This window comes from Oryzisolibacter propanilivorax (assembly GCF_900103645.1).
Taxonomy (GTDB): domain Bacteria; phylum Pseudomonadota; class Gammaproteobacteria; order Burkholderiales; family Burkholderiaceae_C; genus Melaminivora; species Melaminivora propanilivorax.
The window spans coordinates 169,692-225,927 of the sequence record NZ_FNHP01000006.1 but is presented as its reverse complement, the minus strand read 5'-3'; the positions used below and the strand labels follow the sequence as shown (position 1 = coordinate 225,927).

The window sequence follows — 56,236 nt, the reverse complement described above, 5'->3', positions numbered from 1 at the left end:
TTGTCGCCGCCCAGGATCACGTAGTTCACTTTGCGGATGTCCATCAGCTTGGTGCCGCCCGAGTAGCTGATCGAGCTTTGCACGTCCTGCTCCATCTCGACCAGCGTGTCGGCCAGGCTGCCCTTGATCGGCTCCAGGATGCGCTTGCCCTCGACGTGGCGGTACTCGCCCTTGTTGAAGTCCGAGGCCGAGCCGTAGTACTCCTTGAAGCGCTCGCCGTTTTCCTCCACCGTCTCGCCGGGGGATTCCTCGTGGCCGGCGAACAGCGAGCCGACCATGACCATGGTGGCGCCGAAGCGGATGCTCTTGGCGATGTCGCCATGGCTGCGGATGCCGCCGTCGGCAATGATCGGCTTGGTCGCCACGCGGGCGCACCATTTCACGGCCGACAGCTGCCAGCCGCCGGTGCCGAAGCCCGTCTTGAGCTTGGTGATGCAGACCTTGCCTGGGCCGATGCCGATCTTGGTGGCGTCGGCGCCCCAGTTCTCCAGGTCGATCACCGCCTCGGGCGTGCCGACGTTGCCGGCGATGATAAAGGCGCGCGGCAGCTTGGCCTTCAGGTAGCCGATCATCTCCTTCACCGTGTCGGCATGGCCATGGGCGATGTCGATGGTGATGTACTCGGGGCACAGGCCCTCGGCGACGAAGCGGTCCACGGTCTCGTAGTCGGGTTTTTTCACGCCCAGCGAGATCGAGGCGAAGCAGCCCTTGGCGTGCATGTCGCGCACGAACTGCACGTTGTCCAAGTCAAACCGATGCATGACGTAGAAGTAGCCGTTCTGCGCCATCCAGGTGCAGATCTTCTCGTCCACCACCGTCTTCATGTTGGCCGGCACCACCGGCAGCTTGAAGCGGCGCCCGCCCAGCTCCACGCTGGCGTCGCATTCGGCGCGGCTTTGCACGCGGCACTTGCGCGGCAGCAGCAGGATGTTGTCGTAGTCGAAGATTTCCATGAGGTTCCAAGCTCCGTAGGGAATGCGCGCCGGCGAGGGATTCGCGGCGTGCCAAGAGGGCGCTTGGCTTGGGCTCCGGCTTCCTGCGTGGGCGCTTTGCACAAAACGCGGACGAAAAAAAACCGGGCGCAAGAAACTTGGGCCCGGTGCCCGATTGTACCGACCCCTACGGGTAACCCCCAAGGGATCGGGCCTTTCTACAATCGGCCCCATGCCCCCCCAAGACCTGTTCGCCGGCGCATCCGCGCCTTTTGGCGCCGGCGCAGCGCCTGCCGCCGACCCGCCATCCCCGCTGCTGCAGCACCTCAACCCCGAACAGCTCGCTGCCGTTACGCTGCCCGCCGGGCATGCCTTGATCCTGGCCGGTGCCGGCTCGGGCAAGACGCGCGTGCTCACCACCCGCATCGCCTGGCTGCTGCAAACGGGCCAGGCCTCGCCCGGCGGCATCCTGGCCGTCACCTTCACCAACAAGGCGGCCAAGGAGATGGTCGCGCGCCTGTCGGCCATGCTGCCGATCAACGTGCGCGGCATGTGGATCGGCACCTTCCACGGCCTGTGCAACCGCCTGCTGCGCGCGCACCACAAGCTGGTCGGCCTGCCGTCCACCTTCCAGATTCTGGACACCCAGGACCAGCTCTCGGCCGTCAAGCGCCTGTGCAAGCAGCACGGCGTGGACGAGGAGCGCTTTCCGCCCAAGCAGCTCACCTGGTTCATCGCCGGCTGCAAGGAAGAAGGCATGCGTCCGCAGGACGTGCCGGTGCGCGATCCGGAGACGCAAAAGAAAGTGGAGGTCTACCAGCTGTACGAGCAGCAGTGCCAGCGCGAGGGCGTGGTGGACTTCGCCGAGCTGATGCTGAGAAGCTACGAGCTGCTGCGCGACAACGACGCAGTGCGCGCGCACTACCAGCGCCGCTTCTCGCACATCCTGGTGGACGAGTTCCAGGACACCAACCGGCTGCAGTACGCCTGGCTCAAGCAGCTGGCCGGCGACGTGGAGGAGGGCGGGCGCCTGGCGCCGCGCGGCAGCGTTATCGCCGTGGGCGACGACGACCAGAGCATCTACGCCTTTCGCGGCGCGCGCGTGGGCAACATGCAGGACTTCATGCGCGAGTTCGGCGTGCAGCGGACCATCAAGCTGGAGGAGAACTACCGCAGCTTCAGCAACATCCTGGACTGCGCCAACGCCCTCATCAGCCACAACCAGGGCCGCCTGGGCAAGAACCTGCGCACGCAGCAAGGCCCCGGCGAGCCGGTGCGCGTGCAGGAATCACCCACCGACCTGGCCGAGGCGCAGTGGATGGTCGAGGAGATCAAGCACCTGGTGCGCGAGGACGTGCCCCGGCGCGAGATTGCCGTGCTCTACCGCAGCAACGCGCAAAGCCGGGTGATCGAGTCGCAGCTGTTCAACGCCGGCGTGCCCTACCGCGTCTATGGCGGCCTGCGCTTCTTCGAGCGCGCCGAGATCAAGCACGCGCTGGCCTACCTGCGCCTTCTGGAGAACCCGCACGACGACACAAGCTTCCTGCGGGTGGTGAACTTCCCGCCGCGCGGCATCGGCGCGCGCACGCTCGAGCAGCTGCAGGACGCGGCGCGCGGCGCCGGCTGCTCGCTGCACGACGCGGTGAGCACCATGACCGGACGCGCCGGCGCGAATCTGTCGGCCTTCGTCGCGCTGATCGACGTGCTGCGCGAGGGCACGCAGGGGCAGAACCTGCGCGGCATCATCGGCCAGATGCTGCAGGCCAGCGGCCTGGTCGAGCACTACCGCAACGACAAGGAAGGCGCAGATAGGCTGGAGAACCTGGACGAGCTGGTCAACGCCGCCGAGAGCTTCGTGACCCAAGAGGGCTTCGGGCGCGACGCGGTGGCGCTGCCGCTGGACGAGCAGGGCGCGCCGCTGACGCAGAGCCCGGCCAGCCAGGGGCTCGATCCGAACCTGCCGCTGGCCGCGCCGGGCGAGATGATCGACCAGGACACCGGCGAGACGCTGTCGCCGCTGGCGGCCTTCCTGACGCACGCTGCCCTGGAAGCCGGCGACAACCAGGCCCAGGCCGGCCAGGACGCCGTGCAACTGATGACCGTGCATGCCAGCAAGGGGCTGGAGTTCGACTGCGTGTTCATCGGCGGGCTGGAAGAAGGCTTGTTCCCGCACGAGAACGCCATGAGCGACGCCGCCGGGCTGGAGGAGGAGCGCAGGCTGATGTATGTCGCCATCACCCGGGCGCGCAAGCGCCTGTACATCAGCCACTCGCAGACGCGCCTGCTGCATGGGCAGACGCGCTACAACGTGCGCAGTCGCTTCTTCGACGAACTGCCGGAAGAGGCGCTGAAGTGGCTCACGCCGCGCAATGCCGGCTTTGGCCTGTTTGCTCCTGATCCGATAGCTGCACACCGGGGCAATGCAAGGGCCGGGCGCGGTTTTGACATGAAATCCGCGTCTTTCGCCAACCCGCCCGTGCCGCCGCGCAAGGCAGCTCCCGGGCATGGCCTGCGCGTGGGCCTGACGGTGTTCCACACCAAGTTCGGCGAGGGCAAGGTACTGGCCATCGAGGGCGCGGGCGACGACGCACGGGCGCAGATCCACTTTCCGCGCCACGGCACCAAGTGGCTGGCGCTGGGCGTGGCCAAGCTGACAGTGGTGGAGTAGTGCCTGCCTGAATGGCGCCGCGCTTGGGGCGGGCCCGCGACCGCGTCAAGACGCCTGTGCTGACGTTTGCTTACCGGGCTTGTGCCCGCCTGGCCAACAATGCCCGCGCCGCCGTTTTCGGCGGCGCTTTTTTTGTTGGGCCAGGCCGCTGGCGCAGGCTCCCGTACAGGCCTGTGGGCAGCGCGGCAACGCCAGGCCATACCTGCACAGGAGGAAGGGGATGCCCCCACACATGCCACGTTTCGCCGTTCGCGCACCGGGTGCCGCATTTCCGCTGGCGCTGCTCACAGCCGCCGCCTTGAGCCTGGCAGGCTGCAAGGAGCAGGTGAGCAACCCGCAGACAGCATCAGGCAGCGCCCCTGCCGCTGCCGCTGCGTCAGCCGCGGCCAGCACTGCGCCAGCAATGCCGGCTGCCGCCCCCGCCCCCATGCCCGTCGCGGCGCCGGCAGCAGCGGTTGCTGCGGGGGGCGCCGCTTCTGTGGCCGCCGCCCCGCGCAAGCTGCCGCTGGGCGTGCAGGGCGTGGCGCCGGCCGGGGTGACGGTGCGTGTCAAGGGCATCGAGCTGGGCGGCGATGCCACGGTGCTGGACGTCAGCATCTCGTTCGCCAACCGCATCACCAACAGCACCATGCTGGCGTTGGCCGATACCTTCCTGGAGGACGAGGGCGGCGCGCGGTTGCACATCAAGCGGCCAGCGGACAACCGCGATATCACCATCCGCGAGGGCGACACGCTGGATGGCCAGCTGGTTTTTTTGGGCAGCGTCGCACCGACGGCGCGCAAGCTGCGCCTGGTGTTCAACGACGGCAATGAGGGCGACAACATCGTCGCGCCCGGGCTGGTGATGGAGCTGCCGCTGTCATGACGCGCCTGCACCGCCGCGCCGCCAGCGCACTGGCGCTCGGCACGCTGGCTGCATCGGCAGGTGCGCCCACGGCGTGGGCGCAGGCGCTGTCGGTGCAGCGCAGCGGCCAGCCGCTGGCGCAGACACCCACCCATCTGGCACCGGCCAGCGCGCCGGACACCACGCTGCAGCACAAGCCCCAGGCCGGCAGCCTGACGGCGGGCGAGACGCCGGGTGCGCTGCGCTCCGTGGCCGGGCCGCAGACCCTGCTGCGCGCCGCCGAGGTGCCCCCGGCGCGGCTGGAGCGCACGCGCGTGCTGCTGGTCGAGCTGCAGGCCCGGCCGCAGCCGGACCAGGCCGTCGCCATCGACCTGCCGGCCGACGTGCTGTTCGACTTCGACCGCGCCGACCTGCGCGCCGATGCCGCATCGTCGCTGGCCAAGGCCGCCGAGCTGGTCGAGGGCTATCCACAGGCGCCCCTGATGGTGGTCGGCCATACCGATGGCAAAGGGTCCGACGCCTACAACGACGCCCTGTCGCTGCGCCGCGCCCAGGCGGTGGCCGAGGCGCTGCGCGTGCGCACCGGCCGCCAGGCGCGCACGCAAGGGCAGGGCAAGCGCCAGCCGGTGGCGCCGAATGCGCAGCCCGACGGCAGCGACGACCCCGAAGGTCGCCAGCGCAACCGGCGCGTGCAGATCCTGATCGAGCCGCTGGCGCGCGGGGGCTGATGCCGTGGCGCTGATCCATTGCCCGGCTTGCGGGCGTGAAGTGTCCGAACAGGCGCAGGCCTGCCCGGGCTGCGGACATCCGCTGCGCGCGGCGGGTTCGGGGCTTGCCGGTGCGCCGGTCTGGCAGCGGCTGGCATGGGTGTTGGGCACTTGGCTGGTCACGCCGTGGCTGGCGCGCCTGGTGGTGGCGCTGGCGGTGTGCGTGCTGGCGTACTTCCTGTTCACGGGCGGCTAGGGCCCGCCGCGCACCGCCTGTCATGTGACCGTCATGCGGCGGTCACGCGGCTGTCATGCCGGGTGCGCAGCATCGTGGGCTGTTCCGCTGCCGGTGCAGCGGATGCACCACCCACGAAAGGCATGCACGATGAACTTCCCCACCACCCACGTCCCGGCGGCCGGTGTCGACCCTGACGACATTGGCTACAACCCCACGCGCAACCCCGCATTCGCCACGCTGGTGCAGGCCCGGCTCAGCCGACGCAACCTGCTGCGCGGCAGCGCCGCCAGCGCCGGCGGCGCTCTGCTGGGCAGCGTGTCGCTGGTGGCCTGCGGCGGCGGGGGTGGCGATGACGACGCGCCGCCGCCCTCGCGGCGGTTGCAGCTGGGCTTTTCGCCGGTGGCCAAGGGCTTGGCCGACGTCGTGGTCGTGCCCGCCGGCTACAGCGCCCGCGTGCTGCTGCGCCTGGGCGACCCGATCGCCGCCGACGTGCCCGCCTACCGCAACGACGGCAGCGACGACCCTGCCACCTATGACCGCCGCGCCGGCGACCACCACGACGGCATGACCTGGTTCGGCATGGACGCCCAGGGGCGCTGGAGCCCCCAGGCGCCGGCGCGCGGCCTGCTGGTGCAGAACCACGAGGCCATCACGCCGGTATTCCTGCACCCCGAAGGCCAAACGGTGGAGGATGGCGCGCGCACCGTGCCGGGCGAGGTGCTGCGCGAGTTCTACCTGCATGGCGTGAGCATCGTCGAGACCGCCCGGGCCGAGAACGGCGGCTGGAGCTATGCCCAGGATTCCCGCTTCAACCGCCGCGTGCACACGCTCACGCCGATGGAGTTGAGCGGGCCGGTGCGCGGCAGCGCCCATGTGGCCACGCGCCATGACCCTACGGGCGTGCGCGTGCGCGGCACGCTGAACAACTGCGCCAACGGCAGCACGCCCTGGGGCACCTACCTGACGTGCGAGGAGAACTGGGCCGGCTACTTCCGCCTGACCTCGGCCCAGGGGCTGGATGCGCGCACCCGCGCCAACTACCAGCGCTACGGCGTCTCCGGCGCGGGGCGCGAGCTGTGGGCCACCACCCAGGGCGCCGCCAGCGCCGCCGAGCAGGATAGCTATGACCGCTGGAATGCCGAGGCGCGTGGCGCCGGTGCCGCCGATGACTACCGCCTGGGCCCCAACACCTACGGCTGGGTGGTCGAGATCGACCCGTTCGATCCGACCAGCACGCCGCGCAAGCGTACCGCGCTGGGCCGCTTCGGCCATGAGGGTGCGGCGCTGGGGCCGGTGCAGGCCGGGCGGCCGCTGGTCTGGTACATGGGCGACGACGCGCGCAACGAATACGTTTACAAGTTCGTCTCCGACGCCATCTGGGACCCGGCCGACCAGGGTCGTGGCATGGCCGCCGGCGACAAGTACCTGGACCGGGGCCGACTCTACGTTGCCCGCTTCCATGAGGATGGCAGCGGCGAGTGGCTGCAGCTGACGCTGGCGCAACCTGCCATCCGCGGCTACGCCGGCTACGCCTTCGCCGATGAGGCCGACGTGTACCTGAACGCGCGCCATGCCGCCGACGCGCTGGGCGCCACGCGCATGGATCGACCGGAATGGACGTCGATCAACCCGCTCAACGGCGACGTGTACCTGACGCTGACCAACAACAATGCCGCTGGCCGCCCTCCCACGCGCACCGACGCCGCCAACCCGCGCTCGTACAACGACCCGAAGAACGGCAAGGACCAGAAGGGCAATCCCAACGGCCACGTGGTGCGCTTCGCCGACGCCGGGCGCGACCCGGCAGCGACCCGCTTCACCTGGGACGTGTACCTGTTCGGCGCACGCGCCACGGCGCCGGCGGACGTGAACCTGTCGGGGCTGACGGCGGACAACGATTTCTCCAGCCCCGACGGCCTGTGGTTCAGCCAAGCCACGCCCGGTCTGCTGTGGCTGGAGACCGACGATGGCGCTTACACCGACGTTACCAACTGCATGTTGCTGGCTGCCATACCCGGGCAGGTGGGTGACGGCGGGCCGCGCACGGTCAATAACCAGGACGGCGCGCAGACGCGCCAGCAAGCCACCTTCGTCGGCGCGCGGCCGGGCGAGCAGGGCACGCAGCTGGCGCGCTTTCTGGTTGGGCCCAGGGGCTGCGAGATCACCGGCATCGCCGAATCCGGCGACGGCCGCGCGTTGTTCGTGAACGTGCAGCATCCGGGCGAGGACACGGCCGCGGCCGACATCGGCGCGCCGGCGCGCTTCCAGAGCCACTGGCCTGACGGCGGGCAGGCGCGGCCGCGCTCGGCCACGCTGGTTATCACGCGCGACGATGGGGGCGTGATCGGGATCTGAAAGCCCTCAGTCGGTGTCGATGACGTCGGCCGGCGGTTGCCGGCTGGCGCGGCTGGGCGGCGGCTCGAAGCTGTCACGGAAGGTGAACACTACCGAGGTGAAGAACATCGACGCCAGCATCATGGCGGTGGCCACCATCATTGCCCCGGCGATGCCCGCGCCCAAACCCAGGCCAGACAGCAGCGCCACCGCCAGGCTGACGGCCATGGCGGCGCCGACAAACACGCCGGTCCAGGCCAGGCCATAGACGGTGAACGCGCCCAGATTGCGCACGCAGGCGACGATGCTGAAGAACAGCGCCTTGACCGGCGGCACGCCGTGCCAGTGCACCAGGCCGGGCGCGTGCCAGAACAGCAGCGACAGCGGCACATACAGCAGCAACGATAACCACATCGCCGCCTGGAAGTCGCCGGACTCGGCGATTTCACGCGTCAGCGGCGCACCGCCCAGGTAGACCTGCGCGAACTGCCCGCCATCAATCAGCGCCGACAGGCCCATGATCAGCAGAAAGCCGCCCGCGTACAGCGCGCCCAGCGTCAGCATGGCGTGCAGCCGCTCGCGACCGGTGCGAAACGCCACCAGCAGCAGCTTCGGGGTGGGCATGCGGTCTTGCCCCGCCTCGGCGGCGGCGACCATCATCGCCAGCGTGGCCGAGGGCAGCAGCGCCAGCGCCAGCGCCGGGCCCACCAGCGGCAGGGCGGTGGCCAGCGACATCGCTGCCATGCACAGGAAGAACAGGGCCGCCAGCGCCAGCGGCTGGCGCCAGAACACGCGGATCCCCAGGCGGGTCCATTCCAGGCCCGCGCGTGCAGGGACGATGTGCAGTTTCATGAAGGCAGAACAGGCAAGAAAAGGGGCCGCCCGGGCGGCGCGTGCAGGGAATTTACCCCAGTGCCCGGTGCCGCTCCGCAGGCCGGGGCTTGCACGGCACCGCCCATCCGGTATCAGGCCTGCGCCGGCGGATGGGCCACGCGCTCGCGCAGCACGCGCTCGAAGTGGGTTGGATCGTGCGGGGTCAGCAGGCTGGCCTCGCGCGGCAGGTGGTAGTCCCACAGCCGCGAGATCCAGAAGCGCAGGGCGCCGGCGCGCAGCATGGCCGGCAGCAGCGCGCGCTCGGCCGCCGTCAGCGCCCGTACGCCCTGGTAGGCGGCCAGCAGCGCGTCGGCGCGCTCGGCCACATGCCGCCCGGTGGGCAGGTCGATGCACCAGTCGTTCAGGCACACCGCCAGGTCGAACAGCCAGGTGTCCACGCCGGCAAAGTAGAAGTCGAACAGCCCGGTCAGCTCCTCGCCGTCGAACATCACGTTGTCGCGGAACAGGTCGGCGTGCACCGGCCCGCGCGGCAGCGCGGCGTAGTCACTGCCGGCTGCGACGTGGTTCTGGTAGGCCAGCTCGGACTGCAGCAGCGTGGCCTGCTGCGCGTTCAGGTGCGGCAGCACCACCGGCACGGTCTCGTTCCACCAGGCCAAGCCACGCAGGTTGGGCTGCTGGCGCTCGTAGTCGCGCCCGGCCAGGTGCATGCGCGCCAGCATGGCGCCCACGGCGGCGCAGTGCGCGGCCTGCGGCGCCAGTTGGCTCTTGCCACGCAGCCGCGTGGCCAGCGCCGCCGGCTTGCCGGCCACCTGGTGCAGGATGGCGCCGCGCCGGTCGGGCTGCGGGTCGGGGACCGGGATGCCGGCGCGCGCCAGGTGCTGCATCAGGTGCAGGTAGAACGGCAGCTGCTCGGCGGTCAGGCGCTCGAACAGCGTCAGCACGAACTCGCCACCCTCGCAACTGACGAAGTAGTTGGTGTTCTCGATGCCGCCCTCGATGCCGGTGAGCGCGAGCAGCTTGCCCAGTTGCAGGCGGCGCAGCAGGTCGCGCGCCTCCTTGTTGGAGACTACGGTGAAGACGGCCATCGGGTCGGGTGCGGGACGGTCGGAGGGCGGGCGGCGTCAGGCGCGCCGTACCGGAAGGAAGAGGGGAAGGAAGAAAAAAGGAGCCGGCGCGCCGCTTCAGAAGCGGCCCAGGTTCCACACGCGCGGCGCCTTGATGCTGTCGGAGGCGTCCAGGTTGCCGGGCCGGGCGCGCGCGCCGTCCTGGGTGTTCACCTCGTAGGCCGGCAGCGGCGTGCCGGTCTTGGGCTGCACAGTGATGCTCTGCGTCTGCCCGCCCACGCGCAGCTCGTCGACGCGGCTGCCGGCGTCCTCAATCACGATGCGCTGCACGCGCTGGTTGCGCCGGCCGTCCTGCGCTTGCTCCTGATTCAATAGCTGTTCGCCCTTTGTTTCAGAGGACGAGGGGGCGATTTGGCCCGGATTCTGGGCCAGGACAGGGCTGCCGGCCAGGGCCAGCAGCAGCGGGGGCAGGAAGGAGAGGGCGCGCATGCCGGGGATTGTAGGCGGCGCGGGCGGGCCTGCCGGGCGGGCGCTCGCCGCGCTGCGGTGTCAGCGCGCGGGCTGCGCCGCCGCCTCGCGGTCCAGCGCCTGCTGCACGGCGCGGTAGAAAGCGTCGCGCGCCGGCAGCGCCACCGGGTCGCGCGCGCCGCCGGCCCAGTTGGCGTTGGAGACGATGACCAGCCGGCGCTTCGGGTCGAGGAAGATGCCCTGGCCGAAGATGCCGCGCGCGGCGTAGCTGCCGTCGTCGTAGGTCCACCACTGGTAGCCGTATCCGCGCCCCGGCTCGCCGATGTCGGCCTGGCGCTGCGTGGCCTGGGCCAGCCAGCCGTCCGGCAGCACCGAGACGCCGCCGCTGCGCCCGCCGTCCAGGATGAACAGGCCGAAGCGGGCGTAGTCGCGCGCGGCCGCCTGGATGCAGCAGCCGCCGATCTCCTGGCCGGTCTTGCTGAGCAGCCAGGTGCCGTCCTGCTGCATGCCGGCCGGGCGCCAGACCTTCTCCTCCAGGTACTGCGCCAGCGTCTTGCCCGTGGCCTGGCTGACCAGGATGCCGACCAGGTTGGTCTCGCCGGTGCTGTAATTCCAGCGCTCGCCGGCGGGGGCGGCGCGCGGCAGGCGGCGCAGGTAGCTGACCAGCGCGTCCACGCCGGGTTCGGGCTGGTGGTTGTTGAAGCGCGCCACGTCCGAGTCGGGGTCGGCATAGTCCTCGTTCCAGGCCACGCCCGAGGTCATGGTCAGCAGCTGGCGCACGCTGACGTCGTCGTAGGCCGAGCCAGCCAGCGCCGGGATGTAGCGGCTGACGCGGTCGTCCAGGCTGTGGATGAAGCCGTCGCGCAGCGCCGCGCCCACCAGCGTCGAGGTGAACGACTTGGCCACCGAGAAGCTGGTCCAGCGCCCCTCGGGCCCGAAGCCCAGGCCGTAGCGCTCCAGCCGCAGCCGGCCGTCGTGCACGATCAGCAGCGCCGCCGCGCGCTGGTCCTGCAGGTAGGCGTCCACATCCACATCGAGGGCCAGCGGCGGGCCTGGCGGCAGGGCCCGCGGCGCGCCACCGGCCTGCATGGTGCGCGACCTGGCCAGGATGGGCAGCCGGTCCATGGCGCGGAAGGCCGCGTCGCGCTGGTCCTGGCTCCAGAACAGGATGTCGCGGTTGGTGGGCAGCGTGCGCAGCAGGCCGCGCGTCTCGCGGTCCAGGCTGAACCAGCCGGCCAGCGCGCCCAGCGCCAGCCCGGCCGCCAGGCCCAGCGCGACGCGCTGGCGCGTGCTGCGGCTCATGGCTGCGCCGGGCACGCGCCGGCGGCACAGGCCTGGGTGTGCCGCTGGATCAGCGCGTGGTAGTTCTGCGCACGCTCGCCCAGGCGCTGGCAGACATCGCCACGCGCGTCGAACGCATAACCCTGCTGGCCGCTGGCGTCCAGCAGCTGCACGCGCGCCAGCTGCCAGCGCGCGAACTCGGCCGGCTGGCGCCACTGGTGCGCGCAGATGCCGTGAAAAACGAAGCTGGCGAACGCCAGCTCGCTGACCTGCGGCTTGCCGCTCACCAGGCGCAGCGTGCCGCCGTCCAGCTGCGCGCTGCGCAGGCCGTGGCCCTGCAGCGCCTTTTGCAGGCTGGGCGGCACGTCGGTGAACGTCGGGGGCTGCTGGGCCAGCGCCAGCGGCGCGCAGGCGGCCAGCAGCAGGGCGGACAAGAAGGGTTTCATGGCGCGGGCGCGCAGGGCGCATCAAGGTGGACAAGGCCATTGTGCCGCCGCGCGCCGGCGCCATCGTGGGCAAAATGCCGCCATGAGCGATCCCCAAACCTTGCTGCTGGTGGACGGTTCCAGCTACCTGTACCGCGCCTACCACGCCATGCCGGACCTGCGCGCCGTGCCGGGCGACCCGAACAGCCCGGCCACTGGTGCCATCCGCGGCATGGTCAACATGCTGAACGCGCTGCGCCTGGAGGTGCCCGCCGCGTATGCCGTCTGCGTGTTCGACGCCAGCGGCCCCACCTTCCGCGACCACCTGTACCCGGACTACAAGGCGCAGCGCGCACCCATGCCGCCCGACCTGCGCGCGCAGGTGGCGCCGATCCACGAGGTGGTGCGCCTGCTGGGCTGGCCGCTGCTGTGCGTCGAAGGCGTGGAGGCCGACGACGTCATCGGCACCCTCGCCCGGCAGGGCGCCGCACGCGGCCTGCGCGTCATCATCGCCAGCGGCGACAAGGACCTGTCGCAGCTGGTCAACGAGCGCATCACGGTGCTCGACACCATGAGCGGCAAGCGCCGCGACGTGGCCGGCGTGACCGCCGAGTTCGGCGTGCCGCCCGAGCGGATGGTGGACTTTCAGACCCTGGTGGGCGACGCGGTGGACAACGTGCCGGGCGTGCCCAAGGTCGGCCCGAAGACGGCCGCCAAGTGGCTGGCCGAGCATGGCTCGCTGGACAACCTGATCGCCAATGTCCACACCATCAAGGGCGTGGCCGGCGAGAACCTGCGCGGCGCGCTGGACTGGCTGCCCACCGGTCGCCAGCTGGTCACGATCAAGACCGACTGCGACCTGGGCCGGGAGTTGCCGGGCTTTCCCGATGCTCTCGATTCGATAGCTGTCGGCGCAATGGATACGCTGGCTCTGCACGATTTTTACGAGAAATACGGCTTTCGTAGCCTGGCGCGCGCGCTGCAGGACGGCGGCGCGCGCGCTACGGCCGACGCGGCCAGCCTGGACACCAGCGCCGTCGCCAGCGCCGCCCAGCAGCGCGAGGTGCACTACGAAACCCTGCTGACCTGGGAGCAGTTCGACACGTGGCTGGCGCGCATCCAGGCCGCGCCGCTGGTGGCGCTGGACACCGAGACCACCTCGCTGGACGAGCTGCGCGCGCGCATCGTCGGCCTGAGCTTCAGCGTCGAGGCCGGCAGCGCCGCCTACATCCCTCTGGCACATGACGGCCCGGACGCGCCCGAGCAGCTGCCTTTGGACGAAGTGCTGGCGCGGCTGAAACCCTGGCTGGAAGACCCGGCTGCGCACAAGCTGGGCCAGCACATCAAGTACGACCGGCATGTGCTCGCCAACCACGGCATCGACGTGCGCGGCTACGTGCACGACACCATGCTGCAAAGCTACGTGCTGGAGGTGCACAAGCCGCACGGCCTGTCCAGTCTGGCCGAGCGCCATACCGGCCGCACCGGCCTGTCCTACGAGGACCTGTGCGGCAAGGGCGCCAAGCAGATCCCGTTCTCGCAGGTGCCGGTCGAGCGCGCCGCGGCCTATTCGTGCGAGGACTCGGACCAGACGCTGGACGTGCACGGCGTGCTCTGGCCGCAGCTGCAGGCCGATGACAAGCTGCGCGCCATCTACGAGCTGGAAATCGCCTGCAGCGAGACGCTGTTTCGCATCGAGCGCAACGGCGTGCTGATCGACGCCCAGCAACTGGCCGCGCAAAGCCACGACCTGGGCCGGCGGCTGATGGCGCTGGAGCAGCAGGCTTATCAGATCGCCGGCCAGCCGTTCAACCTCGGCAGCCCGAAGCAGCTGGGCGAGATCTTCTTCGACAAGCTTGGCATGCCGGTCATCAAGAAGACCGCCACCGGCGCGCGCTCGACCGACGAGGAGGTGCTGGAAAAGCTCGCCGAGGACTACCCGCTGCCGGCCACGCTGCTGGAGCACCGCAGCCTGGCCAAGCTCAAGGGCACCTACACGGACAAGCTCGGCCAGCTGGCCGACCCGCGCACCGGCCGCGTGCACACGCACTACGCGCAGGCGGTGGCGGTGACCGGCCGGCTGTCGAGCAACGAGCCGAACCTGCAGAACATCCCCATCCGCACTCTGGAGGGCCGGCGCATCCGCGAGGCCTTCGTCGCGCCGCCGGGCCGGCTGATCGGAAGCTGCGACTACAGCCAGATCGAGCTGCGCATCATGGCGCACATCAGCGGCGACGCGGCGCTCTTGCATGCCTTCACCGCCGGGCTGGACGTGCACCGCGCCACGGCGGCCGAGGTGTTCAACGTGCCGCTGGAGCAGGTCACGTCCGAGCAGCGCCGTTACGCCAAGACCATCAACTTCGGGCTGATCTACGGCATGAGCAGCTTCGGCCTGGCCAAGAGCCTGGGCATCAGCACGGCGGCGGCGAAGAACTACATCGACCGCTATTTCGAGCGCTACCCCGGCGTCAGGCGCTACATGGACCGCACCCGGCTGGAGGCCAAGGAGCGCGGCTATGTCGAGACCGTGTTCGGCCGCCGCCTGGTGCTGCCCGAGATCAACTCGCCCAACGGCCCGCGCAGGAGCGCCGCCGAGCGCGCCGCCATCAACGCGCCCATGCAGGGCACGGCCGCCGACCTGGTGAAGATGGCCATGGTGGCGGTGCAGGACGCGCTGGACCGCGAGCGCCCGGACATCCTGATGGTGCTGCAGGTACACGACGAGCTGGTGTTCGAACTGCCCGAAGCAGAGGCCGACTGGGTGCGCACCGAGGTGCCGCGCATCATGGCCGGGGTGGCGCAGCTGCAGGTGCCGCTGTTGGCCGAGGTGGGCTTTGGCGCCAACTGGGAGGAGGCGCATTGACGGGCGCCACCGCATCCGTACCCGCGCCGCTGGACGTGGCGCGCGTCCGCGCCATCACCCTGGACCTGGACGACACCCTGTGGCCCGTGTGGCCGACCATCGCCCATGCCGAGGCACGCCTGCAGGACTGGCTGGCCGTGCACGCGCCCGCCGCCTGCGCTCTGGCCGCGCAGCAGGGCGTGGTGCGGCGCATCCGCGCCGAAGTGCAGGCCGAGCACGCCGGCTTGGCGCACGACCTGGGGGCGCTGCGCCGCGAGGCCATCCGCCGCATCCTGGTGCGGGCGGGCGACGACCCGGCGCTGGCCGATGCCGCGTACGCGGTGTTTCTGGCCGCGCGCCAGGAGGTCACGCTGTTCGGCGACGCCCTGCCGGCGCTGCAGGCGCTGGCCGCGCGCTGGCCGCTGGTGGCGCTGTCCAACGGCAACGCCGACGTGCAGCGGGTGGGCATTGGGCGTTTCTTCCAGGCGTCCGTCAGCGCCGCCGACGTGGGCGTCGCCAAGCCCGACGCGCGCATCTTCCGCCTGGGCGCCGAGGCGGCCGGCGTGCCGCCCGGGGCGCTGCTGCACGTGGGCGACGACGCGCTGCTGGACGCGCAGGGCGCGCTGGACGCCGGCCTGCAGGCCGTGTGGCTGCGCCGACCCCCCGGCACGGTGCCCGGCCGGCCCGGAGCGGCGCACGACGGCCACGTGCCGCATGCGCCCGGCGCGGCCCCATCCTGCCCGGTGGTGTCGGACCTGCAGGCGCTGTGCGGGCTGATGGGGCTGGCCTAAACTGCGTCCGACCCGCGCGCCGGCCTGGCCTGTCCGGCCGGCAGCGCGGCCCTTTTTCTTCCACCTGCCCACCCGCGGAGCCCTGCCATGCCACGCCCCACGCCGTATCTGCCCCCGGTGCGCCGCATCGCCGCCAGCCGGCCGCTGGCCTGGCTGGCGCTGGGCTGGCGCGACCTGCGCCGTGTCGGCATGCTCAGCCTTGCGCACGGCGCGGCGCTGGCGCTGTTCGGCCTGCTGATCGCCGCCGTGGCGCGCGAACGCTTCTGGCTGCTGGTGGGCGCGCTGTCGGGCTTTCTGGTGGTGGCGCCGGTGCTGGCCACCAGTTTTTACGTGCTCAGCCGCGCTCTGGAGCGTGGCGAGCCGGCGAACCTGCAGGCGGTGCTGCGCACCTGCCTGTTTTGGCAACGCGGCAGGCAGGACCACGCCGATGGCCAGGACTACTGGTGCCTGGTGAAGTTCGGCCTGCTGCTGGCGCTGGCCGGCACCGGCTGGGTACTGACTTCGGCCGCGCTCATCACGCTGCTGGCGCCGCAGCCGGTGCGCGCGCCGGCGGACTTCGTGCAGCACGTGGTGCTGGCGCGCGATAGCGGCCTGTTCGCCTTGTGGCTGGCCCTGGGCAGCCTGCTGGCGGCGCCCATCTTCGCCTCCAGCGTGGTGGCCATCCCGCTGCTGCTGGACCGCCGCGCCACGCTGCGCCAGGCGGTGCTGGCCAGCTGGCAGGCGGTGCTGGCCAACCCGCTGCCGCTGGCGCTGTGGGCGGCGCTGCTGCTGGCGCTGACGCTGCTGGGGCTGGCGCCCTGGATGCTGGGCCTGGTGCTGGTCATGCCGGTGCTGGGCCATGCCAGCTGGCATGCCTACCGCGAGCTGCTGGATGCGGACGCGCTGGCGCCGCGCGAGCCGGCGGCGGGCGATCCGGCCGGCCTTTCTTCGACGACGGTTTCCAACGGAATGGCAACGTGATTTTTGGTTTTACCGAGGAGCAGATCTCGGGTTTCTTTCTGACCTACGGGATCGGCGCCTTCATCGTCTTCATGCTGTTCATCATCGGCCAGCTGGCCTGGGAGTCGAAGGCCGGGCGCTTCGGCGCCTTCGTGCTGTTCCTGGGCCTGGGCGTGGGTTTCACCGGCTTCCTGGCCAAGATCGTCATCCAGTGGTGGCTGGAGCGGTGAGGCACGCCGCCTTTCTTTAGCCGCCCAGCAATTGCGGGTTGGCGCGCCACAGCACCAGGTTCAGCACCAGCGCGAAGCCGACCCAAGCCAGGTAGGGCAGCAGCAGCGCCCCGGCCAGCGGCCGCAGGCGCCAGAAGTGCACCACGGTGGCGGCCAGCAGCAGCCACAGCAGCACGATGTCGGCGAACGCCCAGCCGCCCAGGTGCCAGGCGAAGAACAGCCAGCTCCACAGCGCGTTGGCCGCCAGCTGCACGCCGAACAGCGCCAGCGCGCGCCGGCGCCCGGGTCCCGGCCACTCGCGGCCCACCAGCCACGCGGCTACGGCCATCAGCAGGTACAGCACGCTCCACACCGGGCCGAATACCGTGGGCGGCGGCGCCCAGCGCGGCTGCACCAGCTGGCCATAGAACTGCGGAGCGTTCGTCGAGGCGACGGCACCGATGCCGGCGGCGACGAAGCACAAGGCCAGCCAGCCCAGCAGCGCGGGCACATGCCAGGGGCGGGGCGAAGCGTGGGTGGTCATGGCGAGTCCTTCGGATGGATGGATGGCGGATGCAGGACGACCGCGCTGCGGCGGGCTTGCGCGTCTGCGCATCGTCGCGCGGGCAGGGCGGCAGTGCATGCTCGCAGCCGCCGCCAGGGCGTGTCGGCCGCCATCCCGTGTTCGCTTCGGTGCCGGCGCCCGGCAGCGGGGCCGGGTTTTGTGCAAAATCCGCCCTTTGCGCAAATGTGATCAGGGCAGGGAGCTATGACTTTGGTAGCAATCATCGGGGCCACGCTGGCCGCCGGCATCGGCAGCGTGTGGCTGGCCGAGGTGCTGCTGCGCCTGGGCCTGGGCGGGGGTGGACGTGTCGGCCCGCAGCACCTGCTGAGCCTGGCCGCCGGTGCGCTGCTGGCCACTGCCTTCATGCATCTGCTGCCCGAGGCGTTCGAGGGCCATGTCGAGGCGCACAACCTGTTCGCCACGCTGCTGGTCGGGCTGGTGTTTTTCTTCCTGCTGGAAAAGGCCGAGCTGTGGCACCACGGGCACGAGCACGACCCGGCCGAACAGCACGCGCATGACCACCATGGCCATGACCACGGCCATCACCACCGCCGTGGACCCGGCGGCTGGACGCTGCTCACCGGCGACAGCGTGCACTGTTTTGGCGACGGAGTGCTGATCGCCTCGGCCTTTCTGGCCGACATGCGCCTGGGACTGGTGGCGGCGCTGTCGGTGCTGGCGCACGAGGTGCCGCACCACATCGGCGACCTGATCGTGCTGCGCCAGCGCGGCGCGGCGCGCAACGTGGCGTTGCTCAAGGTGTCGCTGGCGGGTGCGGTGTCGGTGCTGGGCGGGGTGGTCGGCTACGTCCTGGTCGGGCACTGGCACGATGCGCTGCCGTACTTCCTGGTGGTGGCCTCTAGCAGCTTTGTCTATGTCGCGCTGGCGGACTTGATCCCACAGCTGCAGCGGCGCCTGCCGGTGTCGCAGGTGCTGGCGCAGGTAGCCTGGCTGGGCCTGGGCATTGCCGCGGTGACGCTGGCCAGCCAGTTGGCGCACGGCGGGCACGCGCACTGAGTGCGGCCGGCAACTCAGCCGGCCAGCGCCTCGCGCACCGCCGCCACCTGGCGGCGCGATACCGGTAGCGGGTCAGGCACACCGTGCAGGCGCACGGCCCAGCCTTCGCCTTCCTCGCCTTCGTGGCGCACCAGGGCGCGCAGTGCGTGGCGCGCCACCAGGGTATTGCGGTGCACGCGCACGAAATGCTGGGCGTGGCGTGCCTCCAGCTCGCTCAGGGGCTCGTCCACGATGTGGCTGCGCGCCCAAGCCCGCACGGTGACGTATTTCAACTCGGCGCGCAGGTACAGCACCTCGGCCAGGGGCACGCGCTCGGTGCGGCCGCGTTCGTGCACCAGCAGCGCCGGGCCGTCGTCGGCCACTGCCGAAACCCGCGCCGGCGCCGGCAGCGCGGCGCTGCGCTGCACCTTGGCCAGCGCCTGCTGCAAGCGCTGCAGGCGCACCGGCTTGGTCAGATAGTCCAGTGCATCCAGCTCGAAGGCGCCCAGGGCGTGCTCGGCATGCGCGGTCACGAACACCAGCGCCGGCGGCGTGGGCAGCGCCTGCAACTGGCGCGCCAGCACCATGCCGTCCATGCCGGGCATGCGGATGTCCAGCAGCAGCAGTTCCACCGCCGGGCCGCCCGGCGCCTGCAGCAGGGCCAGGGCGCCTGCCGCGTGCTCGGCTTCGCTGACGCGGTGGCTGGCGTCGCAGTCGAGCACCAGGCGGCGCAGCCGGCTGCGTGCCAGGGATTCGTCGTCCACGATCAGGATGTGCATGGCAGGCGAAGGTCAAGGCCAGGGAAGAGCCCGATCTTAGGCCGCCCTTGCGGCGCTTCAGCCGTGGTCTGTCGGGCTCTGCTGCTGCGGCGCGCGCGCCAGTTGCCAGAACACCCGCGCCAGCCAGGCGCTGGCCAGCACTGCGGCCAGTGCCATCAGCCAGTGGCCCAGGCGCTCCTGGTCGTCCAGCAGGTAGGCGTTGCACAGGCGCAGCGGCGCGTCCACGTACAGCTGCCCGACCACGAAGGTCATCGGCAGGGTGTTGCCCAGAAAGAAGCCTTGCACGATGCGCCCGGCTGGCGCCCAGGACAGGCGCAACGCCGCCCCCGCCAGCACCAGTGCAGCGAACTTGGCCGCCTCCACCCCGGCGCTGCGCAGCGCCAGGTCGAGCACGCGCGGCACCATCAGCACCGCCAGCACCACTGCCACCAGCACCAGCCCGCTGATGCCCTGCGCGTTCCAGCGCGCCAGCGCGGTGCGGCTGCGCGCGGGCAGGGCCGCGGCCATCAGTGCGCCGGCCAGCGCCAGCAGCGGCAGCTGCAGCAGCATGTGGCGCCACATGCTGGCCTCCAGTGCGCCGCGGGTCCAGGGCAGTGCCAGCGCCAGCAACAGCAGCAACCCGGCCAGCGCCTGCCAGTGTGGCGGCCATGCCAGGGCCGGCCAGGTGGGCAGTATGGCGCGCAGAGTCCGGGCGTTCATGACCGGCTCCGGCGCGCCAGGTGGCGCGCATAGGCCAGCGCCAGCTGCTGCTCGGCCAGGTCGAACACGCGCTGCATGCGGCCCTGCGCGTCGAACACCAGCAGCGCCGCGTTGTGCTCGTAGTCACCGCGCCCGTCGGGGACGACCACCACGCCCAGCCGGCGCAGCAGCGCCTGCTGCTGCGCCGCGTCGGGCACGCGCGCGAAGCGCCACAGCGCGGCATCGGCGCCCAGCCCGTGCGCGTAGCGCCGCAGCGCCACCGGGTCGTCGCGCGCACCGTCGAAGCTGAGCGACAGCAGCCGCACGGCCGGCGCACCGCCCGCCGCCGCGTCCGCCTGCAGGGCGGCCTGCAACTGCTGGAAGCTGCTGCCCAGCGACAGGCACACCGTCTCGCAGTGGGTGTAGAAGAAATCGACGATGGTCACGTCGCTGTCCGCCAGCAGCGTGCGCAGCGGCGCGGTGTGGCCTTCGGTGTCCTGCGCCAGCACCTCGGGTACGGGAACCGGGCGCAACGCCACCTCCAGGCGACGCGCGCCCTCGTCGGTCCAGACCTGGAAGTCATGCGTCAGCCAGGCCGCCGCCGACCAGCCGCACAACAGCAACAGAACGCTGGCAATGGCGGTGCGCAGCACGGCGCTACTGTGTCAGCGCCTTCAGCGCGGCGCCGCCCTCGAACGGCGTCTTGCGTTCGCTGCCGGCGCGCTCGGTGGCGAACAGCGCCGCCGGCACGGCCTCGGCCTGGTTCGACCAGCCGGAGCGGATGTAGCTGGCCACGGCGGCCAGTTCGTCGTCGCTCAGCTGCGCGAACGCCGGCATGGCGCCCTGGTAGCTGGTGCCGGCCACGGTGATCTCGCCGTTGATGCCGTGCAGCAGGATGTTGGCCAGAACGCGCGGCTCGCCCTTCACCCACTCCGAGCCGTCCAGCGGCGGGAAAACGCCGGGCAGGCCCTTGCCCGTGGCCTGGTGGCAGGCGGCGCACTGCGCGGCGAACAGCGCCTTGCCGTCCACCGCCGCGCCGGCGGCGGCTGCGGGCTTGCCGGCCAGGTCGGCCACGGTGCGCTGGTCGCCCAGGTCGGCGTGGTCCAGCGGCTCGGAGGTGAAGAGGTAGGCCACGCCGAACACCACCATCGCCAGGGTCACGAAGACCGCCAGCATCGGGATCGGGCGGATGGCCTCTTCGGGGTCTTCATGCTCGCGCTGCTGCGCGCGCCGGTCGTCGGAGCGTTTCATGGCAGGCCTTTCACGATGCGGCAGCGGGCTTTGCCGCGGGCGCGGCGGCGGCGCCGGGCGCCTCGCGCGGCTCGGGCGGCAGCACCGGATAGCTGCGGTTGAGCGACTGCAGGTACTTCACCAGGTCCAGCGCCTCGGGCGTGGGCACAACCACCTTGCCCGGCGGCGTGAAGCCCGGTGGCAGCTTCAGGGTTTCTTCACCCGCCTCGGCCTTGTCCTTCACGTCGAACAGGTAGGGGTAGGCCGGCATGATCGAGCCCGGTACGTAGGCGCGCGGCTGGTACAGGTGGCCCAGGTGCCAGTCCTTGCTCGGCTGGCGCACGCCAATGTTCATCAGGTCCGGGCCGGTGCGCATGCTGCCCAGCAGGTGCGGGCGGTCGTAGGTGTAGTCGCCCGGCACCGTGGCGCGGCCCCAGCCGCGCTCGGCGTCGGGGCCGAAGCTCTTATCGCGCGGTTGCTGGGTGTGGCAGTACACGCAGCCGTTGGCGATATAGGTGGCGCGCCCGCGCAGCTCGGCGCTGGTGTAGGGCTTGAGGCCCTCGGGCGGATGCACGTCGCGCACCTGGATGTAGGGCAGCACCACCAGCGCCGCCGTGGCCAGGCCCAGCGTCACCATGGCGCCCGCGGCCAGCTTGACTTCATTTTCCATGCGCCACCTCCAGAGTGTGTGCGCCGGCGCGCAGCAGCGCGGCGCCCGTGCGCTGCGGGCCGAAGCGCAGCGCCATGGCCATGAAGTGGCCGACGAAGACGATCTGGCTGGCCACCATCAGCGCGCCGCCGACGCTGCGCGACTTCAGCCACGGCAGGGTGACGGCGACCGAGTCCATGAACGGCCGCGCGCCGTCCAGCATGTACTCGCCCTGCAGCCAGCCACCGATGGACAGGCCGACGAAGTAGATGGTGATGCCGATGGCCGCCAGCCAGAACTGCAGCGTGATCAGGCGCGGGTACGGCCACTCCCAGTGCAGCACGCGCGGCATCATGAAGTAGATGGCGCCGAACAGCACCATGGTCACGAAGCCGTAGGCGCCCAGGTGCGCGTGCGCCACGGTGAAGTGCGTGAAGTGCGTGACCTGGTTGATCGAGCGCAGCGCCTCGAACGAGCCCTGCACCGACGACAGCATGTACATCAGCCCGCCGAACATCATGAAGCGCAGCGTCGGTGAGTACAGCGCCAGCCGCGTGCGGCCCCACATGGTGCCGGCCATGTTGATGGAAAAAGCCGCCACCGGCACGATCATCATCATGCTCTGCACGATCGACAGCGTGACCAGCCAGCCCGGCACCGGCCCGCCCACCAGGTGGTGGCCGCCGACCTGCGCGTAGAAGAACGCCAGCGTCCAGAAGCCCAGAATGGACAGGTTGTACGAGCGCACCGGCCGCGCGATGATCTTGGGCAGGAAGTAGTAGATGGCGCCCACGCTCACCGGCGTGAACCACAGGCCCAGCACGTTGTGGCCGTACCACCAGTTCATGGTGGCCTGCTGCACGCCGAAGTGCACGCCCGGCAGCTTGGCCACCAGGAACAGCAGCGTAATCCACAAGAGCGCCGCGACGTGGTACCAGACGGTGACGTACAGCGACTCGACCTTGCGGTTGACCAGCGTGTAGAGCACCGGGCCGACGATGCAGACCATGCCGGCAACGACGAACAGGCCGATCTGCCACGGCATCTCCAGATACTCCATGCCGTCGGTCCAGCCGGCGCCGATGGCACCGATGGCGCTGGCCACCGCCACGTTGATCAGCGCGCCGCCCAGCATCACCCACATCGCGCCCATCAGCGGCGTGCGCAGCAGGCGCGGCAGCAGCCAGATGATGACGCCCAGGGCGGCATTGGTGATCCAGCCGTAGAGCACAGCGGTCAGGTGCACGGTGCGGATGCGCCCGAAGGTCATCCAGGCCTCGCTGACCAGCCAGTCGGGCATGTGCAGTTTCAGCGACGCCGTCAGGCCCGCCACCGATCCCAGGATCAGCCACAGGCAGGCGAAGGCGATGAACATGAACACCGGAAAGGCGCTGGAGCGGTCGGCATCCAAGCGCTGCTCCAGCGCGGCCTCATCGGTGGGGTGCGCCGTGTCCTGCGGCTCGGTGGCGGCGGACTGCAGTTCGGCACGTTCGGCCGGGGGCAGGGCGGGATCGTCCACCTTGCCGATCTCGCCGGGGGCGAAGATGACCGAGGCGGCGCGTGGGTTTTCCACCAGCAGCCCCTTGCGCATCGACCACATAAAGACAAAAAGTCCAATGATCGACAGCAGGAAGGCGCCGGCCAGGCTCAGCAGGGCGCTGTCCATGACGGAGTTCCTTTCTCGTGGGTGGCGCGAGCCGGGCGCCGGAATGTTCTTGACGCAGCGCAAATGCGAACAGGCATCGGCGTGCTATGCGTAGCAGGCCGATTCTAAGATTCACATTACATTCATTTTTGTTTGCACAGCGCAAACCCGCGACCTGGACAGTGTCAAGCGATGCGGGGCGCTGTGCGCTATGCCGCCGGCAAGCTGATGCGCACCCGGTACAGGCCGTCCTGCACCCCGGCGCGGAAGTCGCCGTCCACGTCGTGCAGCAGCCGCAGGCGGTCGCGCACGTTGGCCTGGGCGATGCCGTGGCCGCGCGTGCCGGCCGGCGTGGCCGCGTCGCTGGCGGTGGGCAGGGTGTTGGTGATGGTCAGCCGCACGCGCGCGCCGCGCAGCTCGGTGGCGATGCGCAGCCGCGCGCCATCGCGCGCCGGCTCCACGCCGTGCTTGACCGCGTTCTCCACCAGCGGCTGCAGCAGCAGCGGCGGCACGCGCGCGCCGCCCGCCTGCGGATCCAACTGCCACTGCACGCGCATGCGCGCGCCGAAGCGCACCTGCTCGATGGCCAGGTACTTGCGCGCCAGCTCGATCTCCTCGTGCAGCGGCACCGCCTCGGCCTGCTCGACCAGGGCCTGGCGGAACAGGTCGCTCAGGTCTTCCAGCAGGCTCTCCGCGCGCGCCGGTTCCTCGCGCACCAGGGCGATGGCACTGTTCAGGGTGTTGAACAAAAAGTGCGGCCGGATGCGCGCCTGCAGCTCGGTCAGGCGCGCGGTGGTGGCCGCCGGCAGGCGCGCCCGCGCGCGCAGCGCCAGCGCCGCCACCAGCACCGCTGCCAGCAGCGCGCCGCTGGCGGCGGCGGCCAGCCAGGGCGGCGGCGCCGGGTTGGCCCAGACCAGCACGGCGCACGCGCCCAGGCCGGCCAGCGCTCCCAGCAGCACGCCGGCGGCCTGCTGCAGCGGCGCGGCCAGCCGCGCCAGGGCGTGCTGCGCGGCGCAGCCGATAAGCAGCCAGGCCAGCGTGGCCGGCAGCGCGCCGCCGGTGAGCAGCGCCAGGCGCATCAGCCAGTCCAGCGTCGAGTCCGCGCCGTACAGCGCGCCCACGGCCAGCACCGCCTGCACGAACAGCACGGCGCGCAGCACCACGCCGGTATGGCAGGCGTCGTACAGGGATGCCGACGGCGTGGCCATTGCGTGCCGTGAAGGCGCCGCGGCGGCAGTGGCGGGGCGGGTCGATAAAATTTGCGGCTTTTGCATGCGTGCCACCGGAGCCTACAGGGCGGCGGGAGCCGCGCCCTCACCGGATTATTGTCTCCATGTCCTCTGCCTCGACCACGCCCCAGCCGTCCCACGATCAGCTCGCCACCAAGTCCCAGGCCTGGTCCGCGCTGTTTTCCGAGCCCATGAGCGACCTGGTCAAGCGCTACACCTCCAGTGTGTTCTTCGACAAGCGCCTGTGGCAGGCCGACATCGCCGGCAGCCTGGCGCACGCCGAGATGCTGGCCGCGCAGGGCATCATCGGCCAGGACGACCACGCCGCCATCCAGCGCGGCATGGCCCAGATCAGCCAGGAGATCGAGGCCGGCCGCTTCGACTGGAAGCTGGACCTGGAGGACGTGCACCTGAACATCGAGGCGCGCCTGACGCAGCTGGTCGGCGACGCCGGCAAGCGCCTGCACACCGGCCGCAGCCGCAACGACCAGGTGGCCACCGACGTGCGCCTGTGGCTGCGCGGCGAGATCGACCTGATCGCGCAGCTGCTGCGCGAGCTGCAGCAGGCACTGGTGGAAGTGGCCGCGAAGAACGTCGACGTGATCCTGCCCGGCTTCACCCACCTGCAGGTGGCGCAGCCGGTGAGCTTCGCGCACCACCTGCTGGCCTACGTGGAAATGTTCGCGCGCGACGCCGAGCGCATGCAGGACGTGCGCCGGCGCGTGAACGTGCTGCCCCTGGGCAGCGCGGCGCTGGCCGGCACCACCTACCCGCTGGACCGCGAGCGCGTGGCGCGCACCTTGAGCATGGACGGCGTGTGCCAGAACAGCCTGGACGCGGTGAGCGACCGCGACTTCGCCATCGAATTCACCGCCGCGGCCAGCCTGGTGATGGTGCACGTCAGCCGCCTGTCGGAGGAGCTGATCGTCTGGATGAGCCAGAACTTCGCTTTCATCCGCATCGCTGACCGCTTCACCACCGGCTCGTCGATCATGCCGCAGAAGAAGAACCCCGACGTGCCCGAGCTGGCGCGCGGCAAGACCGGCCGCGTGGTCGGCCACCTGATGGGCCTGATCACCCTGATGAAGGGCCAGCCCCTGGCCTACAACAAGGACAACCAGGAAGACAAGGAGCCGCTGTTCGACACGGTGGACACCTTGAAGGACACGCTGCGCATCTTCGCCGAGATGGTCGGCGGGCAGGCGGACCCGGCCACCGGCGCCAAGGCCGGCGGCATCACGGTGAACGCCGAGGCGATGCGCGCCGCCGCCTTGAAGGGCTACGCCACCGCCACCGACCTGGCCGACTACCTGGTGAAGAAGGGCCTGCCGTTCCGCGACGCGCACGAGACCGTGGCGCACGCCGTCAAGGCCGCGTCCGACCAGGGAGTGGACCTGGCCGAGCTGCCGCTGGCCACGCTGCAGGGCTTCCATGCCGCCATCGAGGGCGACGTGTTCGACGCGCTGAGCCTGGAAGGCTCCCTGAACGCGCGCAATACCCTGGGCGGCACCGCGCCGGCGCAGGTGCGCGCACAGCTGGAGCGCCACCAGGCACGGCTGGCCGCTTGAGATTGCTATATAAAGAGTAGCTGGAGGCCCTTTGTTGGTATGGGCCAAGGCCGGATTTGATGTAAAACCGGCGCCAGCACGGCTGTTTTTCGTTCTCGCAACCCTTGCAAAGGCCTGCCATGTCCCTCACCCGCCGCCACCTGCTGACCCAGGCCGTCGCCGCTGCCAGCACCCTGTCCGCCGGGGCGCCCGTGTGGGCGCAGCCGTCCAAAACGCTGCGCATCCTGGTCGGCTTCCCACCGGGGGGCGGCACCGACGCCGTGGCGCGGCTGCTGGCCGAGAAGCTGCACGCCGTGCTGGGCCAGACCGTGGTGGTGGAAAACCGCCCCGGCGCCGGCGGGCAGATCGCCGCGCTGGCCTTGAAAAACGCGCCGGCCGATGGCAGCGTGCTGTTCCTGACGCACGACCACACCATCTCCATCCTGCCGCAGGTGGTGAAGAACGCTGGCTTCGAGCCGGCGCGCGACTTCGTGGCCGCGGGCGGCTTCGCCACCTTCGTCAACGGCCTGGCGGTGTCGCCTGGCACGCCGGCCAGGACCTTCCAGGAGTACGTCGCCTGGGTGAAGCGCCAGCCCGGCGGGCAGAGCGCGGTGGGCATCCCGGCGCCGGCGTCCACGCCGGAATTCCTGGTGCGCCTGCTGGCGCGCCGCTACCAGCTGGACCTGGTGGCCGCGCCGTACCGCGGCAGCGCGCCGATGATCGGCGACATGCTGGGCAACCAGATCCCGGCCGGCATCGGCTCGGTGCAGGACTTCATCGAGCACCACCGTGCCGGCAAGCTGCGCATGCTGGCGGTGCTGGGCGGCCAGCGCCAGGCGGCGCTGCCCGACGTGCCGACCTTCGCCGAGCTAGGCCTGGCCGGCTTCGAGGACACGCCGTACTACGGCTTCTACGCCCCCGCCGGCACGCCCGACGCGGCGCTGCAGCGCTTCGCCCAGGCGCTGGCGCAGGTGGTGGCGCAGCGTGAGGTGCATGGCCAGCTGACCGCCATGGGTCTGAGCGTGGGCTACATGCCGCCGGCGCAGCTGGCCGAACGCGAGCGCGCCTACACCCGGGTGTGGACGCGCATCATCCAGGACGCGGGCTTCACGCCGCAGTAGCGCGCGCCCGCCTGACCGCCCCGACCCCGGCCGCCGCGCGTGCCGCCGGGCGCCATGACTGCCCGACCACAAGGACACGCGCATGACCGCCGCCGCTGCTGCTGCTCCCGCTTTTTCTCGCACCGCGCGCCATGCGGCCCTGTTGAGTCTGCTGGTGGGTGCCGGCGCGGCGCAGGCGCTGTCCGTGACCAGCCTGTCGCCTCAGGGCGAGGTGGCGCAGGTGCGCCAAGTGGTCGCCAAGTTCGACGCGCCGGCGGTGCAGTTCGGCGATGCGCGCGCGCCGGCGCCGTTCACCGTGTCGTGCAGCGACGCGGACGCCGCACGCGGCACCGGCCGCTGGAACAGCGAACGCGAATGGGTCTGGGAGTTCGCGCAGGACCTGCCGCCCGGCGTGCGCTGCAAGGCCAGCGCCAACACAGGGTTCAAATCCAGCTCTGGCGCAGTATTGGCGGGGGTGTCCAGCTATCGTTTTAATACCGGCGGGCCGTTCGTGCAGCAGGTGCGCCCCGGTACCTGGCAGGAGATCGACGAGGAGCAGGCCTTCGTGCTGCAGCTCAGCGGCGCGGCCACGCCGGCCAGCCTGGCCGAGCATGTCTGGTGCGTGGCCGACGGCGTGGGCGAGCGCATCCCGGTGCGCCTGCTGCAGGGCAAGGAGCGCCAGCAGGTGCTGGCCGGCGCGCGCGTCGCCCAGGCGGCCGAGCGGGCGCCGCAGCGCTACGCCGCGCTGAGCTGCGCGCGCCGCCTCACCGCCGGCAGCCGGCTGCAGCTGGTCTTCGGCGCCGGCGTGGCCACGCCCAGCGGCGTGGGCAACCGCGTGGAAAAACGCTTTGCCTACCGGGTGCGCGAGCCGTTCGCGGTGGACTTTTCCTGCGAACGCGAGAACGCCCAGTCCGGCTGCCTGCCGATCCGGCCGATGCGTGTGAGCTTCAACGCGCCGGTGCCGGCCAAGCTGGCGCGCGCCATCCGCCTGAAGGGCGCGGGCCAGACCCTGACGCCGCGCCTGGAAGGCGAAGGCGAGGGTGACGAGGGCGCCAAGCAGGATGCGGCGGTGCGCTCCATCACCTTCGCGCCGCCCTTCGCCACCCAGGCGCGCTACACCCTGACGCTGCCGGCCGACCTGCGCGACGACGCCGGGCGCGCGCCGCGCAACGCGCAGAACTTTCCGATGGAGGTCGCCACCGGCGCCATGCCGCCGCTGGCCAAGTTCGCCGCCGCGCCGTTCGGCATCGTCGAGCGCTACGCCGAAGGCCCGGACGGCCCGGCGCTGCTGCCCGTCACGCTGCGCAACGTCGAGGCGCAACTGGCAGTGCAGGCCCTGCAGCCGGGCGCGGGCAGCGCGCCCAAGAGCCAGGTCGGCACGCTGCAGCCGCAGGGTGACGCGGACATCATTGCCTGGCTGCGCCGGCTGGAGCGCTACGACCAGTTCAGCGTCTCGCGCAAGCAGGCGCGGCGAGAGGTCAAGGGCACTCTGCCGTCAGCGCTGGAGAGCGACGACGACCAAGTGCAGTCGCGCATGCTGTCGCTGCTGGCCGGCCGGCCCGGCGTGCAGCAGCTGGAGCTGCCCGTGCCGGCTCAAGGCGACCCGCGCCCGTTCGAGGTCGTCGGCATCCCGCTGCCGCCGGGTTTTTCGGTGGTCGAGATCGCCTCGCCGCTGCTGGGCGCGGCGCTGCTGGACGCGCGCCACGGCGACGCGCGCACGATGTACGTGCGCACCGGCGCGCTGGTCACCAACCTGGGTGTGCACTTCAAGCTGGGGCGCGAGAACGCCCTGGCCTGGGTGACCAGCCTGGACAAGGGCCAGCCGGTGGCGGGCGCGCGGGTGCAGGTCTCGTCCTGCGACGGTCGCGCGCTGGCCAGCGCCACCACCGACGCGCACGGCGTGGCGCGCCTGGACGGCCTGTCGCCCGAACCGCTCGAGTGCAGCGGCGAGGGCGAATGGCGCCGCGCCTACTTCGTCAGCGCCCGCGCCGGGGACGACCTGGCGTTCGCCTGGAGCGATTGGCAGCGCGGCATCGAGCCCTGGCGCTTCAACCTGCCCACCAGCAGCGACGCCCGCCCCGACGCGCTGGCGCACACCATCTTCGACCGCACGCTGCTGCGCGCCGGCGAGACGCTGTCGATGAAGCACCTGCTGCGCAGCCAGACGGCGCAGGGCTTCGGCCTGCCCCAGGCCCGGCCGGGCCAGCTGGTCGTCACCCACGTCGGCAGCGGACAGGAGTTCACCCAGGCGCTGGCGTGGCGCCGCACCGCCACCGGGGGACTGAGCGCGGAGAGCGAGTTCAAGGTGCCGCCGGCCGCGCGCCTGGGGCTGTACCAGGTGACGCTGCGCGGCGGCGAAGGCATGCCCAGCTTCGACAGCGGCAGCTTTCGGGTGGAGGAGTTCCGCCTGCCGGTGCTGCAGGGCAGCATCGCGCCGGCCGGCAAGCAGCCGCTGGTGCGCGCGCGCAGCGTGCAGGCCGACGTGCAGGTGCATTACGTAGCCGGCGGCCCGGCGGCGCGGCTGCCGGTGCGCGTGTCGGCCATGGTGCAGGGGCGGTACCTGCAGTTCGACGGCTACGACGACTTCAGCTTCCAGCCCCGGCGCCGGCCGGATGCGGGCGGCGAAGGGGGCGATGACGAGGAGCCCGCCGCGCGCCAGGACACGCGCGTGGTGGCCGACAAGCTGCCCCTGGTGCTGGATCAGGCCGGCGCCGGCCGCGCCAGCATCGACGGCCTGCCGCCCTCGCGCCAGCCACAAGAGCTGGTGCTGGAGGCCACCTACGCCGACCCCAGCGGCGAGGTGCAGACGCTGCGAGGCACGCGCACGCTGTGGCCGGCGGCGCTGGTCGCGGGCATCAAGGCCGAGGGCTGGGCCTCGGCGGCCGGGCGCGCGCGCTTCCAGGCGCTGGCACTGTCGCTCGACGGCAAGCCGCTGGCCGGCGTGCCGCTGACCGTGCAGGCCGTGGCGCGCAGCACGCGCACCAGCCGCAAGCGCCTGGTAGGGGGTTTTTACAGCTACGACAACCAGTCGCAGACCAAGGAGCTGGGCATCGTCTGCACTGGCAAGAGCGACAGCCGCGGCCTGCTGCTGTGCGACGTAAAGCTGGACGACCCCGGCGAGGTCGAGCTGGTCGCCAGCGCGCGCGACAAGGACGGCAACGAGGCCGAGGCCGCTACCTCCATCTGGGTCACGCGCCGCGGCGAGCTGTGGTTCGGCGGCGAGGACCACGACCGCATCGACCTGCTGCCCGAGAAAAAGCGCTATGAGCCCGGCGAGACCGCGCGGCTGCAGGTGCGCATGCCGTTTCGCTCGGCCACGGCGTTGGTGGCGGTGGAGCGCGAGGGCATCATCGACACGCGCGTGGTGCAGCTGCACGGCAGCGACCCGACGCTGGAGCTGAAGATCGAGGACAGTTGGGCGCCCAACGTGTACGTCAGCGTGCTGGCGCTGCGCGGCCGGCTGCACGAGGTGCCGTGGTACAGCTTCTTCACCTGGGGCTACAGAACGCCGCGCCAGTGGTGGCAGGCCTTCTGGCACGACGGGCGCGAATACGTCGCGCCGACCGCGCTGGTGGACCTGGCCAAGCCCGCCTACCGCCTGGGCGTGGCCGAGCTGCAGGTGGGCGCCGCCGCGCACCGCCTGGCCGTGCAGGTGCAGGCCGACCGGGACAGCTACCCGGTGCGCGGCCGCGCCCAGGTCACGGTGAGCGCGCGCCTGCCGGACGGCCGGCCTGCGGCCGGTGCGGAGATGGCGCTGGCGGCGGTCGACCAGGCGCTGCTGGAGCTGATGCCCAATACCAGCTGGGACCTGCTGGACGCCATGCTGGCGCGCCGCCCGTGGGGCGTGGAAACCTCCACCGCGCAGATGGAGATCATCGGCCGGCGCCATTACGGCAAGAAGGCGGTGCCGGCCGGCGGCGGCGGCGGGCGCGCGCCCACGCGCGAGCTGCTGGACACGCTGCTGCTGTGGCAGCCGGCGCTGAAACTCGACGCCAACGGCCAGGCGAAGGTCACGGTGCCGCTGAACGACGCGCTCACCACGTTCCGCATCGTCGCCGTGGCCGACGCCGGCACCGGGCTGTTCGGCACCGGCGCGGCCAGCATCCGCGCCACGCAGGACCTGCAGATCGTCAGCGGCCTGCCGCCGCTGGTGCGCACCGGCGACCGCTTCCGCGCGCAGCTCACGCTGCGCAACACCACCACCAAGGCGATGCGGGTGCAGGCCAGCCCGCGCGCCACGCTGCTGGAGCTGCCCGCGCAGCAGCTCGACCTGCCCGCGGGCGAGGCGCGCGAGATCGGCTGGGACGTGGCCGTGCCCGAGGCGCTGGCCGACACCCGCGCCGCGCAGCTGCTGTGGGAGATCGAGGCGCGCGACGAGACCTCCGGCGCGCGCGACGCGCTGAAAGTGAGCCAACACGTGCTGCCGGCCGTGCCGGTCAGCGTGCAGCAGGCCACGCTGGTGCAGGTCGACGGCGCGCTGCAGCGTGAGGTGGCGCCGCCCGCGGGCGCGCTGCCGGGCCGTGGCGGCGTGCGCCTGGCGTTCAGCCCGAAGCTGGCCGAGGGCCTGCCGGGCGTGCGCGACTGGTGGGCGCGCTACCCGTACAGCTGCCTGGAGCAGCAGGCCAGCCGCGCCGTGGGCCTGCGCGACGCTGCGCTGTGGCAGGGCATCGTCGCGCGCCTGCCGACCTACCTGGACGAGGACGGACTGGCGCAGTACTTCCCGCCGCGCCAGGGCAGCGGCCATCGCGGCAGCGACACGCTGACGGCCTACCTGCTGGCGGCGTCGCACGAGGCCGCGGCGCTGCACCCCGAGTTCGCCCTGCCGCCCGAGGTGCGCGCGCCGCTTCAGCGCGGCCTGATCGCCTTCGTCGAGGGGCGCATCCAGCGCGACTTCTGGAGCCCGCGCAAGGATCTGGACGTGCGCAAGCTGGCCGCCATCGAGGCGCTGTCGCGCTACGGCCAGGCGCAGGCGCGCATGCTGGCCAGCATCGCCATCGCGCCGCAGCAGTGGCCGACGCACGCGGTCATCGACTGGCTGCTGATCCTCAAGCGGGTGGAAGGCATCGCCCAGCGCGAGCAGCGCCTGCAGGAGGCGCAGCAGGTGCTGCGCGCGCGGCTGTCCTGGCAGGGCAGCCGCGTCGGCTTCGCCACCGAGGACAGCGATGCCTGGTGGTGGCTGATGCAGGGCGGCGACGTGAACCTGGCACGGCTGCTTCTGGCAGTGCTGGACGAGCCGGGCTGGCAGGACGACCTGCCGCGCCTGGCCAGCGGCTTCATCGCGCGCCAGCAGGGCGGCGCCTGGCACACCACCACCGCCAACCTGTGGGGCGGCCTGGCGCTGGAGCGCTTCAGCGCCCGTTTCGAGTCCGTGCCGGTGGCCGGCAGCACCCGCGCCGCTCTGGGCACGGCCAGCGCCGCCGTGGACTGGGCGCGCGTGCGCCGCGCCACCAGCGCCGACCCGCAGGGCGCCGAGCACCAGGCCAGCCACTACGGCGCCCCGGCCGCGCCGGGCCAGCTGATCGGCAACCAGATGCTGCTGCCCTGGGGCAGCGGCGCGCAGCAGCTGTCCGTCACGCACCAGGGCCCGGGCAAGCCGTGGCTGACGCTGCAGTCGCTGGCGGCGGTGCCGCTGGCCGCGCCGTTCTCGGCCGGGTTCTCCATCAAGAAGACCGTCACGCCCGTCGACCCGGCCGAGCCGGCGCTGCCCGCCGGCCAGTACCGGCGCGGCGACGTGCTGCGCGTGACGCTGGAGGTCACCGGCAGCGCCGACATGACCTGGGTGGCCATCACCGACCCGATCCCGGCCGGCGCAACCATCCTGGGCAGCGGCCTGGGGCGCGACTCGGCAATCGCCACCCAGGACGAGCGCCCGCGCGAGGGCGCCGGCTGGCCGGCCTACGAGGAGCGCAGCTTCGAGGCCTTCCGCAGCTACTACGAGCACCTGCCCAAGGGCACGGTGACAATGCAGTACACCGTGCGGCTGAACAACGCCGGCACCTTCCAGTTGCCCGCCAGCCGCGTCGAGGCGCTGTACGCGCCCGAGATGCACGGCGAGGCGCCGAACGCGCGGGTGACGGTGCAGCCGGCGCGCTGAAGCGCGACTGCCCCTCCAGGATATGTCCCCAGGATTTCTGCCATGAACGCCTTTCTTCCCTTCAATCCCGAGCAACGCCGTGGCCTGCGGCGCTGGCTGCAGTGTGCGGCGCTGGCCGCCACCACCGCCACGCTGGCGGCCTGCGGTGGCGGCGGCGATGACGATGACAAGCAGGTTCCCGTGCCGCCGCCGACTCCGGCGCCTGCGCCCCAGGGCCTGGGCGAGCTGCTGCACGCCGAGCGCTTGGCCGGCGGCGCCAGCATCACGCCCCGCGTCATCAGCGCTGCGCTGGCGGAAGACCACAGCAAGGTGCCCGAGGTGGCGCCGCGCTACAGCGTCAGCACCTGGCGCCTGACCTATCTGACCGAGGACAAGGACGGCACGCTGGTGCGCGCCTCCGGCCTGGTGGCGCTGCCGGACAAGGGCGCGAACGCGGCCAGCCCGGTCATCGGCTACCAGCACGCCACCACCTTCCAGAACGACAACGCCCCGTCGCGCAAACTCGAGCCCGCCGAGCCGCCCATCGTGCTGGCCTCGCTGGGCTACATCGTCGTCGCGCCCGACTACGTGGGCTTCGGCGAGAGCAACGCACGCACCCACCCCTACCTGCAGGCGCACCCGACGGCGCGCGCGGTGCTGGACATGCTCACCGCCGCGCAGACCTGGCGCCGCCAGAACGCCGTGGCCGACACCGGCCAGCTGTACCTGGTGGGCTACTCCGAAGGCGGCTACGCCACCATGGCCGCGCAGCGCGAGATGGAGCGCAGCGGCCACCCCTTGCTGGCGCAGCTGCAGGCCTCGGTGCCCGGCGCCGGGCCGTACGACGTGCAGGCCACGCTGGACGGGCTGCTGCAGCGCGTCCAGGACGAGCGCCCGGAGATCGCCTGGCTGCTCAAGCCCGGCACGCTGCGCCACCTGGGCAGCAGCCTGCGCGCCGAGGTGCGTCGCCTGCTGATGCGCGCGCTGCTGCCTGGCGACGCCGACGTGGACTACGACGGCCGCTTCATCGACCTGTACCTGGCCGACCGGCAGGACGAGTTGAAGGAGTTCAGCAGCGTGCACTGGGGCTGGACGCCGACCGCGCCCGTCTATCTGTTCCACGGCCGCCAGGACCAGACCGTGCCGTTCGCCGCCGGCCTGTCGGCCTACGACACGCTGGCCGCCACGCGCGGCGCGCCGGTGTCGCTGCAGGAATGCGTGCGCACCCAGCCGTCCGGGCACCTGCAGTGCGTGCCCGAGTACTTCACCTACGCCATCGACGTGATGCAGCGCACGTCGCGCGGGTTATGACGCAGGCGGACGCCTTGCCGCCGGCGCCCGTGCCGGCTCCGATCACCTGGGACGACTTCCTGCGCGTCGAGCTGCGCGTCGGGCGCGTGCTGCGCGCCGAGGCGTTCCCCGAAGCGCGCAAGCCGGCCTACAAGCTGTGGATCGACTTCGGCCCGGAGATCGGCCAGCGCAAGTCCAGCGCCCAGATCACCGCGCACTACACCCCCGAGGAGCTGGTGGGCAAGCTGGTGCTGGCGGTGCTGAACTTCCCGCCGCGGCAGGTCGGCCCGTTCATGTCCGAATGTCTGGTGACCGGCCTGCACGATGCGCAGGGCGCCGTCACGCTGTGCGTGCCCGAGCACGCGGTGGAGCCGGGCACGCGGCTGCTGTGACGCGAGGCGCAGCGCCGGCTGGTAGGGCGGCTGCAGTACGGCATCATGGCGGCACGATCCACGCGCTGCCTGCTGCCATGTCCGCTGCCATTGCTTCTGCCGCACCCGCCCCCACCCTGGAGAGCCTGGCGCTGCGCCACCAAACGCTGGTCGCCGGCGAGCGCAACACTTTCACGCTGCGCATGCACCGCGCCCTGAGCTGGCTGCAGCGCGCGCAGCAGACGCAGCCGGGCGAGGACGACGACGTGGCCTTCATCGCCCTGTGGATCGCCTTCAACGCTGCCTACGCCCAGGACGCTGGCCAGGCGGTGGGCAGCACGTCCGAGCAGCAGCGCTTTCGCAACTTCCTGACCGAGGTCTGCCGGCTGGACGAGGACCGTGCGCTGGAGGCGCTGGTCTGGCAGGTCTTCCCCGGCCCGGTGCGCGTGCTGCTGGACAACCGCTACCTGTTCCAGCCGTTCTGGGACGCGCTGAACAACCCGCGCGCCGACGGCAGCACGCCCACCTATTGGCGCGAGTCCTTCGACGAGGCGCGCCAGCGCGTGCACCGGGCGCTGGCGCACCAGGACACCGAGCGCGTGCTCTACGAAGTCTTCGTGCGCCTCTACACCCTGCGCAACCAGCTGATGCACGGCGGCGCCACCTGGAGCAGCTCGGTCAACCGCGCCCAGGTGCGCGACGGCCGGGCGCTGCTGGCGCGCGTGCTGCCGGTGCTGCTGGACGTCATGATGCGCCACCCCGGGCAATTTCATGGCCGGCCGTTCTACCCGGTGGTGCACGACTGAAACCCGAAAGGCCTAGCACATGCAGCTCGTCACCTGGAACACGCAATGGTGCCGCGGCATGGACGGCCGCGTGGACGTGGCCCGCATCGTGCGGCACGCCCTGTCGCTGGGCGACGTGGACGTGCTGTGCCTGCAGGAGATCGCCGTCGACTTTCCGCGCCTGCCCGGCGCGCCCGGCGACCAGGAAGCCGAGGTGCGCGCGCTGCTGCCCGCCGGCTGGCAGGTCTTCTTCGGCGCGGCGGTCGATGCCTGGACCGGTGCCGGCCGCCAGCGCTTCGGCAACCTGATCGCCACACGCCTGCCGGTGCTGCAGCTGCAGCACCACCTGCTGCCATACCCGTTCGATCCGCAGGTGCGCAGCAGCATGCCGCGCCTGTGCAGCGTGCTGACGGTGGACCACGCCACGCTGGGGCCGGTGCGCGTCATGGCCACGCACCTGGAGTACTACTCGCACGCTCAGCGCATGGCCCAGGCGCGCCGCCTGCGCGCGCTGCACCTGCAGGCGTGCGCCCATGCGGCGCAGCCAGCCGCTGGCGAGGACGACGGCACGCCCTTCCAGGCCCAGGTGCACACGCCGCACGCCGTGCTGTGCGGCGACTTCAATCTGCAGGCGCACGACCCGGAATACGCCGCGCTGGCCGCGCCGCTGTCGAGCGAGGAGGCCGCCGGCTGGGCCGCCGCCGGCGCGGTGCCGCTGCACGACGCCTGGGCGCTGCGCCACCCCGGCACGCCCCAGCCGCCGACGTTTTGCCTGTACGAGCGGCGCTATGCCAAGGCGCCCATCGCCTGCGACTTCGTCTGGGTCAGCGATTCGCTGCAGGGCCGCGTGCGCGAGGTGCGGATCGACGGCCAGACGCAGGCCTCCGACCATCAGCCCGTGCTGCTGTCCCTGGGCTGACCGCCGGTGCCGTCTCCGGCGCCCGCCGCGCCATTGGCTTCGGCCGCGCCGCCGCCCTCCTCGGGCGGCAGCCACTCAGCCCAGTCCGGGCCGAACAGCTCGGCCGGGTGCTGGCTGCGCTCCGACCCGTTGCCGCACAGCATGGCGTCGGCCGCGCAGTAGCGGTCGCAGCCCCAGCAGGTGCGCTCGGGGTGGGCGGGATTGACGGGGAATTTCTTGCGGCGCGGGCCGGGTGTGGAGGCCATGCCGGGCAGTCTGGGAACATGCGCGCGGTGCGGTTTTGATGTGCATCAAGCAAGCGGGGCAGGGCGCTGCAGTGGGCTTGCGCCTACCATTGCCGGCAGCGGTTGCTGAAGCGCCCTGTTCCCGCCCATTGCCTGCCGCCGTTTTTGCCCCATGCGCCGCCTGCCGATCCTGCTGCTGCTCCTGTGCCTGCTGGCCGCACCCGCCGCCCGGGCGCTGCCGACCTTCGACGAGGTGCGCGCAGCGCACCGGCCGTCCGACGTGCAGCTGCTGTCGCGCGAGGGTGAGCCCCTGCAGCGCGTGCGCCTGGACGACAGCGTGCGCCGCGGCGACTGGCTGGCGCTGGCCGACATCTCGCCGGCATTGCGCACCGCCCTGGTGCTGAGCGAGGACCGGCGCTTCTACGCGCACAGCGGCGTGGATTGGGCGGCCGTCTCCGCCGCCGCTTGGGCCAACCTGTGGAACCGCCGCACGCGCGGCGCCAGCACCATCACCATGCAGCTGGCCGGGCTGCTCGATGACGACTGGCGTGCCGGCGCCGGCGGGCGCAGCGCGGCGCAAAAGCTCGGCCAGGCGGTGGCCGCACAGGTGCTGGACCGGCGCTGGCGCAAGGACCAGATCCTGGAGGCGTACCTGAACCTGGTGCCGCTGCGCGGCGAACTGGTGGGCATCGACGCGCTGGCGCGCACGCTGTTCGGCAAGGCCGCGCATGGCCTGGACGCGCGCGAGGCGGCCGTGGCCGCGGCGCTGGTACGCGCGCCGAATGCGCGCGCCGCCGTGGTGGCGCGCCGCGCCTGCGGCGTGCTGCGCGACATGCAGGCCGGCACGCGCGTGGACTGCGATGCGCTGGACCTGTTCACCGAAGGCGCGCTGCAGCGCCGCGGCTGGGCGCCCAGCACCGGCATCGCGCCGCATTACGCCCGCCAGTGGCTGCGCGCCGCCGGGCCGGACGCCGCGCGGCGCGGCGAGCGCACAACCTTGAGCGCGCCACTGCAGCGCGTGGCCGCCGGGCTGCTGGCGCGCCACCTGCGCGAACTGTCTGGGCGCCACGTGCAGGACGGCGCGCTGGTGGTGCTGGACAACCGCAGCGGCGAGGTGCTGGCCTGGGTCGGCTCGTCCGGCCCCTTGAGCCAGGCGGCCGAGGTGGACGCCGTGCTGGCGCCGCGCCAGCCGGGCTCGACGCTGAAGCCCTTCCTGTACGCCCAGGCGATCGCCGAGCGGCGCCTCACCGCCGCGTCGCTGGTCGAAGACTCGGCCGCGCACATCCCCACCGCCAGCGGGCTGTACGTGCCGCAGAACTACGACCGGCAGTTCAAGGGCCATGTCTCGGTGCGCACGGCGCTGGCGGCGTCACTGAACGTGCCGGCGGTGCGCACCCTGGTCATGGTCACGCCCGATGCGTTCTACGCCCAGCTGCGCGCGCTGGGGCTGCCGCTGGCGCAAGGCGCCGGCTACTACGGCTACAGCCTGGCGCTGGGCGCCAGCGAGGTGCCGCTGCTGCACCTGGCCAACGCCTACCGGGCGCTGGCCAACGGCGGGCGCTTCACGCCGGTGCGGCTGCGCGCGGCAGCCGCTGAGCGGCCGGGCAGCACCGGCGCGGGGGTCAACAGGCGCGGCACCACCGGCACGGCGCCAGCCACCAGGACGAATGCGGGCGGCGCCCAGTCCCGCATGGAGCCGGCAGCCCCGCCGCCCCGGCCCGTGCAGGCCCTGGATGCCGCCGCCGCCTTCATCGTCGGCGACATCCTCTCGGACACGAACGCGCGCGTGCGCACCTTCGGCACCGACAGCGTGCTGGGCACGCGCTTCTGGACGGCGGTGAAGACCGGCACCAGCAAGGACATGCGCGACAACTGGGCCGTGGGCTGGTCCGAGCGCTACACCGTGGCGGTGTGGGTCGGCAATGCCAGCGGCGCCGCCATGCACGACGTGAGCGGCTCCAGCGGCGCCGCGCCGGTGTGGGCCGAGCTCATGCAGTGGCTGCACCGCGACCTGCCCAGCCGCGCCCCGAAGCCGCCGGGCGGCGTGGTGCGCCAGGCGGTGCGCTTCGCCGCCGCGCAGCCCGCTGGCGACTGGCTGGAGAGCCCGCGCCAGGAATGGTTTCTGGCAGGCACGCAGCAGGCGCTGTTTGCTATGGATAAAGGAGCTGGGAGCCCGGGTGGAACAAGGGCCGGAGGCCAAAAAGACTTGAAATCTTCCACTGCCGCGGCTGCGGCGGCGCAGGCCCCCACCGCGCGCATCGCCCTGCCGGCGCCGGGCACCATCATCGCCCTCGACCCCGACATCCCGCCGGCGCACCAGCACCTGCGCCTGCTGGCGCAGGACACGCCGGCGGGGCAGGCGCTGGCCTGGCGCATCCAGGGTCAGGCGGTGGCGCAGGGCTCCGATGCCGGCTGGCTGCCGTGGCCGGGCCGGCACACGCTGGAACTGGTGGACACGCGCGGCCACGTGTTGGACAGCGTGCGCATCGAGGTGCGCGGCGCCGGCGTGCGTGCGGCCCGGCGCTGATGGCGGGCACGAGACAATTGCGTCTTCGGCGGTGCTGGCCGGCCCTGGGGCGTGCGTGGCTGCCTGGACGACCGCCGGCGCGTCTGGCGCGCCCGCGTCGGCGCTCCATGCCCGTTCGCTCCGCTGCTCCCGCATCGGCCCGCCTGAGGGCTTTTCTTCCTTGGTTCCCATGGCCCCACCACACCTTCCGGCCTCCGGCCGCGTCGCCGAGCCCCGACATGCCACCGTTCCTGGCGCTGGCCCGCACCTGCTGGCGCCGCTGGCGTTCGTGCTGATCTGGTCGTCGGGCTTCTTGGTCGGGCGCGACGTGGGGCGGCATGCCGACCCGTTCTGGTTCCTGGCGCTGCGCTTCGCGCTGGTGGCGTTGCTGTTCGCCGGCGCGGCGTGGCTGGCACGCGTGCCCTGGCCGCGCGGGGCGCGACGCATCAGCCTGCACCTGGCGGCCGGCGCCCTGATGAGCGGCCTGTACCTGGGCCCGAGCTGGTGGGCCATGGCGCAGGGCCTGGGCGCGGGCGTGATGGCGCTGATCGGCGCGCTGCAGCCGCTGTTTACCGCGCTGATCGCCGTGCTGGTGCTGCGCCAGCGCCTGCCGGGCCGCGCCTGGGCCGGGCTGGTGCTGGGCTTTGGCGGCGTGGCGCTGGTGCTGTGGCCGCGCCTGCAGGCGCAGGCCGGCCTGGACGCGCTGCCCCTGCCGGTGGTGCTGGTGGCGATCGGCTCCATCCTGTCGCTCACGGTGGGCGCGATGGTGCAGAAGCTGCCGCTGGCCGCGGGCGACCTGCGCAGCGCCAGCTGCCTGCAGAACCTGGGCGCCGTGAGCGTGCTGGCGCTGATGGCCCTGGCCGTGGGTACGCCGCGCTGGGACGGCTCGGCCATTCTGTGGGGCTACCTGGCGTACGCGGTGCTGGTGCTGTCGGTCGGCGGCGCGACGCTCCTGATCTGGCTGATGCGCCATGGCGAGGCCACGCGCACCGCCGCGCTGCTGCTGGTGGTGCCGCCGCTGTCGGCGCTGCAGGCCTGGGCGCTGCTGGGCGAGACCCTGACGCTGGCGCAGCTGGCCGGCTTTGCACTGACCATCGCCGGCGTGGCACTGGCGCGGTCGCGCTAGCAGCGGGCGAGAAGAGGGCAGTCGGCAGCTGGGCGGTGGATGGCGGTACGCCACTGGGCCGATATGAAGTGAGCGGCACCGCATGACAGGCGGCTGGCGCGAATTTTCTTCAAGCGCGGCAAAAAAGCCTCACGCCGCGCGGCGTCAGCGGGCACTACCATCGCCGGCTGGTGCCGCCTGCACCCCACTTCCGACCCTGCCCGCCCGAAAGCCCCGCCATGCCCGACCTGTCCAAGATCACCACCATCGAAGACCTGCGCCAGGTCGCCGAGCGGCGCGTGCCGCGCATGTTCTACGACTATGCCGACTCCGGTTCGTGGACCGAGACCACCTACCGCGCCAACGAAACCGATTTTTCGCCCATCCAGTTCCGCCAGCGCGTGGCGGTGAACATGGAAGGGCGCAGCTGCGCCGCGCCCATGGTCGGGCAGATGGCGCGCATGCCGGTGTCCATCGCTCCGGTCGGCCTGACCGGCATGCAGCACGCCGACGGCGAGATCCACGCCGCGCGCGCGGCGGAAAAATTCGGCATCCCGTTCACCCTGTCCACCATGAGCATCTGCTCGATCGAGGACGTGGCCACGCACACCAGCGCGCCGTTCTGGTTCCAGCTGTACATGATGCGCGACCGCGACGCCATGGCGCGCATGATCCAGCGCGCCAAGGACGCCAGGTGCAGCGCCCTGGTGCTGACGCTGGACCTGCAGGTCATCGGCCAGCGCCACAAGGACATCAAGAACGGCCTGTCCGCGCCGCCGCGGCCGACGCTGGCCAACATCGTCAATCTGATGACCAAGCCGCGCTGGTGCCTGGGGATGGCCGGCACGCAGCGGCGCACCTTTCGCAACCTGGTCGGGCACGTCAAGGGCGTGTCGGACATGAAGTCGCTCTCGGCCTGGACCAACGAGCAGTTCGACCCCAGCCTGTCGTGGGCCGACGTGGCGTGGGTCAAGGAGCAGTGGGGCGGCAAGCTGATCCTCAAGGGCATCATGGAGCCCGAGGACGCGCTGCTGGCCGTGCACCACGGCGCCGACGCCATCGTCGTCAGCAACCATGGCGGCCGGCAGCTGGACGGCGCGCCATCGTCCATTGCAGCCCTGCCGGCCATCGTGCAGGCCGTGGGCGGCCAGACCGAGGTGTGGATGGACGGCGGCATCAGGAGCGGCCAGGACGTGCTCAAGGCCTGGGCGCTGGGCGCGCGCGGCACCATGATCGGCCGCGCCATGGTCTATGGCCTGGGCGCCTACGGCGAGGCCGGCGTGACGCGCGCGCTGGAGCTGATCTACAAGGAGCTGGACGTGTCCATGGCGTTCTGCGGCCACACCAACCTGCTGGACGTGGGCCGGCACATCCTGGTGCCGGGCACCTATCCGCTGCCGCCGGCGGATCGGTGACTCCTGCTTTGATAGCTGGAAGCCCTTGATTTGCATGGGCCGGAGCCGGTTTTGACCTGAAAACCGGCGGCCTGGCGCCATCGCCGTCCGCGCCGTCCGGCGTCGCCGATGGGCGCGGCGCCGCGCCCTGCAGGGCCACTATGCTGGCCCTCCTGATGAGTACCGTTGTTCCCTCCCTGCTGCCCGGCCTGTGGGTGCCGGTGGTGCTGTTCGCCGCGCTGGCGCAGACCGTGCGCAACGCCGCGCAGCGCTCGCTGACCTCCGAGGTCGGCACGCTGGCGGCCACCCTGGCGCGCTTCCTGTTCGGCTTGCCGTTCGCCGCCGTGTTCCTGCTCGGGCTGTACCACTTGGTTCCTGGTGGCCAGCCGGCGGTGGCGCTGTCCTGGGCCTGGGCCGGCTGGATCGCGCTGGGCGCGTTCTTCCAGGTCGCGGCCACGGCGGCGCTCTTGCTGGCGATGCAGGAGCGCAACTTCGCCATCGCCGTCACCCTGTCCAAGACCGAGGTGCTGCAGGTGGCGCTGTTTTCCAGCGTCTTCCTGCACGAACTGCCGACGCCGCTGGCGCTGGTCGCCATGGCGGTGGCCACCGCGGGCGTGCTGCTGCTGTCGCTGCCGCCGCGCGGGCAGCTGCTGCAGTGGTCGGCCTGGACCAGCCCGTCGGCGCTGTACGGCCTGGCCTGTGGCGCGTGCTTCGCCATCGGCACGGTGGGCTTTCGCGGCGCGGCGCTGGCGCTGGGCGACGCGCCGCCGTGGCTGTCCGGCGCCTGGGGCGTGCTGCTGGCGCAAACGCTGCAGAGCATCGGCCTGGGGGCCTGGATCGCCTGGCGCGCGCCGGCGGCGCTGGTGCGGCTGGCGCGCAGCTGGCGCGTGTCGCTGCTGGCCGGCAGCATGGGCGCGGCCGCGTCGCTGGCCTGGTTCACGGCCTACGCCATGCAGGACGCGGCGCCGGTGCGCACCCTGGGCATGGTCGAGGTGGCCTTCAGCTGGCTGGTGTCGCGCCGGCTGGGCGAGGGCTTCACGCGGGTGGAGAAGATCGGCATGTCGGTGATGCTCGCCGGCCTGGTGCTGATCTGCCTGCAGGGGGTTTGAGCGGCGCGCCACAATGCGCCTCCCGTGACTGATACCGCTGCCGCCTGCGCGCTTCCCCGCCGCATCGCCCACCTCGACATGGACGCGTTCTACGCCTCCGTCGAGCTGCTGCGCTACCCGCAGCTGGCCGGGCTGCCCATGGTCATCGGCGGCGGGCGCAGCGCGCAGGACGAGCAACTGGCGGCCGAGTACGCCGGCCGGCTGCACGCCATCCCGCTGACCGCCTTCCCGCGGCTGGCGGACTACCGCGGCCGCGGCGTCATCACCACCGCCACCTACCCGGCGCGCGCCTTCGGCCTGGGGTCCGCCATGGGGCTGATGAAGAACGCCCACCTGTGCCCGGACGCCATCCGCCTGCCGGTGGACTTCACCGAGTACCGGCGCTTCTCGCGCGCGTTCAAGGCCGTGATCCTGGCGCATGCACCGGTCATGGAGGACCGCGGCGTGGACGAGGTGTACATCGACTTCACCCATGCCCCCGGCGGGCAGGAGGACGGCGGGCGGGCGCTGGCGCGCACGCTGCAGCAGGGCATCCACGCCGCCACGGGCCTGACCTGCTCCATCGGCGTGGCGCCCAACAAGCTGCTGGCCAAGCTGGCCAGCGAGTTCGACAAGCCCCGCGGCATCGCCATCGTGCAGGCCGAGGATGTGCAGACCCGCATCTGGCCGCTGCCATGCCGCAAGGTCAACGGCATCGGCCCCAAGGCCGACGCGAAGCTGCAGGGCCATGGCATCCGCACCATCGGCGAGCTGGCCGCGCGCGAGCGTGACTGGCTGCAGGCGCACTTCGGCCGGGCCTACGGCGCCTGGCTGCACGACGCCGCCTGGGGGCGCGACGAGCGCCCGGTGGTCACCGAGAGCGAGCCGGTGTCGATGAGCCGCGAGACCACGTTCGAGCGCGACCTGCACGCCGTGCGCGACCGCGCCGAGCTGTCGCGCATCTTCACCGCGCTGTGCCAGCAGGTGGCCGCCGACTTGGCTGCCAAAGGCTACGCCGGCAAGACCATCGGCATCAAGCTGCGCTACGACGACTTCCGCATCGCCACGCGCGACCACACCACGCTGCAGCACACGCAGGACGCCGCCACCATCCGCCGCCTGGCCGGCCTGTGCCTGAAGCGCGTGCCGCTGGAGCAGCCGCTGCGCCTGCTGGGCGTGCGCGTGGGCTCGCTGGTGCGCGCCGATGCGGTGCAGTCCAACGCCGCGCGCGCCCCGGTCATTGCCGAGCTGTTCTGACGGCTGACGGTCGAGCTGCGCGGCCCTGCCTTTCAGCCGAAGCGAAAGGCCGAAACGTCCACCGTCAGCAGCCGCTCGGCGTACACCCGCGTGGCCGCGTCGTCGCCCGCGGCGCCCAGTGCTACATGCAGCGGCAGCAGGTGCTCCTCGGCGCCCGGCGGGTGCGCCAGGCGCCCGGCCGGGCCGCTGGCGCGCTCCCAGTCAGCCAGCGCGGCCCAGCGCTCGGCCGCGGGCAGGCTGAGCGCCTGCAGCAGCCACTGGTCAAAGGCCTCGGCCACGCCGGTCCAGTACGCGCTGCCATGGCCGTGCATGTTGTGGTAGCTCATGCCGCTGCCGATGATCAGCACGTTGTCGTCGCGCAGCGGCGCCAGTGCCCGCCCCAGGCGCAGGTGCGCGTCGGCATCCAGGCTGGACAGCAGCGACAGCGGCAGCACCGGAATGTCGGCCTGCGGGAAGGCCAGCATCAGCGGGATGAACACGCCGTGGTCCAGGCCGCGCTCGGTGTCCAGCACCGCTTCGAACCCGGCGCCCGCCAGCAGTTCGTGCATCTGCCGCGCCAACTGCGGCGCGCCCGGCGCCGGGTACGTGAGCGCGTAGGTGTGCGGCGGAAAGCCGTGGTAGTCGTACAGCAGCCCGGGGGCGGCCTGGGCGCCGATGCACGGCTGCGGCGCGCGCCAGTGCGCGCTGGCCACCACGATGGCGCGCGGGCGCGTCGGCAGCAGATCCGGGAGGGAGCGCAGGAAGGCGGCCATGGCATCCCAGGCGCGCGGCGGGTTCCAGTCCATGAAGAAGCAGGGGCCCGCGCCGTGCGGGATGAACAGCGTGGGCTGGCGGGTGGGTGAAGCGGTGGAGGCGGCCATGGAATCTGTCAGCGAAGGCAGGAGCAGTGGAGAAGGTCCCGGCGCGCGCCTACACGAGGGCGCGCTGCGGGTGGGTAATTTTTTCGTCCCGGCCGTTCGCGGCCTGGATGCGCAGCCGGCACGCTGCCCGGACACGGGCAGTGCCCCGGTTCTTCTCTGGACCCTGGGGACAAGACCATGGCAGCACTATCCCGGCACTATGCCCTGATCACGGGCGGCACCGAAGGCATCGGCCACGAGCTGGCCCGGCTTTTCGCGCAGGACGGCTACGGCCTCATCCTGGTGGCGCGCACCGACAGCGCCCTGCAGCAGCGCGCGCAGGAGCTGTCCGCGCAGTACGGCGTCGATGTGGTGCCCATCGCCTGCGACCTCATGCAGCCCGGCGCGGCCGCTGCGCTGTACGACGATGTGCAGGCGCGCAGCCTCACGGTGGAGGTGCTGGTCAACGACGCGGGCCAGGGCCAGTTCGGCCTGTTCGTCGAGCAGGACCTGCAGCGGCTGCTGGACATCGTCCAGCTCAACGTCGCCAGCGTCACGGCGCTCACGCACCTTTTCCTCAAGGACATGGTGGCGCGCAACCAGGGCAAGGTGCTGCAGCTGGCCTCCGTCGCCTCGGAGGCGCCGGGCCCCTGGCAGGCCGTCTACCATGCCACCAAGGCCTACGTGCTGCAGCTGAGCGAGGCACTGGCCAACGAACTCAAGGACACCCACGTGACCGTCACGGCGCTGCAGCCCGGTGCCACCGACACCGATTTCTTCCGCAAGGCGGGCATGCTGGACTCGCGCATCCTGGACAGCAAGCTGGCCGACCCCGCCCAGGTGGCCAGGGACGGCCACGACGCGCTCCTGTCCGGCGACGCCAAGGTTGTCTCGGGCCTGAAGAACAAGGTCATGGTGGCCATGAGCAACGTCCTGCCCGACAGCCTCGTCGCTGAGCAGATCAACCGCCAGCAAAAGCCCCGGGACGGGGCCGAGTGACGCGGCGCGCGGTCGGCTACTGGCGCGCCGTGCGCACGTTGGCCGGCAGCGGCCCCGGGTGGCTGGTGCGAAAGGGGTTGATGTCCAGTCCGCCGCGGCGCGTGTAGCGGGCGTACACGGCCAGCTTGATCGGGCGGCAGCGCGTCCAGATGTCCATGAAGATGCGCTCCACGCACTGCTCGTGGAATTCGTTGTGGTTGCGAAAGCTCACCAGGTAGCGCAGCAGCCCGGCCTGGTCGATCTGCGCGCCGCTGTAGGCGATCTGCACGCTGCCCCAGTCGGGCTGGCCGGTCACCAGGCAATTGCTCTTCAGCAGGTGGCTGACCAACGTCTCGGTCACCGGCGCTTCCGTGTGGTCGGCTTCCAGCAGCTCGGGCGCCGGCTGGTAGTGCGTGCAGTCCAGGTCGAGGCGGTCGAGCAGCAGGCCGTCCAGCTCCTGCACCTGCTGCGCGTCGAACTGCTCGGGCGCCAGCAGGCGCACGCCCACCCCGCCGCTCTGGCCGCTGCCGCGCCAGACGGCCTCGCCCAGGTCGGCGCGCAGGCGCGCGCGCACTTCATCGGCGCTGACAAAGCGCGTGTTGTTGAAGCTGTTCAGGTACAGCTTGAGCGACTTGCTCTCGATCAGCTGCGGCGTCTCGCACGGCACCGTGAGGTGGGCGATGGCCACCTGCGGCTTGCCGCGCTCGTTCAGCCACGACAGTTCGTAGGCGCTCCACAGGTCGGCGCCGAAGAACGGCGCGGCGCCGGCGATGCCGATCTCCAGGCGTTTGGGCGCGCGCGGCAGCGGGAACAGCAGGCCGGCGTCGTACTGGTCCACGTACGCCGAGCGCTGGCCCAGTTGCGATTGTTCGGGGGTGTGCATGGGGGCGGCTCCAGAAGAAATGCGTCAGCGGCGCAGCACGCTGCGATGGAAGAACACGGCCAGCGCGGCGAACGCCGCCAGGCCCAGCCACGGCGCGACCGTGAAGCCTTCGCCCACCAGCGCCAGCGGCGCATCCTGCCCGCTCAGGCCGATCACGGCGGCCAGCAGCAGGCCCATCAGGCTCTCGCCGACGATCAGGCCCGAGGCCAGCAGCAGCCCGCGCTCCTCAGCGGCCGCCACCCAGTCCGCGCCGCCGCGCTGCGCCCAGGCGCGCACGCCGCGCTGCACCAGCCAGCCCAGCGCCGCGCCCACGGCCAGGGTCACGCCGATGGTCGGCGGCAGGTAGATGCCCAGGCCCACGGCCAGCGGCGGCAGCGCGCCGCGTCCGCTGCGGCGCAGCGCCGCGTCGGCGGCAATGGCCGCCACGCCCACGGCCACGCCCAGGCCGAGCATGGTCCAGTCCAGCGAGCGGTTGAAGATGCCGCTGGCGATCTGCTGCATCAGCGTCGCCTGGGGCGCGGCCAGCGCCTGGTGCGGGTCCATGCCCTCGCGCGGCAGCGCGCCGGCGAAGCCGTAGGCGTGGTAGAGCAGGTCCAGCACGGGCGGGATAACGGCCGCGCCCACCAGGCAGCCGATGATCAGCACCACCTGCTGGCGCCAGGGCGTGGCGCCCACCAGGTAGCCGGTCTTCAGGTCCTGCAGGTTGTCGTTGGAAATGGCGGCCATCGCCAGGATGACCGAAACCATGAACAGCACCAGCGCCACGCCCAGCCGTCCGGTCACGCCGGCGGCGAATGCCGGCACCAGCTGGCCCAGAACGAGCAGCACCAGGCCCATCAGGATGGTGGCGATGATGCCGATGCCGGAAATGGGACTGGCCGACGAGCCCACCAGCCCGGCCATGTAACCGCAGGCGGCGGCCACCAGAAAGCCGAACACCGCGGCGAACAGCACGCACAGCGCGGCCAGCGCCCAGCGCGCGCCGGCGGACAGATCGCCCAGGTACTGGCCGATGAAGTCGTTGGTGACTGCCCACAGCACGGCCAGCGCCGCCGCGCCGATGGCCAGCATCCAGCTGCGCGGCATGTCGCGGTCGGTTTCGTCCTGCGCTGTGGCGGCGCTGGCCGCGCCCGGCGCGCGCGCCGGCTGGCGCGCGATGGCGCGCACGATCGGGCCGATCAGGGTGCCCACGGTCCACAGCGCGGCCACGGCGATCACGCCCGCGCCCAGGAAGCGCGCCTTGCCGGCCCACAGTTGCATCGCCAGCGCGCTGATGGCCTGGCCGTCGGCGGCCGTGGCCTGGGCCGTCAACCACGGCACCACCACGCCCCAGCACAGCACCACGCCCAGCAGCGTCGCCGCGCCCGCGGCCGCCCCCATCAGGTAGCCGGCGGCCAGCAGGGCGGGCGAGAAGCCCGCGGCGACGCGAAACGCCACGCCACCGGCCGGAATCCAGAAGTTCACCGCGTCGCCCAGCACGCGCAGGCCGCCGCTCAGGAAACTGAACAGCGCCGCCAGAGCGGCGCCCCAGCCCAGGCTGCGCAGGCCGTCGCCGCGCGGCTGGCCATCACCTTTGTGGCGCTGCGCCTCGCCCACGCGCAGCACCTCGGCGGCGGCCACGCCCTCGGGGTAGGGCAGGGTGGACTGCACCACCATCACCCGGCGCAGCGGCACGGTGTAGAGCACGCCCAGCGTGCCGCCGGCGGCGCACACCAATGCCGTCTGCCAGAACGGAAAACCGGTCCACAGCCCGAGCATCAACAGCGCCGGCAGCACGAAGATCACCGACGACAGCGTGCCCGCCGCCGAGGCCTGGGTCTGCACCAGGTTGTTTTCCAGGATGTTGGAGTCCTGGAAGCGGTACAGCAGCGCCATCGAGATCACCGCCGCCGGAATGGCCGAGGCAAAGGTCAGGCCGACTTTCAGGCCCAGGTAGACGTTGGCAGCGGTGAAGGCCAGGGTGATGAGGGCGCCGAGGAGGACGCCGCGCAGGGTGAATTCGCGCGGGGAGGAGGTCATGGAAGGATGGCTGCCCCTGGGGGCAGCGGGACAGAGAAAACTGGGGTGGTCAGACGAACTCGCGCTCGCGCAGCCATTTGGTGGCGATCCATTTCTCGCCAGCGATGACCGGCGCGCCGCCGTGCAGCGTGCGTGTGCTGGGGTGCGGGCGCTCGTAGCTGAAGAACACCGCGTTGCCGCGTTTCGGGCCGACTTCCAGGAACACGTCCGGGAAGGTGGTGCCGCCGCCCAGCAGCGGGTCGTTCAGGTAGATGACCAGCGTGGCCACGCGCTGGCCGCCGCGGCGCACGATGCTGGGCGTGCCCGGCTCGGCCGGGTCGAAGTAGTCGTAGTGCGGCTTGTATTCCGCGCCGGGGCGGTAGTGCAGCACCTGCAGGCCCTCGCCGTTTTCCACCGGCCAGTTCACCAGCCGCGCGATGCGCGCCTCCAGGCGCTGCACGATGTCGTTCTCGCCGCGCTGGAAGAACATGCCGTCGCTGGTGCGGTCGTCGTTGACCTCGTCGCCGCCGGTGGCGGTGGCCACGGTGAGCGAGCGCGCCATGCGCGGGCGCGCGGCGTCGATCAGCGCCTGGCATTCCTCGGGCGACAGCAGGTCGCCGAACAGCACGATGCGCGGGTTGGCCAGCTGCATCAGCACCTGCACCTGCCGGTCGCCGGCATCGACGAACAGGGGCGAGTCGTGCAGCGCCGGCTGCGGCACCGGCACGGCAGGCGGCAGGCCCTGCGCCTGCGCGGCCTGCTCGACGTGGCCGCGCAGCACCTGCTCGACCGCGCCGACGGCCACGTCCTCGCGCCAGCCGGCCTGCACCATGGCGTCGATCAGCGCCGGCGCGGTGATGCCGCTGGCGGCCTGGTCGATGATCCACTGGCGCAGTTCGGGGGTGACGGGCTGGTCGGCGGCAGCGGGGGCGGAGGAGGGCGTGGCGGTCATCGGGTCCTTCCTGGTCGGCGGCGGTGGGCGAAAAGGGGTGCGTGCCGAGCCGTCAGTCCGCGCGGCGGCGGAACACCAGCCGCTCGGGCGTCGAGGCGTCGGCGGCGAAAGCATAGCCCTCGACGGCAAAACCCTGCAGCTGCTGCACCCGGCGGGCGCGCTGCTGGATGATCCAGCGCGCCATCAGCCCGCGCGCGCGCTTGGCGTGGAAGCTGATGACCTTGTACTGCCCGGCGCGCCCGTCCTGGAACACGCATTCGACCACGCGCGCACGCAACGCTGCACGGTCCACTGCCTTGAAGTATTCCTGCGACGCGAGGTTGACCACCACGGGGTCGGCCTCCTTGGCCTGCCAGTGGTTCAGGTGCCCGGCGATGCGCGTGCCCCAGAACTGGTACAGGTTGCTGCCCTCGCCGTTGGCCAGGCGCGTACCCATCTCCAGCCGGTAGGGCTGCAGCCAGTCCAGCGGGCGCAGCACGCCGTACAGGCCGCTCAGGATGGCCAGGTGCTGCTGCGCCCAGCGCAGATCGGCCACCTCCAGCGTGCGCGCGTCTAGGCCCTCATACACGTCGCCGTTGAACGCCAGCACGGCCTGGCGCGCGTTGTCCGCCGATGCGGTGGGCTGCCAGGCGGCATAACGGGCCACATTCAGCGCCGCCAGCTTGTCGCTGAGCGACATCAGCGCGGCGATGTCCTGGGGCGCCAGATCGCGCAGGACCTCGACCAGCTGTGCGGCTTCGGTCATGAAGTGCGGCTGCGTGTGCGGCAGGCCGGCGGGCAGGGGACTGTCGTAATCCAGCGACTTGGCGGGCGAGAGCAGGATCAGCATGGCAGGTATGGAGCGGCCAGGTTTTGAATGAAAGCAGGCGCTAGCCCTTTGAAATCATGGGCATCTAGCTATAGTTTCAATAGCGAGTGCCAAGCTGGACCAGAAGCAGGGCCGGGGTTGGCGTGCAGCCTGTTGTGCATCGGCCCTGGCTGCGGCGGGGTAACCAGGGCCGGATGCGGCGGCTGGCCGGCGTTGCGCCGCTCCAGCCGCGGCCGGCCGCACGGACATTCCGGGCGGCCGGGACGCTGGCGCGTCAGGCGCCGGGCTGCTGCTGCTCGAACGGCAGGCGCAGCTCGCGCAGGTCGCGGCGCGTCTCCACCAGCACCAATGGGCCGTCGTCCAGCTCCACTGGCGCGGGGCGCTCGCGCGGCACGCGTACCGGGCGCGGCTCGGCGGCGATGGCGGCCTGGGCGGCGGCGATCTTGTCCGCGTCCGAGTTCACCCACTGCAGGCCGGCGGCGCGCGCCACCTCGGCCAGCGTGTCCACCGGCAGCACGAAGGCCTGCGGCTCGGCCGTGGCCGTGCGGGCCGGCGCGGCGGCTGCTTGCGTTGCAGGCGCCTCGGTTGCTGCATGCGCCAGGCTGACCGGCTGCGCGGCGGCTGCCGGTGGCTGGGCGACCACGGTTGACGCTGGTGCAGCAGGCACGGCTGCGCTCAGGTCGCCGGCCACGGACGCCGGGGCGGCGCTGAAAGCCTGCGCTGCGCCGGGTTGTTCGGCCACGGGCGCCGGGGCGGCTGTGGACTGCTCGGCCAGGGATGCCGCAACAGCCGCAGGCTGTCTGACCGGCGCTGCGGCATGTGCCACCGGTGCAGCCTCGTCGGCTGCGACAGGCGTCACCGGTGCTACTGCCGGAGCCGCAGCGCCGCCGCTCTGGCCGGAGGCTGCGAAGTAGCTGCGGCGCGCGGGCTGCTCGGCCTGCGACTCGGCCACCGGCGCCGGGCTGGCGCTCCAGTCCGCCTCCGGCAGCGCCGCGGCGTCGGCCTCGGGCAGTTCGTTGGCGCTGCCGGCCTCGGCGTTGCGCGGCGCGCGGTCGCGGCGGTCGCGGCCATAGCGGTCACGCGAGCGGCGCTCGCGGCGCGGCTCGGCACCGGCCTCGAGCGTGCCGGCGTCCTGGCCTTCGGTTTGCGACACATCGGCCGCCGGGGTCAGGTCCAGGTCGGGCAGCGATGCCAGGGGCAGGGCGTCGGCCAGCGCCTGGTCGGCGGCGGGTGCCGGTGCGTCGGCGTCGATGGTGCGCGGCGCGCGGCCACCGCGGCGGCCTCGGCCTTCGCCCGAACGCTCGCCGTTGCGCGGCGCACGCTCCCCGCGTGCCGGCGGCATGCCGCTGTCGCCGTGGTCAGCTGCGGTCAGGTCCGGCTGGGCGATGCTGCTGGGGCGCTCGCCACGGTCACCACGCTCACCACGTTCGCGCGGTGCGCGGCCCTCGCGCGGCTCGCGGCGGCTCTCGCCTGCGGCCTCGCCGTTGGCGGCCTCGCCGCGTCCGCCGCGATTGCCGCGCGACTCGCCACGGGCCTCGCGGCCTTCGACGCTGCGCTCGCCGTTGCCACCGTTGCGGCCCTCGCCACGGCGGCCACGGCCTTCGCCCTGGGCGCTGCCGTTGGTGGTGGCGCCTTCACCGCGTGCACCGGCGTCGCCGCCACGGCCACCGCGGCGGCCGCGCTCACCTCCGGAGCGGCCTTCGCCGCGGCGCGCGTCGGTGCGCGCCGCCGGCTCGGGTTGTACGGACTGGGCCACGGGCGCGGCGGCTGGCGCTGCGCCAAAGCCGAACAGGCTCTTGATCCAGGCAAAGAAGCCCTGCTCGGGCGCGGGTGCCGGGCGCTGCGGCTGCGGCGCGGGCGCCGGGGCGCTGGCGCGTGCCTGCTGCTGGCCGCCACGGCCACCCTGGCCGCGCGCGGCCTGGCCGGGTGCGGGTGCAGGACGCGGCTCGGCCACCGGGGCCGGCGCGTCGGGCAGCACCCCCTTGATGACGGGGGTCTGCTTGTTCGTCGGCTCCTGCGAGCGGCGTGTGATGCTCGGCTCCTCGGGCTCGGGATCGGCCAGCTTGTAGCTGGCCTGCATGTCCTCCAGACGCGGGTCGTCGTGCTTCAGGCGCTCGAGCTTGTAGTGCGGCGTGTCCATCGCCTTGCTCGGGATCAGCACCACGCTGACGCGCTGCTTGAGCTCGATCTTGGCGATCTCGGTGCGCTTTTCGTTCAAGAGGAAGCTGGCCACCTCCACCGGCACCTGGCAGTGCACGGCGGCGGTGTTGTCCTTCATGGACTCTTCCTGGATCATGCGCAGCATCTGCAGCGAAAAACCTTCCGTGTCGCGCACGTGGCCGGTGCCGTCGCACAGCGGGCAGCGGATGTGCGCGCCCTCGGACAGCGAGGGCTTCAGGCGCTGGCGGCTCATCTCCATCAGGCCGAACTTGCTGATCGTGCCGAATTGCACGCGCGCGCGGTCCTGGCGCAGTGCGTCGCGCAGGCGGTTTTCCACGTCGCGGCGGTTCTTGCTCTCCTCCATGTCGATGAAGTCGATGACGATCAAGCCGCCCAGGTCGCGCAGGCGCATCTGGCGCGCCACCTCGTCGGCGGCCTCCAGGTTGGTGCGGGTGGCGGTCTCCTCGATGTCGCCGCCGCGGATGGCGCGCGCCGAGTTCACATCCACGCTGACCAGCGCCTCGGTGTGGTCGATGACGATGGCGCCGCCGGAGGGCAGGGTGACGGTGCGCGCGTAGGCCGACTCGATCTGGTGCTCGATCTGGAAGCGGCTGAACAGCGGCGCGTCGTCACGGTAGCGTTTCACACGCGGCGCATGCTCGGGCATGACGTGCTGCATGAACTGCTGCGCCTGCTCGTAGATGTCGTCGGTGTCGATCAGGATGTCGCCGATGTCGTTGTTGAAATAGTCACGGATGGCGCGGATCACCAGGCTCGATTCCTGGTAGATCAGGAACGCGCCGCGCCCGGCCTTGGCCGCGCCGTCGATGGCGTTCCACAACTTGAGCAGGTAATTCAGGTCCCATTGCAGCTCAGGTGCCGAGCGGCCGATGCCGGCGGTGCGCGCGATGATGCTCATGCCCTTGGGGTACTCGAGCTGGTCCATCGCCTCCTTGAGCTCGGCGCGGTCCTCGCCCTCGATGCGGCGCGACACGCCGCCGCCGCGTGGGTTGTTGGGCATCAGGACCACGTAGCGGCCGGCCAGGCTGATGAAGGTGGTCAGCGCCGCGCCCTTGTTGCCGCGCTCCTCCTTCTCGACTTGCACCAGCAGTTCCTGGCCCTCGCGGATCACGTCCTGGATGCGCGCCTGCGAGGGCGACACGCCCTCGGCGAAGTACTGCTTGGAGATTTCCTTGAACGGCAGGAAGCCGTGGCGGTCCTCGCCGTAGTCCACGAAGCAGGCCTCCAGCGAGGGCTCGACGCGCGTCACCACGGCCTTGTAGATGTTGCCCTTGCGCTGCTCGCGCCCCTCGATCTCGATCTCGTAGTCCAGCAGCTTCTGGCCGTCTACGATCGCCAAGCGCCGTTCCTCGGGCTGCGTGGCGTTGATGAGCATCCGCTTCATGATGGGATTCCTTCGTATTTCAAAATTCAGGCGCCGCCGGCGCGCCGCGCAGTCCCTCGGCGGGAGCGGCGCAGCTGCGTGGTGCCGGCAGCCAGGCACACAATCACAGGCTCTGTCGGAGCCGAAAATGCCGGGGCTGGCGCAGCGAAACGAAGGAAAGGTCCGCGGGCTTCACGCGGCCGTGCAGATGCTGGCGGTCCTGCTAGGGACCGCTCAGGCACGCAGGCGTGGAGCGGGAGGGGCGTGGATGGGAGCGAAGCGCAGGAAGCGTGACCGCAGCCGCGAGGGCGGGGTTGCGCGCAGCGCCGGGACACAGGGCGCTGCCCGCAGGACGGCCGTGCCGGGCCAGGGCACCAGCCCCCGCCACGATGACACGATCCATGCCAGCAGCCACACCATGTTTGTTGTTCGCCTTGATCCGCCAGCCGCCGTGCCCGCTGTCAGGGGGCCGGGCGACGGGCTGGGAATTTCCGTCGGTTTTCCGTGTTTCGATGCGTCGGCCCGCCGTGCGGCGTGCGGGCGTGCAGGCGACGATTCAGGCCTGCAGAAAACGCGCACGACGCCCGGAGGCATCGACCAGCCTGCGCGGCAAGTCGGGCTGCTGTCCACTAAAATTCAGACAAATCAACCACTTACACATTCGTCGCACAGGTGAAACAGATTATAGGCGGCAAACCGGCCGCGCATCGCCCCACAACCCCGGGCGCAGCGGCGCCCGCCGCGCGCATCCTGCAGGTCGATGCCGAGTCGGCCGGCCAGCGCCTGGACAATTTCCTGGTGCGCCACCTCAAGGGCGTGCCCAAGACCCATGTCTACCGCATCATCCGCAGCGGCGAGGTGCGCCTGAACCGCGGGCGCACCAGCGCCGACGCGCGCGTCGCCGAGGGCGACCAGGTGCGGCTGCCGCCGGTGCGCGTGGCCGAGCGCGCGGCCGACGACCCGGCCCGTGCCGCGCCGGCGCGCGAGTTTCCGCTGCTGCTGGAGGACGACCAGCTGATCGCCCTGGACAAGCCCGCCGGCGTGGCGGTGCACGGCGGCAGCGGGGTCAGCTTCGGCGTGATCGAGCAGCTGCGCCGCGCCCGGCCGCAGGCGAGGTTCCTGGAGCTGGTGCACCGGCTGGACCGCGAGACCTCGGGCATCCTGCTGGTGGCCAAGCGCCGCTCGGCGCTGACGCATCTGCAGGAGCAGTTCCGTGGCCGCGAGACCGGCAAGACCTATCTGGCGCTGGTGGCCGGCAGCTGGCCGGCGAACAAAAAGGTCATCGACAGCCCGCTGCACAAGTACCTGCAGGCCGACGGCGAGCGCCGTGTGCGCGTGACCAGCGTCGACGACCCCGACGCCATGCGCGCGCTGACCCTGGTGCGGGTGCGCCAGCAGTTCGCCGCGCAGCCCGCACTGGGCCTGCCGGCGATGAGCCTGCTGGAAGTCACCATCAAGACCGGGCGCACGCACCAGATCCGCGTGCACCTGGCCAGCAGCGGCCACGGCATCGTCGGCGACGACAAGTACGGCGACTTCGAGCTGAACCGGCGCGCGTACAAGGCGGGCCTGAAGCGCATGTTCCTGCATGCCTGGCGGCTACAGTTCCAGCATCCGGCCAGCGGTGAGCGCGTCACGCTCCACGCCGAGCTGCCCCACGAGCTGGCGGGCTTTCTGCCCGCAGCGCCTTCTTCTTACTCCTCCTTCTCTTGCGACTGACCGCCGCGTGTCCACGCCCTCTGCCCCCATGCCTTTTTCCCATCCGCGCCGCTTCGACCTAATCGCCTTCGACTGGGACGGCACGCTCTTCGACTCCACCGCCATCATCGTGCGCTCCATCCAGGACGCGGTGCGCGATGTGGGCGGGCAGGTGCCCACGGCCGAGGCCGCTGCCTGGGTCATCGGCATGGCGCTACCGCAGGCGCTGGCGCACGCCGCGCCCGACGTGCCGCGCGAGCACCATGCCGAGCTAGCCAACCGCTACCGTTACCACTACCTGCAGCACCAGGACGACCTGAGCCTGTTCGACGGCGTGCTGCCGCTGCTGGAGATGCTGAAAGAGCGCGGCCACCTGCTCACGGTGGCCACCGGCAAGAGCCGCCGCGGCCTGGACCAGGTGCTGCAGGCGGTGCAGCTGCGCGGCATGTTCCATGCCTCGCGCACCGCCGATGAGACCGCCGGCAAGCCGCACCCGCTGATGCTGCACGAGCTGATGGCCGAGCTGGATG

The 56,236-nt window shown here is 71.7% G+C and carries 46 protein-coding genes (2 of these 46 only partly in view); 25 read left to right on the top strand and 21 right to left on the bottom strand.

The genetic code is table 11. The features are described 5' to 3' along the window. Window positions 1–953: the 5' portion of a GMP reductase gene (locus BLQ61_RS11695; protein WP_091570346.1), read on the bottom strand. 25 nt of this gene lie to the left of the window's left edge; only the first 953 of its 978 coding nucleotides appear in the window; its start codon is at window positions 951–953; its stop codon lies beyond the left edge, outside the window. 211 nt (window positions 954–1,164) lie between these two features. Here BLQ61_RS11695 and BLQ61_RS11690 point away from each other — a divergent pair, with 211 nt between their 5' ends. The 5 genes from BLQ61_RS11690 (at window position 1,165) to BLQ61_RS11670 (ending at window position 7,744) form a co-directional block, all read left to right on the top strand. Beyond that, a complete protein-coding gene (locus BLQ61_RS11690; RefSeq protein WP_091570343.1) occupies window positions 1,165–3,600 on the top strand; it encodes a UvrD-helicase domain-containing protein in 2,436 nt (811 codons plus the stop codon). A 427-nt stretch (window positions 3,601–4,027) separates the two neighbouring features. Next, window positions 4,028–4,465: a hypothetical protein gene (locus BLQ61_RS11685; protein WP_245704010.1), complete on the top strand. Its 438-nt coding sequence runs from the start codon at window positions 4,028–4,030 to the stop codon at window positions 4,463–4,465. After that, window positions 4,462–5,172: an OmpA family protein gene (locus tag BLQ61_RS11680; protein ID WP_091570337.1), complete on the top strand. Its 711-nt coding sequence runs from the start codon at window positions 4,462–4,464 to the stop codon at window positions 5,170–5,172. The genes BLQ61_RS11685 and BLQ61_RS11680 overlap by 4 nt, the downstream gene beginning before the upstream one ends. A 4-nt stretch (window positions 5,173–5,176) precedes the next feature. Next, entirely contained in the window at window positions 5,177–5,407 is a 231-nt protein-coding gene (locus BLQ61_RS11675; RefSeq protein WP_091570333.1) for a zinc-ribbon domain-containing protein, read from the top strand. A 129-nt stretch (window positions 5,408–5,536) separates the two neighbouring features. Continuing rightward, window positions 5,537–7,744, top strand: coding sequence for a PhoX family protein (locus BLQ61_RS11670; RefSeq protein ID WP_091570330.1), 2,208 nt, complete (start codon window positions 5,537–5,539; stop codon window positions 7,742–7,744). A 6-nt stretch (window positions 7,745–7,750) separates the two neighbouring features. Here BLQ61_RS11670 and BLQ61_RS11665 read toward each other — a convergent pair whose 3' ends face one another. The 5 genes from BLQ61_RS11665 to BLQ61_RS11645 all read right to left on the bottom strand — a co-directional run bounded on the left by BLQ61_RS11665 (window position 7,751) and on the right by BLQ61_RS11645 (window position 11,816). Continuing rightward, entirely contained in the window at window positions 7,751–8,575 is an 825-nt protein-coding gene (locus BLQ61_RS11665; protein WP_091570328.1) for a BPSS1780 family membrane protein, read from the bottom strand. A 113-nt stretch (window positions 8,576–8,688) separates the two neighbouring features. Further along, on the bottom strand, window positions 8,689–9,642 hold the full coding sequence (locus BLQ61_RS11660; protein WP_091570325.1) for a homoserine kinase: 954 nt from the start codon (window positions 9,640–9,642) through the stop codon (window positions 8,689–8,691). 96 nt (window positions 9,643–9,738) lie between these two features. Next, a complete protein-coding gene (locus BLQ61_RS11655; RefSeq protein ID WP_091570322.1) occupies window positions 9,739–10,110 on the bottom strand; it encodes a hypothetical protein in 372 nt (123 codons plus the stop codon). Between the two features lie 60 nt (window positions 10,111–10,170). Then, window positions 10,171–11,391, bottom strand: a complete 1,221-nt coding sequence (locus BLQ61_RS11650; protein WP_091570319.1) for a serine hydrolase domain-containing protein — start codon at window positions 11,389–11,391, stop codon at window positions 10,171–10,173. Next, window positions 11,388–11,816 (bottom strand): hypothetical protein, encoded by a 429-nt coding sequence (locus tag BLQ61_RS11645; RefSeq protein ID WP_091570316.1) that lies wholly within the window; start codon window positions 11,814–11,816, stop codon window positions 11,388–11,390. Before BLQ61_RS11645 ends, BLQ61_RS11650 begins: the two co-directional genes overlap by 4 nt. Before the next feature lie 82 nt (window positions 11,817–11,898). Here BLQ61_RS11645 and polA point away from each other — a divergent pair, with 82 nt between their 5' ends. The 4 genes from polA (at window position 11,899) to BLQ61_RS11625 (ending at window position 16,597) form a co-directional block, all read left to right on the top strand. Then, entirely contained in the window at window positions 11,899–14,658 is a 2,760-nt protein-coding gene (gene polA, locus BLQ61_RS11640) for a DNA polymerase I (protein ID WP_091570314.1), read from the top strand. Then, a complete protein-coding gene (locus BLQ61_RS11635) occupies window positions 14,655–15,428 on the top strand; it encodes an HAD family hydrolase (protein WP_245704007.1) in 774 nt (257 codons plus the stop codon). The genes polA and BLQ61_RS11635 overlap by 4 nt, the downstream gene beginning before the upstream one ends. 87 nt (window positions 15,429–15,515) lie before the next feature. After that, window positions 15,516–16,388 carry a DUF2189 domain-containing protein gene (locus BLQ61_RS11630; protein ID WP_091570310.1) on the top strand — a complete coding sequence of 291 codons (873 nt, stop codon included), beginning with the start codon at window positions 15,516–15,518 and terminating at the stop codon, window positions 16,386–16,388. Further along, window positions 16,385–16,597, top strand: a complete 213-nt coding sequence (locus BLQ61_RS11625; RefSeq protein WP_091570307.1) for a DUF2788 domain-containing protein — start codon at window positions 16,385–16,387, stop codon at window positions 16,595–16,597. The genes BLQ61_RS11630 and BLQ61_RS11625 overlap by 4 nt, the downstream gene beginning before the upstream one ends. Before the next feature lie 16 nt (window positions 16,598–16,613). Here BLQ61_RS11625 and BLQ61_RS11620 read toward each other — a convergent pair whose 3' ends face one another. Beyond that, window positions 16,614–17,120, bottom strand: a complete 507-nt coding sequence (locus BLQ61_RS11620) for a TspO/MBR family protein (RefSeq protein ID WP_245704005.1) — start codon at window positions 17,118–17,120, stop codon at window positions 16,614–16,616. A gap of 225 nt (window positions 17,121–17,345) precedes the next feature. Between BLQ61_RS11620 and BLQ61_RS11615 the strand changes: the two genes are divergently transcribed. Continuing rightward, on the top strand, window positions 17,346–18,158 hold the full coding sequence (locus tag BLQ61_RS11615; RefSeq protein WP_091570303.1) for a ZIP family metal transporter: 813 nt from the start codon (window positions 17,346–17,348) through the stop codon (window positions 18,156–18,158). A 14-nt stretch (window positions 18,159–18,172) separates the two neighbouring features. Here the strand turns inward: BLQ61_RS11615 and BLQ61_RS11610 are convergent, their stop codons facing one another. The 7 genes from BLQ61_RS11610 to BLQ61_RS11580 form a co-directional block, all read right to left on the bottom strand. Then, window positions 18,173–18,916, bottom strand: a complete 744-nt coding sequence (locus tag BLQ61_RS11610) for a LytR/AlgR family response regulator transcription factor (protein ID WP_091570301.1) — start codon at window positions 18,914–18,916, stop codon at window positions 18,173–18,175. A gap of 57 nt (window positions 18,917–18,973) precedes the next feature. Further along, complete coding sequence (locus BLQ61_RS11605; protein WP_245704003.1) at window positions 18,974–19,615, bottom strand: hypothetical protein; 642 nt, start codon at window positions 19,613–19,615, stop codon at window positions 18,974–18,976. Beyond that, complete coding sequence (locus BLQ61_RS11600; RefSeq protein ID WP_091570298.1) at window positions 19,612–20,247, bottom strand: SCO family protein; 636 nt, start codon at window positions 20,245–20,247, stop codon at window positions 19,612–19,614. Before BLQ61_RS11600 ends, BLQ61_RS11605 begins: the two co-directional genes overlap by 4 nt. 4 nt (window positions 20,248–20,251) lie before the next feature. Beyond that, window positions 20,252–20,845, bottom strand: a complete 594-nt coding sequence (locus BLQ61_RS11595) for a c-type cytochrome (RefSeq protein WP_091570295.1) — start codon at window positions 20,843–20,845, stop codon at window positions 20,252–20,254. Window positions 20,846–20,855: 10 nt separating this feature from the next. Then, window positions 20,856–21,494, bottom strand: coding sequence for a cbb3-type cytochrome c oxidase subunit II (locus BLQ61_RS11590; RefSeq protein WP_091570293.1), 639 nt, complete (start codon window positions 21,492–21,494; stop codon window positions 20,856–20,858). Then, complete coding sequence (locus BLQ61_RS11585) at window positions 21,484–23,139, bottom strand: cbb3-type cytochrome c oxidase subunit I (RefSeq protein WP_091570290.1); 1,656 nt, start codon at window positions 23,137–23,139, stop codon at window positions 21,484–21,486. The genes BLQ61_RS11590 and BLQ61_RS11585 overlap by 11 nt, the downstream gene beginning before the upstream one ends. Window positions 23,140–23,327: 188 nt before the next feature. Next, entirely contained in the window at window positions 23,328–24,392 is a 1,065-nt protein-coding gene (locus BLQ61_RS11580; protein ID WP_091570287.1) for a sensor histidine kinase, read from the bottom strand. 59 nt (window positions 24,393–24,451) lie between these two features. On the opposite strand from BLQ61_RS11580, the gene argH reads away from it, so the two are divergent. The 7 genes from argH to BLQ61_RS11545 all read left to right on the top strand — a co-directional run bounded on the left by argH (window position 24,452) and on the right by BLQ61_RS11545 (window position 36,432). Then, window positions 24,452–25,915: an argininosuccinate lyase gene (argH, locus tag BLQ61_RS11575; protein ID WP_091570285.1), complete on the top strand. Its 1,464-nt coding sequence runs from the start codon at window positions 24,452–24,454 to the stop codon at window positions 25,913–25,915. Between the two features lie 119 nt (window positions 25,916–26,034). Next, entirely contained in the window at window positions 26,035–27,015 is a 981-nt protein-coding gene (locus tag BLQ61_RS11570) for a Bug family tripartite tricarboxylate transporter substrate binding protein (protein ID WP_091570282.1), read from the top strand. 82 nt (window positions 27,016–27,097) lie between these two features. Continuing rightward, on the top strand, window positions 27,098–33,088 hold the full coding sequence (locus tag BLQ61_RS11565) for an alpha-2-macroglobulin family protein (RefSeq protein WP_091570279.1): 5,991 nt from the start codon (window positions 27,098–27,100) through the stop codon (window positions 33,086–33,088). Between the two features lie 42 nt (window positions 33,089–33,130). After that, entirely contained in the window at window positions 33,131–34,378 is a 1,248-nt protein-coding gene (locus BLQ61_RS11560) for an alpha/beta hydrolase family protein (RefSeq protein WP_091570277.1), read from the top strand. After that, window positions 34,375–34,749 carry a tRNA-binding protein gene (locus tag BLQ61_RS11555; protein WP_091570274.1) on the top strand — a complete coding sequence of 125 codons (375 nt, stop codon included), beginning with the start codon at window positions 34,375–34,377 and terminating at the stop codon, window positions 34,747–34,749. Before BLQ61_RS11560 ends, BLQ61_RS11555 begins: the two co-directional genes overlap by 4 nt. Window positions 34,750–34,826: 77 nt before the next feature. Then, entirely contained in the window at window positions 34,827–35,534 is a 708-nt protein-coding gene (locus BLQ61_RS11550; protein WP_175488275.1) for a HEPN domain-containing protein, read from the top strand. A 19-nt stretch (window positions 35,535–35,553) separates the two neighbouring features. Continuing rightward, window positions 35,554–36,432, top strand: a complete 879-nt coding sequence (locus BLQ61_RS11545; RefSeq protein ID WP_091570272.1) for an endonuclease/exonuclease/phosphatase family protein — start codon at window positions 35,554–35,556, stop codon at window positions 36,430–36,432. Here the strand turns inward: BLQ61_RS11545 and BLQ61_RS17610 are convergent. Then, on the bottom strand, window positions 36,405–36,677 hold the full coding sequence (locus BLQ61_RS17610; RefSeq protein ID WP_245704002.1) for a DUF3079 domain-containing protein: 273 nt from the start codon (window positions 36,675–36,677) through the stop codon (window positions 36,405–36,407). The genes BLQ61_RS11545 and BLQ61_RS17610 overlap by 28 nt on opposite strands. 151 nt (window positions 36,678–36,828) lie before the next feature. Between BLQ61_RS17610 and pbpC the strand changes: the two genes are divergently transcribed. The 5 genes from pbpC to BLQ61_RS11515 all read left to right on the top strand — a co-directional run bounded on the left by pbpC (window position 36,829) and on the right by BLQ61_RS11515 (window position 44,006). Then, entirely contained in the window at window positions 36,829–39,183 is a 2,355-nt protein-coding gene (gene pbpC, locus BLQ61_RS11535) for a penicillin-binding protein 1C (RefSeq protein WP_091570269.1), read from the top strand. A gap of 169 nt (window positions 39,184–39,352) precedes the next feature. After that, the gene (locus tag BLQ61_RS11530; protein WP_091570268.1) at window positions 39,353–40,288 is read left to right on the top strand and encodes a DMT family transporter; all 936 of its coding nucleotides are present in this window, start codon (window positions 39,353–39,355) and stop codon (window positions 40,286–40,288) included. A 218-nt stretch (window positions 40,289–40,506) separates the two neighbouring features. Then, entirely contained in the window at window positions 40,507–41,682 is a 1,176-nt protein-coding gene (locus BLQ61_RS11525; protein WP_091570265.1) for an alpha-hydroxy acid oxidase, read from the top strand. A gap of 155 nt (window positions 41,683–41,837) precedes the next feature. Continuing rightward, entirely contained in the window at window positions 41,838–42,770 is a 933-nt protein-coding gene (locus tag BLQ61_RS11520) for a DMT family transporter (RefSeq protein ID WP_091570567.1), read from the top strand. 78 nt (window positions 42,771–42,848) lie between these two features. Further along, window positions 42,849–44,006, top strand: a complete 1,158-nt coding sequence (locus BLQ61_RS11515) for a Y-family DNA polymerase (protein WP_091570263.1) — start codon at window positions 42,849–42,851, stop codon at window positions 44,004–44,006. Window positions 44,007–44,038: 32 nt separating this feature from the next. On the opposite strand, the gene BLQ61_RS11510 is transcribed toward BLQ61_RS11515, so the two are convergent. Beyond that, the gene (locus tag BLQ61_RS11510) at window positions 44,039–44,866 is read right to left on the bottom strand and encodes a DODA-type extradiol aromatic ring-opening family dioxygenase (protein WP_091570260.1); all 828 of its coding nucleotides are present in this window, start codon (window positions 44,864–44,866) and stop codon (window positions 44,039–44,041) included. A 177-nt stretch (window positions 44,867–45,043) separates the two neighbouring features. Between BLQ61_RS11510 and BLQ61_RS11505 the strand changes: the two genes are divergently transcribed. Then, the gene (locus BLQ61_RS11505; RefSeq protein WP_091570258.1) at window positions 45,044–45,844 is read left to right on the top strand and encodes an SDR family NAD(P)-dependent oxidoreductase; all 801 of its coding nucleotides are present in this window, start codon (window positions 45,044–45,046) and stop codon (window positions 45,842–45,844) included. Window positions 45,845–45,860: 16 nt separating this feature from the next. Here BLQ61_RS11505 and queF read toward each other — a convergent pair whose 3' ends face one another. From queF to BLQ61_RS11480, 5 genes are all read right to left on the bottom strand, one after another. Beyond that, on the bottom strand, window positions 45,861–46,706 hold the full coding sequence (queF, locus tag BLQ61_RS11500) for an NADPH-dependent 7-cyano-7-deazaguanine reductase QueF (protein WP_091570254.1): 846 nt from the start codon (window positions 46,704–46,706) through the stop codon (window positions 45,861–45,863). A 24-nt stretch (window positions 46,707–46,730) separates the two neighbouring features. Beyond that, entirely contained in the window at window positions 46,731–48,725 is a 1,995-nt protein-coding gene (locus BLQ61_RS11495; protein WP_091570251.1) for an OPT family oligopeptide transporter, read from the bottom strand. A 49-nt stretch (window positions 48,726–48,774) separates the two neighbouring features. Further along, window positions 48,775–49,656: a 2OG-Fe(II) oxygenase gene (locus BLQ61_RS11490; protein ID WP_091570248.1), complete on the bottom strand. Its 882-nt coding sequence runs from the start codon at window positions 49,654–49,656 to the stop codon at window positions 48,775–48,777. A 52-nt stretch (window positions 49,657–49,708) separates the two neighbouring features. Further along, the gene (gene yaaA, locus BLQ61_RS11485; RefSeq protein ID WP_091570245.1) at window positions 49,709–50,485 is read right to left on the bottom strand and encodes a peroxide stress protein YaaA; all 777 of its coding nucleotides are present in this window, start codon (window positions 50,483–50,485) and stop codon (window positions 49,709–49,711) included. A 253-nt stretch (window positions 50,486–50,738) separates the two neighbouring features. Beyond that, window positions 50,739–54,029, bottom strand: coding sequence for an Rne/Rng family ribonuclease (locus tag BLQ61_RS11480; RefSeq protein WP_091570243.1), 3,291 nt, complete (start codon window positions 54,027–54,029; stop codon window positions 50,739–50,741). 651 nt (window positions 54,030–54,680) lie between these two features. Between BLQ61_RS11480 and BLQ61_RS11475 the strand changes: the two genes are divergently transcribed. Further along, the gene (locus tag BLQ61_RS11475; protein WP_091570240.1) at window positions 54,681–55,727 is read left to right on the top strand and encodes an RluA family pseudouridine synthase; all 1,047 of its coding nucleotides are present in this window, start codon (window positions 54,681–54,683) and stop codon (window positions 55,725–55,727) included. Window positions 55,728–55,755: 28 nt separating this feature from the next. Further along, window positions 55,756–56,236, top strand: partial view of an HAD family hydrolase gene (locus tag BLQ61_RS11470; protein WP_091570237.1) — the 5' portion only. The gene runs 188 nt beyond the window's last position; 481 of the gene's 669 nt are visible here — the first part of the coding sequence; the start codon lies at window positions 55,756–55,758; its stop codon lies beyond the right edge, outside the window.

What these genes read in the sequence shown, in the direction of transcription:
- BLQ61_RS11690 (WP_091570343.1), top strand. Translation starts at nt 1,165, where the DNA reads ATGCCCCCCCAAGACCTGTTCGCCGGCGCATCCGCGCCTTTTGGCGCC.
- BLQ61_RS11685 (WP_245704010.1), top strand. Translation starts at nt 4,028, where the DNA reads ATGCCCGTCGCGGCGCCGGCAGCAGCGGTTGCTGCGGGGGGCGCCGCT.
- BLQ61_RS11680 (WP_091570337.1), top strand. Translation starts at nt 4,462, where the DNA reads ATGACGCGCCTGCACCGCCGCGCCGCCAGCGCACTGGCGCTCGGCACG.
- BLQ61_RS11670 (WP_091570330.1), top strand. Translation starts at nt 5,537, where the DNA reads ATGAACTTCCCCACCACCCACGTCCCGGCGGCCGGTGTCGACCCTGAC.
- BLQ61_RS11665 (WP_091570328.1), bottom strand. Translation starts at nt 8,575, where the DNA reads ATGAAACTGCACATCGTCCCTGCACGCGCGGGCCTGGAATGGACCCGC.
- BLQ61_RS11660 (WP_091570325.1), bottom strand. Translation starts at nt 9,642, where the DNA reads ATGGCCGTCTTCACCGTAGTCTCCAACAAGGAGGCGCGCGACCTGCTG.
- BLQ61_RS11655 (WP_091570322.1), bottom strand. Translation starts at nt 10,110, where the DNA reads ATGCGCGCCCTCTCCTTCCTGCCCCCGCTGCTGCTGGCCCTGGCCGGC.
- BLQ61_RS11650 (WP_091570319.1), bottom strand. Translation starts at nt 11,391, where the DNA reads ATGAGCCGCAGCACGCGCCAGCGCGTCGCGCTGGGCCTGGCGGCCGGG.
- BLQ61_RS11645 (WP_091570316.1), bottom strand. Translation starts at nt 11,816, where the DNA reads ATGAAACCCTTCTTGTCCGCCCTGCTGCTGGCCGCCTGCGCGCCGCTG.
- polA (WP_091570314.1), top strand. Translation starts at nt 11,899, where the DNA reads ATGAGCGATCCCCAAACCTTGCTGCTGGTGGACGGTTCCAGCTACCTG.
- BLQ61_RS11630 (WP_091570310.1), top strand. Translation starts at nt 15,516, where the DNA reads ATGCCACGCCCCACGCCGTATCTGCCCCCGGTGCGCCGCATCGCCGCC.
- BLQ61_RS11620 (WP_245704005.1), bottom strand. Translation starts at nt 17,120, where the DNA reads ATGACCACCCACGCTTCGCCCCGCCCCTGGCATGTGCCCGCGCTGCTG.
- BLQ61_RS11615 (WP_091570303.1), top strand. Translation starts at nt 17,346, where the DNA reads ATGACTTTGGTAGCAATCATCGGGGCCACGCTGGCCGCCGGCATCGGC.
- BLQ61_RS11610 (WP_091570301.1), bottom strand. Translation starts at nt 18,916, where the DNA reads ATGCACATCCTGATCGTGGACGACGAATCCCTGGCACGCAGCCGGCTG.
- BLQ61_RS11605 (WP_245704003.1), bottom strand. Translation starts at nt 19,615, where the DNA reads ATGAACGCCCGGACTCTGCGCGCCATACTGCCCACCTGGCCGGCCCTG.
- BLQ61_RS11595 (WP_091570295.1), bottom strand. Translation starts at nt 20,845, where the DNA reads ATGAAACGCTCCGACGACCGGCGCGCGCAGCAGCGCGAGCATGAAGAC.
- BLQ61_RS11590 (WP_091570293.1), bottom strand. Translation starts at nt 21,494, where the DNA reads ATGGAAAATGAAGTCAAGCTGGCCGCGGGCGCCATGGTGACGCTGGGC.
- BLQ61_RS11585 (WP_091570290.1), bottom strand. Translation starts at nt 23,139, where the DNA reads ATGGACAGCGCCCTGCTGAGCCTGGCCGGCGCCTTCCTGCTGTCGATC.
- BLQ61_RS11580 (WP_091570287.1), bottom strand. Translation starts at nt 24,392, where the DNA reads ATGCAAAAGCCGCAAATTTTATCGACCCGCCCCGCCACTGCCGCCGCG.
- argH (WP_091570285.1), top strand. Translation starts at nt 24,452, where the DNA reads ATGTCCTCTGCCTCGACCACGCCCCAGCCGTCCCACGATCAGCTCGCC.
- BLQ61_RS11570 (WP_091570282.1), top strand. Translation starts at nt 26,035, where the DNA reads ATGTCCCTCACCCGCCGCCACCTGCTGACCCAGGCCGTCGCCGCTGCC.
- BLQ61_RS11565 (WP_091570279.1), top strand. Translation starts at nt 27,098, where the DNA reads ATGACCGCCGCCGCTGCTGCTGCTCCCGCTTTTTCTCGCACCGCGCGC.
- BLQ61_RS11560 (WP_091570277.1), top strand. Translation starts at nt 33,131, where the DNA reads ATGAACGCCTTTCTTCCCTTCAATCCCGAGCAACGCCGTGGCCTGCGG.
- BLQ61_RS11555 (WP_091570274.1), top strand. Translation starts at nt 34,375, where the DNA reads ATGACGCAGGCGGACGCCTTGCCGCCGGCGCCCGTGCCGGCTCCGATC.
- BLQ61_RS11550 (WP_175488275.1), top strand. Translation starts at nt 34,827, where the DNA reads ATGTCCGCTGCCATTGCTTCTGCCGCACCCGCCCCCACCCTGGAGAGC.
- BLQ61_RS11545 (WP_091570272.1), top strand. Translation starts at nt 35,554, where the DNA reads ATGCAGCTCGTCACCTGGAACACGCAATGGTGCCGCGGCATGGACGGC.
- BLQ61_RS17610 (WP_245704002.1), bottom strand. Translation starts at nt 36,677, where the DNA reads ATGGCCTCCACACCCGGCCCGCGCCGCAAGAAATTCCCCGTCAATCCC.
- pbpC (WP_091570269.1), top strand. Translation starts at nt 36,829, where the DNA reads ATGCGCCGCCTGCCGATCCTGCTGCTGCTCCTGTGCCTGCTGGCCGCA.
- BLQ61_RS11530 (WP_091570268.1), top strand. Translation starts at nt 39,353, where the DNA reads ATGGCCCCACCACACCTTCCGGCCTCCGGCCGCGTCGCCGAGCCCCGA.
- BLQ61_RS11525 (WP_091570265.1), top strand. Translation starts at nt 40,507, where the DNA reads ATGCCCGACCTGTCCAAGATCACCACCATCGAAGACCTGCGCCAGGTC.
- BLQ61_RS11520 (WP_091570567.1), top strand. Translation starts at nt 41,838, where the DNA reads ATGAGTACCGTTGTTCCCTCCCTGCTGCCCGGCCTGTGGGTGCCGGTG.
- BLQ61_RS11515 (WP_091570263.1), top strand. Translation starts at nt 42,849, where the DNA reads ATGGACGCGTTCTACGCCTCCGTCGAGCTGCTGCGCTACCCGCAGCTG.
- BLQ61_RS11510 (WP_091570260.1), bottom strand. Translation starts at nt 44,866, where the DNA reads ATGGCCGCCTCCACCGCTTCACCCACCCGCCAGCCCACGCTGTTCATC.
- BLQ61_RS11505 (WP_091570258.1), top strand. Translation starts at nt 45,044, where the DNA reads ATGGCAGCACTATCCCGGCACTATGCCCTGATCACGGGCGGCACCGAA.
- queF (WP_091570254.1), bottom strand. Translation starts at nt 46,706, where the DNA reads ATGCACACCCCCGAACAATCGCAACTGGGCCAGCGCTCGGCGTACGTG.
- BLQ61_RS11495 (WP_091570251.1), bottom strand. Translation starts at nt 48,725, where the DNA reads ATGACCTCCTCCCCGCGCGAATTCACCCTGCGCGGCGTCCTCCTCGGC.
- BLQ61_RS11490 (WP_091570248.1), bottom strand. Translation starts at nt 49,656, where the DNA reads ATGACCGCCACGCCCTCCTCCGCCCCCGCTGCCGCCGACCAGCCCGTC.
- yaaA (WP_091570245.1), bottom strand. Translation starts at nt 50,485, where the DNA reads ATGCTGATCCTGCTCTCGCCCGCCAAGTCGCTGGATTACGACAGTCCC.
- BLQ61_RS11480 (WP_091570243.1), bottom strand. Translation starts at nt 54,029, where the DNA reads ATGAAGCGGATGCTCATCAACGCCACGCAGCCCGAGGAACGGCGCTTG.